This window comes from Embleya hyalina (assembly GCF_003967355.1).
GTDB classification, from domain to species: Bacteria; Actinomycetota; Actinomycetes; order Streptomycetales; family Streptomycetaceae; genus Embleya; species Embleya hyalina.
On record NZ_BIFH01000014.1, the window covers coordinates 286,032 to 341,794 of the forward strand.

The window sequence follows — 55,763 nt, forward strand, 5'->3', positions numbered from 1 at the left end:
CGGTGCGGCTTGCGCTGGGTGGGCTGTCGGCGGACGCCGCCGCCCGCGTGGTGGCCTCGGTGTCGCAGACCGCCGTCGACGCCGCCACCCTCACCGCGCTGGCCGAGCGCACCGGCGGCAACCCCTTCTATCTCCGGGAGAGCGCACGCCTGTTGGACAGCGAGGGCGCCCTCGTCGCGCTGTCGGACGTCCCCGAGGGGGTTCGCGACGTGCTGCGCCGCCGGTTGGCGCGGCTGCCCGATCCCGCCGTCGCCGTCCTGCGCCTGGCCTCGGTCGTCGGCCGCGAGGCGGACGTGGACGTCCTGGTCGACGCGGCCGAGGTGGACGAGGGCGGTGTGCTGGACGCGCTCGACGCCGGCCTGATCGCCGGCCTGCTCACCGAACCCGCGCCCGGCCGCGTCCGGTTCGTGCACGCGCTGGTCCGCGACACGATGGCCGCCGACCTCAGCGGCCTGCGCCGGACCCGGATGCACACCCGGATCGCCGCCGCCCTGGAACGCCTCGGCAGCCACGACGTGTCGGCCCTCGCCCACCACCACGGCCACGGCGTCGGCGCCGCCACCGCCGCCCGGGCAGTGGAAGTACACATCGCCGCCGCCGAGTTGGCCGAACGTCGCTTCGCCCACGACACCGCCGTCGACCTGCTCGCCCGCGCCCTGGACTGCCTGGACCGCGTCCCGACGACCGCGCCCGGCGACCGCGACGCCGAACGGGCCGACCTGTACGGCCGGTTGTTGCGCGCCCGGGTCCGCGCCGGCGACGTCTCGGCGGCCCGGCGGACGCGGCAACTCGCCTTCGAGGCGGCCGAGGCGGCGGGTCGCGACGATCTCGTCGTCGCGGCGTTCACCGCCTGGACCGTGCCCACCCCGTGGCAGCGCCGGCCGTACGGGGTCCTGGACGAGCCCGTCGTGGCGGCGCTGCGCCGGTTGTCGGCCCGTACCGATGCGACCCCGGAGATCCGCTGCCGGCTGCTGGAGGCCTACGCGTCCGAGGTGTCCGAGGAACACATCGTCCCCGACCCGCGAGCGCTCGCCGAGGAGGCCGTGGCGCTCGCCCGCGAGCTCGGCGACCCCGACCTGCACGCCCTGACCCTGGCCACGCTGGCGGCCAACCTGGGCCGGCTGCCGGAGCAGGCCGCCCGGGACGCGGCGGCGACCGAACTCAGGGGCCTGGCCGACGAATACGACCTGCCGGTCTACCGCTGGTACGCCCGCTTCAACCAGGCCACGACGGCGGCCGACCGCAACGACCCCGCGACCGCGCGGCGCCTGGTCGAGGAGAGCGCGGCGATCGCCGAGGCGTACCGGATGCCCGAGGCGATCGGGGTCGGCGCCCTCGCGCACGCCACACTCGCGCACATCGCGGGCCGCCACGAGGAGGCCGAGGAGCGCTACCACCGGGCCATCGAGCCGATGATCGCCCAGGGTTCGCCGCACGCGTTCGGGTTTCGCTGGGTGGCCCTGGCCACGATCCGACTCGGCCAGGGCCGGATCGGCGAACTCGCCGAAGAGGCACCGGAGATGCTGGCGACGTTCGGCCCGTTCGCGGCGGACCTGTGCGCGCTCGCGATGGCCGCCGCCGGCCGGATCGACGAGGCCCGCGCGATGCGGGCGATGAACGAGCCGATCCGCGCCGACTTCTTCCACACCCTGATGTCCGTGCTCCGCGGGATGGCGGCGATCGCCCTCGGCGAACGAGAGGAGGCCGCCGCGCTCTACCCGACCCTGCTCCCCCTGGCCGAAGCACCCCCGGCCTGCGCGGGCCTGTCCATCGCGATCCACCCCCCGGCCCTGACCCTGGGCGAACTGGCCCGCTTCCTCGACCGAGAACAGGAAGCGCTCGAACACTTCACCCGCGCCGCCGCCATCGCCGACATCTGGGAAGCGAACGACTGGGCGACCCGGGCACGTTCGGCCCTGGCCCGGCCCGAACGAGCGTCGCCCACCGGCTGAACCGCCCCGGCTGCCGGCAGAATCCGAAGTCCTGTCGACGGGGGAGGCCGAGGATGTCGGATTCGGAAGAGTTGCCCACGGAGGACGAGCGACCGGCGCTCGGTGATGCGGGGACGCGACTGCTTCTCGAGCGGCGGCGCCGTCGGCAACTTCGCTACGACGCCTCGGGGTTGCTCGGCGTGCTGGTACTCGTGGCGTTGGCCGCGGTCTTTCGCGACTCGCTCGGCGTGGTCTTCGTCCTGGCCGGGATTCCGGTGCTTCTCGGCTTTCTGCTGTCCCGACGCCCCACCGCGGTCCGTGCCGTGGAGCGGATACTGCACGAATACCCGTGGCATCGCTACGGTTACCGGCTGGAGCGGCAGGGCGAGGGCATGCGCGCCACGCTTCGGCTCGTGCTGCTCGATCCGGTGACCCGGCGCGCGATCGGCTCGTACGTCGGGGTCGCGCGCTACCTGGTCGACCCGGCCGGAAACCCCCTGGGCGAACTGGTGCTGTTCGCGGGCAATCCCGTCTACGGCGGCGTGCTGCACCTGCCCGACAGCGCGGAGTTCAGTGTGTTCAGGCGGGTCAAGATCCCCCGCCACACCGACACCGAGGAGGAGTTGGCCAGGGCCCGTCGCGCCCGCATCGTGCGCGGGTGACTCCGGCGCGGCCGTACACGGTGCCGCGTCAGGCGGACGTGCCCGACAGCGCGCTCGCGATGCGGGCGCGGCCCGGGCCGGTGACGGCTGCCAGACCCGCCGGGCGGCCCGTGGTCAGCAGGAGCAGTTCGGCGACCGGGCCGCGGACCACGTCGGGACCGGTACCCGCCGACCAGTCCGCGTCGGTGGCCACCAGGCGGGTGCCCCGGCACCGCTTCCGGGCGCCGTAGAACGGGCTGGCCAACACGTGGCCGATGGCCGCCACCGCCTGTTCCGTGGGCATCTCGCGGCTTCGGCCCAGCGGCCGCGCCGCGTCCTGTCCGTGCACCAGCGCGTCGACGAGGGGGTCGAGCGGTGACGTCAGGGGCGCACGCCGCGGCGAGCCCGCCGTCTCGCGGAGTCGGGCGATCAGTTCCGCCGGGGTGAACCTGACGGCCAGTGCCCGGGCCTCCTCCGACGTCATCCGGTCGAAGTCGCCCCGGGCCCGGATCGCGCCCCGGATCATGCCCATCAGCGTCGTACGCGTCGACGTGGTCAGATGCGCCGCCAGTTCGTGCATCGTCCAATCGGAGCAGAGTGAGGTCACACCCCAGTCGTCCGGCCCCAGTTCGTCGAGGAAGTCGGCGAGGCTCAGTCGCTCGTCCCGCACCCACGCAAGAATCCTGTCGCGATCCATGTCCGGCTCTCCTCGGGTCGTGTCGTTCGGGTCGTGTCGTGTCGTGTCGTCCGGGGCGTACATCAACACGACGAACGAACGGCACCCGAATCGACAGCCCTCGGAAAAATCTTTTTCGCCGCCCGCGCCCGCCGCCCCCGCGCGGCCCGACCCGCCGTCAGCCCTTCGTCGGGCGTGGGCCCGAGCGGATCTCCACGATCGGCAGCCGCAGGGCCGCCGGGGCGTCCGCCGGGACCGTCGGGGACACCGGTGCGGTGTACGGGACTTGGCGATAGGGCTCGCCCAACTCCGGGCGCTTGTCGGGCTCGCCGCGGTTCGGCCACATGGCCGTCGCGCGTTCGGCCTGGGCGGTGATGGTCAGCGACGGGTTCACACCCAGGTTGGCGCTGACCGCGGAGCCGTCGAGGACGTGCAGGCCCGGGTGGCCGTATATGCGTTGGTACGGGTCCACCACCCCCGTGGCCGGCGAATCGCCGATGACGCAACCACCCAGGATGTGCGCGGTCATCGGGACGTTGGCCAGGTCGCCCCACGAGCCGCCGGCCACGCCGCCGAGGCGGGTCGCGATGCGGCGGACCGCCTCGTGGCCGGCCGGGATCCAGGTCGGGTTGGGCTCGCCGTGGCCCTGGCGCGTGGTGATCCGGATTCGACCGAACAGGCCCCGCTTCCGGTACACCGTCAGCGAGTTGTCGCGGGACTGCATGACCAGGGCGATCACCACGCGTTCGGACCAGTCGCGCACGCTCAGGAACCTCAGCTTGGCCGGGTCGCGCACCACCGTGCCGAGCAACTGCCGTACCCGGGGCCGGTCTCCGTCGGTCAGGAACGTCTGCAGCAGGCCCATCGCGTTCGAGCCCTTGCCATAGCGGACCGGTTCGATGTGGGTGTCCGCGTCCGGATGCCACGAGGACGTGATGGCCACCCCGCGCGTCGCGTCGATCACCCCGGTCTTCGGGGCGACCGCACCCACCAGGGCCTCGGAGTTGGTTCGGGTCAACCGGCCGAGCGTACGGGACAGGCGCGGGAGCGTACCGTCCGCCGCCATCCGGTGCAGCAACCGCTGGGTGCCGAGCGTGCCGGCGGCGAACACGACCTGTTCGGCGGTCCACGTGCGCGGCGCCCGGGCGGTCGTCGGCGGTCCGCTGCGAATCGTCTCCACCGCGTAGCCGCCGGACGCCCCGCCCGGACCGGCCGCCAGCGGGCGCACCCGGCGCACGGTGCGCTCCGCGTGTACCTCCGCGCCCGCTCGCTCGGCCAGGTGGAGGTAGTTCTTGAGCAGCGTGTTCTTCGCCCCCACCCGGCATCCCGTCATGCACGAGCCGCACTCGGTGCACGTGGTCCGGGTCGGGCCCGCGCCGCCGAAGTAGGGGTCCGGCACCTCCTCGCCGGGCCGCTGCCCCTCCTCGGGGAACAGCACGCCGACGGGCGCGAGACGGAACGAGTCGCCCACGCCCATGTCCTCGGCGACGGCCTTCATGTGCTCGTCGACGGGCGTCGTGTGCGGGTTGCGCACCACGCCGAGCATACGTTCGGCCTGGGCGTAGAACGGCGCGAGTTCGGCGCGCCAGTCGGTGATGTGGCCCCACTGCGGATCGTCGAAGAACGGTCGCGGCGGTTGGTACAGGGTGTTCGCGTAGTTCAGCGAGCCGCCGCCCACACCCGCCCCGGCCAACACCACCACGTCCTTGAGCACATGGATGCGCTGGATGCCGGTCAGCCCGATCGCCGGCGCCCACAGGAAGTCGCGAGCCTGCCACGACGTCTTGGGGAAGTCCGCGTCGGCGAACCGTCGGCCGGCTTCGAGTACGCCGACCCGGTAGCCCTTCTCGGTCAGCCGCAGCGCCGCGACCGAGCCGCCGAATCCGGAGCCGATGACCAGGACGTCGTAGTCGAACACGAGGGAACCCTTCGCCGGGCGGGCAGTAGGCGTGCCGTGAAATCTCGCGATCCCGGCGATCCTACTCCCCGGTAACCCGGCGAAGGCAGCCCCTCGACGAGTCGACCGATGTGTCGACCCGTGTGTCGAGCCCGTGCCCGACACGGTTCGGGGGTGGGGCGATTCAGCCGCTCTTGCGCCGGAACGAGCGCTGTTGTGCCGCGGGCCCGTGCGCACCGTGGATCTTCGAACCGTCGCCACCGGGGTTTTCACCGGCGCCGTCGGTCTTGGTGCCGCGCTTGCGGGCCAGTGCCTCGCGGAACTTGCGCTTGGTCTCGTCTTCGGCGCTCTCGGGCTCGGCGGCCTCGGTGGCCTCGGGGGCCGTCTCCTCGGGTGTCTCGTTCGCGGGTGTCTCGTCAGCCATGGTGCGTTCCTGCTCTCGAACTGGATGCGATCCGTGAGCACACCCTTCCATGCCGAGGCCCGCGATGGCACGCCCGGTTGCGGTAACGGCCACAACCGCGGTCGAATCGGACCGCGACGGACCGGTTCAGCTCACCTGGGTCACCTGCGCCGTTCGGATGACCAGGGTGTCGATGAACGCGTCCAGCTCCGGCCACTCGAAGACCGGCGCGGTCATCCGCAGCAGCACCGCGCCGTGCATCGCGGCCCAGACCGCCAGCGCGTCCTGGAACGGGTCGGTGCCGGCCGCCCGGCCGGCCGCCTGGGTCCGCGCGATCGCGTCGATGAGGGTCTGGAAGACGTCCATGCGGCTGGGCAGCTTGGCCGGCGACGGGGATGCGGCCGGCGCCCGGGGCGTGTCCGGCCCGTTCGACGTGTCCGGCTCGTCCGGTGCCTCCGGTGCCTCCGGTGCCTCCGGTGCGTTCGACGCCTCGGACGCCTCCGACGCCGGGCGCATCCGGTGGAACAGCGCCCGATAGCGGCCCGGGCGCTCCATCGCGAACCGGGCGTAGGCGCGGCAGCCCGCGAGCAGCGAGCGGTCCTCCGTGTCCTCGGCCTCCGAGGCGGCCAGAATGGCGGCGCGCAGATCGTCGAAGTAGCCGTTGAGGACCGTGTCGAGGATGTCGTCCAGATCGGTGAAGTGCGCGTAGATCGACGGTGCGGTGATCGCGGCCTCCCGGGCGATCCGACGCAGCGTCACATCGCCGGAGTGGCCGTCGCGCTCGATCAGGTCGGTCGCCGCGGCGAGGATGTCGTCGCGGAGCAGCGCCCCTTGGCCGCGGCGATTGCGGCGGCGATTCGGCCCGTGGTCGTCGTCCATGGCGCTCAGCGTACGAGGCGTGGGAACGGCGTTGTTCGGCATGGGGCCTTCTCGGGGGTGTGGACGGTGCACGGCACGACGCCCGCCACCCGGCGGCCGGCGGGAGCCGGTGGCCGGGTGGCGGGTCGGGGCTTCAGCGCACGGTTCGTACCGCCTGGGTGTCGACCGGCTCGGCGGGCTTGCCGGTGGGGACGGTGGCGGGTGCGGCCCGGCGGGGGAGGCCGAAGCCGACCAGCAGGACGCCGAGCGCGGCGACCGCGGCGGCGACGAGCGCGCCGTTGTTCATCGCGGTGGTGAAGGCGTGGTCGGCGGCCGAGGTGAGCCGGCCGGCCGCGTCCGGGGACAGGTGCTCGGCCACGACGTGGGCGCTGGGCAGGTCGTGCCCGGCGACGGCGGTGGGGCCGGTGAGGTGTTGGTCGCCCATCTCGCTCCGGTAGTGGGAGGAGACCAGCGTGCCGACCACCGCGATGCCCAGCACGCCGCCGAGTTCGCGGACCACGCTGTTCAGCGCGCCGGCCATGGCGGAGAAGCGCACCGGTACCGACGCGGTGATCTCCATGCTCGCGGGTGCCATCATCATCCCCATCCCGGCGCCCACCAGCATCATCTCGCCGGCGAGGGCGACGAACGGGGTGTCGGTGGTGGTGGTCAGGCCCATCACGCCCAGGCCGAGCGCGATCGCGCCGAGTCCGGTGGTGAGGGTGCCCCGAATGCCCAGTCGGGCGGTGACGATCGGCGAGAGCCCGGACATCGCCGCCATCGCCGCCGCGAACGGCATCGCGCCGAGCCCGGCCTTCAGCGTGCTGTAGCCGTGGACGAGTTGGAAGTACTGGGAGAGCACGAACAGCGTGCCGAACAGGGCGAAGAAGGTGATCGCCAGCGTGCCGGCGGCGAGGACGAAGCCGCGGTTGGCGAACAGGCGCACCTGCACCATGGGTTCGTCCCGACGCAGTTCCCGGACCACGAACGCCGCGGCGACCACGACGAAGACGACCGGTTCGACGAGGGTGACGGTGTCGGTCCAGCCGCGCTCGGGCGCCTCGATGATCGCGTCGACCAGGATGCCGAGGCCGATCACGGACAACACGGCGGCGGGCAGGTCGAGTCGAGCGGTGCCCTGGCGCGGGATGGTCGGGACGATCCGCAGGATGCCGACGAGCGCGGCGAGCACGAGCGGGACGTTGATCCAGAACGCGCTCGACCAGGAGAAGTGCGTCAGCAGCGCGCCGCCGGTGACCGGGCCGATCAACACCCCCACCCCGGCCGAGGCCGACCAGACGGCGAACGCCTTGGCGCGCTCGGCGGCCGGGAACATCCGGATGATGATCGCGAGCGTCGCGGGCATCACGAAGGCCGCGCCCAGACCCATCACCGCGCGCCAGGCGATCAGTTCGCCGGCGGTCGTGGACACCGCGGCGACGGCCGAGCCGCCGCCGAACAGGACCAGGCCGCCGAGAAGGGCGCGGCGGGCGCCGAACCGGGCGCCGAGGCTGCCGGCGAGGAGCAGCAGGGCGGCGAAGACGAGGGTGTAGGCGTCGGTGATCCACTGGAGGTCGGCGGTCGACGCGTCGAGGCCCTTGGCCAGGGACGGCAGCGCGGTGTTGAGCACCGAGTTGTCCAGCGTCACCGCGACGAGGGTCGAGCACAACACGAGCAGCGCGGCCCACCGCCGGGGGTACCCGGCGGGATCGGGAACGTCGGTCGGTGTCGGTGATGCGGTGGTTCGGGTCGATGCGGTGCCGGTCACGAGCTGCCCCCATGGATTAACGCCTGTTTCCTTACATCTGTAAATCTAAGTCTTCGACATACAGCTGTAAAGCCAAGGAGTGGCAAAGTCGGCGGCACTCGTCACCGGGGCGCGCCGGGGCATCGGTCGCGCCGTCGCGGAGCGGTCGCCCGCCGATGGGGCGCTGGTCGCGGTGCGCTACGGCCGGGCCTTCGTGGTGCGGGCCGAACTCGGCGTACGACGGCGGCCGGATCGTGACCGCCACCTCGGGGGCGACCCGCGCGTCGCCGGATCGGGTCGGCGGCCGGCCCGGCCTGCCGGCAACCGCCGCCCCGCGCCGCCGACTTCGGGGCCGCGATCGCCCTCGCCGCTACAGGTCCCGCGTCACGCCCAGCGGTGCGCAGTGCAGGCTGCCGTGCGCGGCGGGGGCGGCGATCCAGGTGTCGGCGCTGACGAAGTCCCGCCCGCGCTGGTGTGCTTCGCGGGCCGGGGTCGGGTCGGCCCAGGTCACCGCGAGCGGGTTGTGCTCGACGTCCCACTTGGCGCCGCCGAGCGCGCGGTCGTCGGAGGAGGTCGCCTCGACGTGGGTGAGCAGGCCGGTCTCCGTGGCCAACACACCCGCGTGCCACAGCGTCACGCCCGCGTCGGTGTGCACGATCGCGGGCGGCGTGCGGAGGGTGAGCCCGGTGCCGTCGTGGCGTTCCGAGTCGAAGCGCAGCACCAGCCGGCGCGGGATGGTCGGCAACACCACGTCCAACACGAGGTCGCCGTCCGGGACATGGCCGAACAGGCACGAGGTGAACCGGATCGGCCCGGCGGACAGGGTCGTGGCCAGCGCCGAGTGGGCGAACCGATCGCCGGACCGGGTCACCGACACCCCGTACTGTCCGAACACCTGCGGCGCGGGCGGCCGCGGGCCGCTCGGGCGGGCCGTGGTCTCCATGCCGATGGTCGTGTACAGGCCGGCCGGCGTGCGCAGGATCCCGCCGTGGAAGACCCGGACCTCGTCGTGCGCGAGCAGGATCTCGGGCGGCCTGACCAGCTCGATGTCCACCGGGGCAGTGCTGTCGCTCATGTGGGCGACCCTATCGCCGGGGCACCGGAAGACCCGGCGCCCCGCAGGCCGCCCCCGATACCCCGCGTCCCGCCTCGGCGATGCGTTCGGGCTTCCCCCACTCGGCCCAATCGGGGGCTATCGGGCGTTGTGCGCAAACCGCGCCCCCCGGGCGCCGGCGGGCGGGTACCGCGTGACCTGCGGGAGCGGTGTCGATGCGGTATTTCGGTCCCGTTCGGCGGGCGCATAGGGGATTCGAGCCGCCATATCGTGGGGACACTTTCCGGTTACGGCTTCGCCTATACCGCCCCGGAACGCCCCACGCGTCACCCGACAGGCGCATACTGAGGGAGATGACGACCTCAGCCGTGACCCGGCGCATTCTGCCCACCAGTCCCTTCAATGTCCCGGTCGCTCCCATCATCGAGGATTTCGAACTCGGTGCTCGAGTGACGCACGATCAGTACGGACTCGGTCGGATCGTCGGTGTCGAAGAGGACATCGCGGTCACTGTCGACTTCGGATCGCGCCAGGAACGCATCTGCCGTCCCTACGCGAAGCTGAGCAATCTCTGAACCAACACGACACGGTTCCGCACGTCCCGACACCACGCGGTCGGTACGAGGAGGCGCCCCCGGGACAACCGGGTCGGCGCCTCCTTCGCGTTGTGGGGCACGGCTTGTTTCGGACCCTGACACACACCGAGACATCAGGTTGTCAGACAAGTTGTGCTACCGTCCCGGACATGAAGCCGCGCGTTGTCCTTCTTCTCGGCCGCCGCGGCGGGGTCTGATCCGACCGGCACCCCGCCGCGGGGTTCGGTGTCGCCGGTCGACCCCTCCGAGGAGCGAGGACGATCCCGCACCATGACCGAACACACCATCACCGACCGTGACCGTGCGGCCGGGCACACCTTCCCCACCCTGCGCACGCCCGCCGGCCCGATCCCCGAGGGCCGCCCGCACTGGAACCGGCAACGCCCCGGCACGATGCCGCACCACCGCTACCGCCCGGCGCACGAGCGGGTCCGCGTCGATGCCGACCCGGCCCGGCGGAGTTGGCCGGACAATCGCATCGAGCAGGCGCCGCTGTGGGTCCCGGTGGACCTGCGCGACGGCAACCAGGCGCTGGCCGAACCGATGGACCCCGTACGCAAGCGGCGGATGTTCGACCTGCTGGTGGCGATGGGCTACAAGGAGATCGAGGTCGGTTATCCCTCGGCGAGCCGGGCCGACTTCGACTTCGTCCGGCATCTGGCGGAGAACGACGCGGTACCGGACGACGTCACCGTCGTGGTCTTCACCGCCGCGCGGACCGACCTGATCGAACGTACGCACCAATCGATCGAGGGCCTGCCGCACGCCGTCGTACACATGTACACCGCGACCGCGCCGACGTGGCGCGAGGTCGTGCTCGGCCACGACCGGGCCGCGCTGCACGCGCTGATCCTGGCCGGCGCGAAGGACGTGGCACGCGGCGCCGACGCGCGACCCGGGGCGGACATCCGGTTCCAGTTCTCGCCGGAGGTGTTCAACCTGACCGAGCCCGACTACGTCCTGGAGGTGTGCGACAGCCTCACCGAACTGTGGGACGCGAGCCCGGACCGGCCGGTGATCCACAACCTGCCGGCCACGGTCGAGATCGCCACGCCGAACGTGTACGCGGACCAGATCGAGTACATGCACCGCCATCTGGCCCGCCGGGACGCGGTCGTGCTGTCCGTGCATCCGCACAACGACCGGGGGACGGGCGTCGCGTGCGCCGAGTCGGCACTGCTCGCGGGGGCGCAGCGGATCGAGGGCTGCCTGTTCGGCAACGGTGAGCGGACCGGCAACGTGGACCTGGTCACGCTCGCGCTGAACCTGTACACGCAGGGGGTGGATCCGATGATCGACTTCTCCGACATCGACGAGATCCGACGCACGGTGGAGTACGCGAACCGGATCGATGTGCACGCCCGGCATCCGTACGGCGGGGATCTGGTCCACACCGCGTTCTCCGGCACGCACCAGGACGCGATCAGGAAGGGCTTCGCGCACCACGCGCGCGAGGCCGAGCGGCTGGGGGTGGGGCAGGACCGGGCGCCGTGGAACGTGCCGTATCTGCCGATCGACCCCGCCGACCTCGGGCGCGACTACGAGGCGGTGATCCGGGTCAACAGTCAGTCCGGCAAGGGCGGCATCGCCTACCTGATGCAGAGCGCACACGGCCTGGACCTGCCGCGTCGGCTCCAGATCGAGTTTTCCCGCGTGGTCCAGGAGGCCACGGACGACAGCGGCGAGGAGATCGGCGCGGCCGAGTTGGGGGCGCTGTTCGGGCGGGAGTACCTGGAGCGGCGTACGCCGGTGGAGGTCACGCGGTGGCGAGCGGAGGAGCCTGCGGCGGGGCGGCATCGGTTCGTCGGGACGCTCGTCGGGCCGCTCTTCGGGTCGCGTGCGGTGGTCGGGGAGGGCAACGGGCCGCTGTCGGCCCTGACCGCCGCGCTGGGTACGGCCGGGATCCGGGTCGAGATCCTGGACTACGTCGAGCACTCGATCGGCGCGGGCGGGGATCGGCAGGCGGCGGCGTATGTGGAGTGCCGGGTGGACGGGGTGACCCGGTGGGGAGTGGGGATCGACACGTCGATCCTGGCGGCCTCGGTGCATGCGACGTTGTCGGCGGTGAACCGGGCACGGGGTTGACGCGGGTTAGAATTCATCAGACAACCTGAGATGCACCAGACGTGACGTAAGGCGACACACGATGACGTTCGGCCCCCTGCGCCGCAACCCGCTGGTCGGCCAGGCGGCCGAACGGCTTCGGGACCAGATCGCCGCCGGGCGCTGGCCGATCGGGACGAAGCTGCCCGGGGAGGTGGCACTCGGCCGGGAACTCGGCATCGGGCGGTCGACGGTGCGGGAGGCGATCCGCGCGCTGGCCGGTGCCGGACTGGTCGAGTCGCGGCAGGGGTCCGGCGTCTTCGTGATCGCGACCGAGCCGACGGAGGACCTGACCGCGCGGTTGCGGCGGGCGTCGGCGGTCGAGGTGTACGAGGTGCGCAACCTGATCGAGGTGCGGGCCGCGATGTTGGCGGCGGAGCGGCGTACGGACGAGGACCTGGCGGTACTGGAGGCCAGGCTGCTCGCGCGGGCCGCGGCGCTCGGCGACGACGAGGCGTACATCGACGCCGACATCGCGTTCCACGCGGCGATCGTGGCGGCGGCGCACAACGAGGTGCTGACGGACCTGTTCGCGGTGTTCCAGGTCACGATGCGCCCCGGCCTGCTGGACCTGTTGGCGGCAATGGACGCAAAGGACCTACGAGCCACTGCGGCCGACCCGGGAGCCGACGCCCACGCGGCCATGGTCGCCGCAATCCGAGCGGGCGACGCGGCGGCGGCCGGCCGGGTGACGGAGAAGGAACTCGAGGTCAGCCTGCGAATCCTCCGCGACTAGGGCCCGTCCGGCGGATCCTGCGCGAGCGGATGCACCTCTCGCGTCCGGGTGGACGTCCGCGGACCGACCCTCGGGGTGCCCCGCGCGCCGGCGCCGGCGCCGGCGACGGTGACCCGTGCCCGGGGTGCGGGCGTGGCTTGCCGGGGTCGGCCTGGCTTGGGGGGCTTTGCTCCGGGTCGGTCGGTCTCGTTGGTGCTTCGGTTCCGTGCCGCCTCGGGCCTGCTTCCGTGTCGGTCCCGGGCCTGCTTCGTCGCAGGGATTGTGGCTACTCGCTTATTTCGGGCTGTCGGCGTTGTGCAGTGTGCGCAGGGCCCTGTCGAGTCGGAGCCGCCTGGCCTCCGGGGTGAGGGCTTGGAGCAGCGGCAGGATCAGCAGGTAGCGCCCGGTCCGGTCGAGTGCCTCGAATGCCTTCCTCGCCCCGGGGTTCGCGTCGAGTACCGCCGCGAGGTCGGGCGGCACCGTCGCGGTTTTCTGGGACTCGTAGGCCGCCGCCCATCGCCCGTCCTCCTGCGCCCTGCGCACCTCGGCCAGTCCGGGTTCGCGCATCCGTCCCGCGGCCGTCAGCGTCGCCACCTTGTCGACGTTCACCTGCGACCACAGGCTCCTGGGCCGACGCGGCACGTACTTCTGCAGGTAGTGCCGCTCGTCGAACGACCGCCGCTGCCCGGAGACCCAGCCGTAGCACAGTCCGATGTCGACCAATTCGTCGTCGGTCACCGTCGGAATGCCGGACTTCTTCCTGGCCACCTTGATCCACACACCCTCGTGGCGGGTGTGGTGCTCGGCCAGCCAGCTTTCGAACGCCGCGCCGTCCGCGAAAGCGATGACCTCCACCCCGGCGATCTCATCCATGCGGCACAAACTATCCCCCGCGCCACCCGCCCGCCCGGCCGGCCGGATCCGGCTCCGTCACCCCCACCGCCACCCACGACGCCCGGCGCCGCTCGGCGGCTCCCGCCGTCCCCGTCGGGCCCGGCGGGTGGGGCCGGCTCGGGGGTGCGGGTGTCGTTGGGAATAGTGGGCGTGGGATTCTGCTTGGACGGGGTGATTGAGAGTTCAACTACTGAGAGAGTGGTCATCGTGCAGTTCGGGATCTTCACCGTCGGTGACGTCACCGTCGACCCCACGACCGGTCGGGAGCCGACCGAGCACGAGCGGATCAAGGCGATGGTGGCCATCGCGCTGAAGGCCGAGGAGATCGGCATGGACGTGTTCGCCACCGGTGAGCACCACAATCCGCCGTTCGTGCCGTCCTCGCCGACAACGATGCTCGGCTACATCGCCGCGCGGACCGAGCGGATCATCCTCTCCACCTCGACCACGCTGATCACGACCAACGACCCGGTGAAGATCGCCGAGGACTACGCGATGCTCCAGCACCTGGCCGACGGCCGGGTGGACCTGATGATGGGCCGCGGCAACACCGGGCCGGTGTACCCGTGGTTCGGCCAGGACATCCGCCAGGGCATACCGCTGGCGATCGAGAACTACGCGCTGCTCCACGAGCTCTGGCGCAAGGAAGTGGTGGACTGGGAGGGCCGCTTCCGTACCCCGTTGCAGAGCTTCACGTCGACGCCGCGCCCGCTGGACGGCGTACCGCCGTTCGTCTGGCACGGGTCGATCCGCAGCCCGGAGATCGCCGAGCAGGCGGCCTACTACGGCGACGGGTTCTTCGCCAACAACATCTTCTGGCCGCGCGACCACTTCGTGCGCCTGATCAACCTCTACCGGGACCGCTTCGAGCACTACGGGCACGGTACGCGCGAGCAGGCCATCGTCGGCGTCGGCGGACAGATCTTCATGCGGCGCAACTCGCAGGAGGCGGTGCGCGAGTTCCGTCCCTACTTCGACAACGCGCCGGTCTACGGGCACGGTCCGTCGTTGGAGGAGTTCACCGACCAGACGCCGCTGACCGTGGGCAGCCCGCAGGAGGTCATCGACAAGACGCTGACCTTCCGCGACTCGTTCGGCGACTACCAGCGCCAGCTGTTCCTGATGGACCACGCGGGCCTGCCGCTGAAGACCGTGCTCGAACAGCTCGATCTGTTCGGCGAGGAGGTACTGCCGGTGCTGCGCGCGGAGTTCGCCGCCCGGCGGCCGGCCGAGGTGCCGGACGGGCCCACCCACGCGGCGCTGGTCGCCCGGCGCGACGCGGCGGCGGTGCCGGCCGACGCCGTACCGCAGACGTCCTGACGCCCACCGAACTCGGCGGCACGGAAAGGGAGAAGGTAACAGTCATGGCAGCACCGCTGAAGCTCGTGGTCGTCTCGGCCGGACTCGGCAAGCCGTCGTCCACCCGGCTGCTCGGCGACCGGCTCGCCGAGGCGACCCGCCGGAGCCTGGACGAGCGGGAGGTCGCGGTCGAGGCGCACACGATCGAACTGCGCGACCTCGCCGTGGACATCGCGCACAACCTGGTCACCGGCTTCCCGCCGCCCGGGTTGCGGGCCGCGATCGACACGGTCGTCTCGGCCGACGCGCTGATCGTGGTCTCGCCGATCTTCAGCGCGTCCTACAGCGGGTTGTTCAAGTCGTTCTTCGACGTCCTGGACAACACCGCGCTGATCGGGAAGCCGGTGCTGATCGCGGCGACCGGCGGCACGGCGCGGCACTCGCTCGCCCTGGAGCACGCGCTGCGGCCGCTGTTCGCCTACCTGCGGGCCACGGTCGTACCGACCTCGGTGTACGTGGCCACCGACGAATGGGGCGCGGCGGCCGGGGAAGGCGTCGAGGGAGTGGGCACGCGGATCGCCCGCGCAGGCGGCGAACTGGCCGACTTGGTGGCCGGGTCGCCGCCACACCCGGTGACCCGGCCGTCGTCCGCGACCGACACGGTCGACGAGGTCGTGCCATTCGCCGAGCAGTTGGCGGCACTCGGACGGGGCTGAGCGGGCCCCGACAGCCGGCCGTCGACGGGGTGGGCCCGTCGACGCTCGGCTGTCGAATCCGCCGCGCCGGCGATCGGCCCTCGCCGCGCGGCGACGCGCTGCCCGGCCGCCGACGAGGCGTCCGGTATTCGGAATCCCGTTCTCGATATGTGGGCTTCTCGTTACCCTCCTGTCCCGATCGTCACGGACGGAGAGGTGGAGGCACATGATCGAGGCGACGGCACTGCCGACTCCCTGGCAGGTCAGGTTCCGGACCGACGACAACGAGGGCCTGGCCGACACCCTCAAGGCCGGCGTCGGCGGCTCGGCCGGCATGCGGCCGCACGAACTGCTGGAGGCGGCACTGGCCACGTGCATGGCCATCTCCGCGCGCATGGCCCTGGCGGACCTGGGCATCGGCGACGCCGACGTGGACGTGCGCGTGCACCTGGAACGCGGCGAGGCACAAACCCGCTTCCGATACGAACTCGTGCTGGACCCGGCCCTGGAGACCCATCGGGAAGCGGTCATGGAGCGGGTCGAACGCTCACCCGTACGCTCCACGCTGAGCAAACGACTGATCTTCGACCCCGCCTGAGCAACGATCCGACGAGCGTCGCACCGGCCGGCGCCGCCGCGCTACACGCCGAACATGTCCCGGCAGGCGTCCAGGCCCGTGACCTCGACCGGGATGGTGCGATGCGCCGCCCACGCCTCACGGGTCAGCCGCAGGCGGAGGAAGGAGCGGGGCTCACCCTCGTGCGCCAGGACGTCGACGCCGTCGTCGACGTAGCCCAGGCGGCGCGAGACCCCCAGCGACGGGGCGTTGTCGAACAGCGCGGCCGAGACCGCCCAACGTGCGTCCAGGCCGGTGAAGGCCAGTTCCAACAACCCCGCGCGCATCTCGGTGCCGAAGCCCTGCCCCTGGTGGGCCAGGCCAAGCCACGAGCCCGAGCCGATCTCGCGCCGGTGGGCGAAGTCCTTGGCGACGCCCTCCTGCGTCCCGATCACCCGGCCCTCGTGCACGACGGCGAGCAGCAGGCGCCAGTCGTCCGGTTGCCAGTGGGCCCAGGTACCCCAGTAGAACCGCAGCGCGTTCCGGGCCTTCGCCGGTTGCGGCTCGCGCGTCCACGGCAGGCTGAACGGCATGTAGTCGGGAGCGTGCACACCCTGTTCGGCCAATTCCACCAGCGCCACCAGGTCGTCCTGGGTCGCCGGGCGCAGTTCCAGCCTGGGCGTGTTCACGCGGATGCCGAATACCGGCCAATGATCGGTGAGCATGGTCGATTGTGGGCGAGATCCCGACGCCGATGCCACGGGATTTTCAGCGCGCCGCCGTCGGCGCCAGCCCGTGCAGCAGCAGGTCGGCGAACGCGTCGCCGACCTCGCGGGGCGACATCGGCCCGTCGAACTGGTACCAGCTGTTCAGGTGATGCACGCCGCCGAAGAAGTTGTGCGTGGCGATGTCGGCCGATACGTCCCGGCGCAGCAGGCCCTCGCGCTGGCCCTGTTCGATCAGCGCGCGGAACCGCTCGTGGTAGCGCCGACGTTCGGCCCGGATCTCGGCGCTCCTGTCGGGCGCGAGCAGGTGCATCGAGCGGAAGTAGACCACCGCGTCGTCGATGTTGCCGAGGGTGGTGACCACCACGTCGGCGGCGGCCTCGCGCAGCCGGTCGAGCACCGGCTCGGGCCCGTCGGCGATGGTGTTCAGGCGTTTGGTCTGCATCGCCAGCATCCGGTGGTAGATCTCGACGAGGAGATCGTCCTTGGACGCGTAGTAGTGGTACATCGCACCCTTGGTGACCCCCGCCGCGGCCACGATCTCCTGGACCGAGGTGCTTTCGAAGCCACGCTCGGCGAACATCCGGGAGGCGATCCGCACCAACCGCTGCGGCAGCGACGCCCCGTCGGCGTCGGACTCGACCGGCGCCGCGTTTCCGCGACCTCTTGCCGCCATGATGTTCAACCTTTCGCGGGAGCTTACGGGCGTCAGTCTAGCCAAGATACCGACCGGTCGGTACCGTTAATCGGACACGTCGCGTTCCGTGCGCGGCGCGCGCACATCCCGGGACCGCGTCGTGCACGTCCCGCGAACCCTACGGACTCGGCGCCGTCGACGCCGTCGACTCGGGAACGACCCAGGAAGAGGTACGCGCCGGTGGACTTCGGCTACGACGCCCGGACCGAGGAACTGCGTGAGCGGCTGCTCGCGTTCATGACCGAACACGTCCACCCCGCCGAGGCCGTGTTCGACGAACAGGTGGCCGCTCCGGGCGCCGACCCGTGGGGCCGCCCGCCGGTGCTGGAGGAGCTGAAGGCCGAGGCGCGCCGACGCGGCCTGTGGAACCTGTTCCTGCCGGGCGCCGAGGGCGCGGGGCTGACCAACCTGCAATACGCGCCGCTGGCCGAGATCGCCGGGCGCAGTCCGCACCTGGCCCCGGAGGCGCTGAACTGCGCCGCGCCGGACACCGGCAACATGGAGCTGCTGCACGACTTCGGCACCCCGGAGCAGCGGGAGCGCTGGCTGAGGCCGCTGCTCGACGGCACCATCCGCTCGGCGTTCTGCATGACCGAGCCCGACGTCGCCTCCTCCGACGCCACCAACATCACCACGAGCATCGTGCGCGACGGCGACGACTACGTGATCAACGGCCGCAAGTGGTGGTCCTCCGGGGCGATGGCGCCCACCTGCGAGATCCTGGTGGTGATGGGCCGTACCGACCCCGACGCGCCGCGCCACCGCCGGCAGAGCATGATCCTGGTGCCGCGCGACACCCCGGGGGTGGACATCCGGCGCGGGATGCACGTCTTCGGCTACACCGACGGCCCGCACGGCGGACACGCCGAGGTGGTCTTCGAGGACGTACGGGTGCCCGCGACCAACCTCGTCGGCAACGCCGGCGACGGCTTCGCGATCGCCCAGGCCCGGCTCGGCCCCGGGCGGATCCACCACTGCATGCGGCTGATCGGGATGGCCGAGCGCGGCCTGGAGCTGATGTGCCGCCGGGTGCTGGCGCGCGAGGCGTTCGGCGGACCGCTGGCCGAGCAGGGCGTGATCCAGGAATGGATCGCCGAATCCCGGGTGCGCATCGAGCAGTTGCGGCTACTGGTCCTGAAGACCGCGTGGCTGATGGACACCGTGGGCAACCGCGGCGCGCACCGCGAGATCCAGTCGATCAAGATCGCCACGCCGAGCACCGTGGAGTGGATCCTGGACAAGGCCATCCAGGCGCACGGCGCCGGCGGCCTGTCCCAGGACTTCGTCCTCGCCTCGCTGTGGACGCACGCCCGCACGCTGCGCCTGGCCGACGGGCCGGACGAGGTACACCGTCGTTCGCTCGCCCACCGCGAACTCAAGCCCTACCGAGACGCGGACCAGTGAACCGCGCAGCCCGTTGACGCGGACCATGAGCCGCGCAGCCCGTTCCGACCGAGAGGCAGCCGCCCCGTGACCGACACCTCCCGCCCCGTGGCCATCGTCACCGGCGCCAGCCGCGGCATCGGCCTGGGCATCGCCCAGGCGCTGGTCGCGCGCGGCGACCGGGTCTGCGTGACCGCGCGCGGCGCGGACACCCTGGCCGAGGTGGTCGCCTCGCTCGGCGGCTCGGAGCATGCCATCGGCGTCGCGGGCAAGGCGCACGACCCGGCCCACCAGGACGCCGCCGTGGCCGCGACCCTGGAGGCGTTCGGCCGGATCGACATGCTGGTCAACAACGCCGGGATCAACCCCGTCTACGGCCCGCTGGTCGAACTCGACCTCGACGCCGGGCGCAAGATCCTGGAGGTCAACCTGCTCGCCGCGCTGGCCTGGACCCAGCGGGTGTACAAGGCGTGGCTGGGCGAACACGGCGGCGCGATCGTCAACGTGTCCTCGATGGCCGGCGAGCGGCCCGCGCAGGGCATCGGCTTCTACGGCGTGAGCAAGGCCGCGCTGACCCACCTGACCGCGCAGCTCGCGAGCGAACTCGGGCCGCGCGTACGGGTGAACGCGGTCGCGCCGGCCGTGGTCAAGACCGTCTTCGCGACCGCGCTGTACGAGGGCCGGGAGGAGGAGGTCGCGGCGGCGTACCCGATGGGCCGCCTCGGCGTGCCCGAGGACGTGGCCGGCGCGGTGGCGTTCCTGCTGTCCGAGCAGGCGGGGTGGATCACCGGCCAGACGCTGCTGGTCGACGGCGGCGTGAGCCTGTCCGGCGGTGTGGGGTGACGGTGCTCGCGGGGGCGGGCGTGGTGGTCACCGGGGGCGGCGCGGGGATCGGCGCGGCCCTGGCCCGCCGCTTCGCCGCCGCCGGTGCGCGGGTGGTGGTCAACGACCTCGACCCGGACGCCTCCCACGCGGTGGCCGCCGACATCGACGCCGTCGCGCTGCCGGGCGACGCGGCCACGGAGGCGGGCGTCGCGGCGCTGATCTCCGGGGCCCGGGCGGCGCTCGGCGAGGTCGACGTCTACTGCGCCAACGCCGGTATCGGCGAGGGCGTCGGCCTGGACGCGTCCGAGGAGGCGTGGGAGCACTCCTGGGACGTCAACGTGATGGCGCACGTGCGCGCCGCGCGACTGCTCACCCCGGCCTGGCTGGCGCGCGGTCGCGGCCACCTGGTCACCACGGTCTCCGCCGCCGGGCTGCTCACGATGTTGGACGCGTCGGCGTACGCGGTCACCAAACACGCGGCGTACGCGTTCGCCGAGTGGATGGCGATCACGTACGGCGCCAAGGGCATCACGGTCCAGGCGGTCTGCCCTCGGGGTGTGCGTACGGCCCTCCTGGACGCCTCCGGCCCGGCCGCCCGCCTGCTCCTGGACGACGACGCCCTGGCGCCTGAGCAGGTCGCCGACACGGTCGTCGACGCGGTCGCGGCGGGCGCCCCGTTCCTGATCCTGCCCCACCCCGAGGTGGCCCGCATGTACGCGGGCCGCGCCGCCGACCCGGACCGCTGGCTGACCGGCATGCGCAAACTCCAGGGCAGACTGGACCAGGCCCGGGAGGGCTGAGGCACCGTCGCCGCGTCGGAGGAACGGCCGCGGACTCAACCGGAGTTCGGACGCCACGCCTGCGGCGCGAGGCTCTTCGGGCCGAGGCCGGGTACCGCTGTGCGCTCGGTGCCCGACCTGGGTTTCCTCGGGTCGGCTGATGCGGGAACGTGCGACACGATCACCCACCGATCGCGGGAACGCTTCCAGACCACCTTCTCGTCGACGTGCACCCACGAGGACGTGGCGGCGGCGAATGCCTTGATCTTGACGTCGTACAGGTCGACGGAGATCGGTTGTTCCCACGCGTAGGTGACGTCGCGCCACTGCTGCCGGCCGTGCGCGCTCATCCGCAGTTCGGCATCCTGCTCGCCTCGGTCACCGCCGATGTCGAGATGCCGGGCCAACTTCGGCACATCGCCCGCGTTGAGCAGTGCGACGTAGCCGTCCAGGTACTTCCGCAGTCGTCCTTCATCCGGTACGGAATCCTGCTCCGCAGAGCTTGATGCGGCATTGCCGCCATCGCCCCCGCAACCCGCCGAAACAATCGCGAGCAGCATCCCCAGCGCGACTGCCGCAACCTTGCGCCACACGGGCGCTGTACCACGAACGGCCATCGGTCCCCCCTCCGTTCACCGGGGGTGCCTTTCCAACAAACGCCATCGACAACCATTTCGCGGGTCCGGCGGTCGTGTTCAGGCCACGAGCAGGCGCAGGCCCAGTTCCGCCGCGTCGAGGTCGGCCAAGTCGCCGTTGCGCTCGGACCACCGGCCGCAGGCGAGGTCGTCGCGGAGCCGGTGCACCGCCCGCTGCTCGGCCTCCGGGCCGACGCGGGTCCACAGCGAGATCGCGCGGCGCACGGGTTCGTCCAGGTACGCCTCGGGGCGGCGCCAGTACGCCTCGAAGAAGCCGTCGGCGCAATCCCACGGGATGAGCACCGGCTCCAGGCGGGCGCCGATCGTGCCGGCCAACCGCTGCACCGAGGGGCGGCCGGCGACGAGTCCGGTGACCTCGGGCAGATAGTCGCGGATGAGCCAGAACCGGTCCCGCCACGCGGCGTCGTGGGCGTCGTGCGTGAACACCACCACGCGCCGGGCCACTCGCCGCATCTCGCGCAGCCCGGCGATCGGGTCGCGCCAGTGATGGATGGTGCTGAAGGCCATGGCCGCGTCGAAGGACTGGTCCGGGAACGGAAGGCTCTCCGCCTCGGCCGCCACGCACGGGGCCGCGCCCGCGGGACGCTGCGCCCGCATGACCGCCGACGGCTCCACCGCGGTCACGTCGCGGTCCGGGGGTTCGTACGAGCCGGTGCCGGCGCCGACGTTCAGGACGGTTCGGGCGTCGCCGAGTGCTGCCCAGACCCGCGCGGCGATGCGCGGCTCGGTGCGGCGCGTCACCGGGTACGCGGATCCGATCGTGTCGTACAACTGGGCCCCGAGTACCTTCAGTTGGTCCTCCGAGGTGGTTCTGATCCCCATTGCCCGTGCCTCCAGTTCCGAGTCGATGGCCGTCACCATGGCGGCGGCCCGGTCGCGCTGCTCCAGCAGCAGAGCGCGCAATCGGCGCAGGCGCGCGACCGCGTCGGTGTCGGGGTCGTCGACCAGATCCGCGATCTCGCGCAGCCCGAAGCCGAGTCGCCGATAGGCGAGCACCTCCCGCAACCGCTCCACGTCCCCGGCCGCATAGGCCCGGTAGCCGGCCCTCGTTCGTGTGGACGGCCGCACAAGCCCGATCTCGTCGTAGTGATGCAGCGTCCGGACGCTCACACAGGCCAACTCGGCCACACGCCCCACAGTCAGGTGCTCCTCCACACCCCCGACAATGCGCCATGACGCCACGTGAGGGTCAAGCATCGGCGGTTCGTGCGTCAGCTGCGGATTGCGCTGGTCAGGGCTGTCCACGCGGCTGTGGTTATCGTCAGGTGTCCGATGCTCGGGTCTTTCGAGTCGCGTATCGGGACGATGCCCGGGAGATCATCGCGGACCTCGACACAGTTGCCTTGATCCCCGTTGCTGTACGTGCTCTTTCGCCATGTCGTGACGTCTGCGCCTCGGGTCTTTCCCATGCTTCCAACTCCTGGATGACTGCTCGGATCATCGCTGCCGACTCTCTCGGGGACAGAGCGTAGGCTCGTAGACGATCGTAGGCCGCCTGATGGTCGGCGACGGTGGTTGGATCCTCGCGCAACTGTCCGGTGTGGCTGCCTTCGAGGTATGCGACGGGCTCGCTGTCCGGGAGCGTCAGAAGGGTCAGCGATCCACCCAACACCGAGTGCGCCCCGGCGTCGAACGGCAGGACCTGGATCGTGCCGTACTGCGTATCCATCCGGGGCAACAGTGTTTCGAGTTGTGCGCGCATGACGGCCGGCCCACCGATCGGCCGAGCGATGGCTGCCTGATCGAGGATCGCGTCGTACCGTGGTGGGTCCTTCCGCGTGAAGATGCGTTGGCGATTGATGCGCGCGATGACGCGACGTTCGATCTCGGCCGTCGGCGCACCGGGCTCGAACCCGATGAATTGGGCGCGGGCGTAGTCGGGGGTTTGCAGCAGACCGGGAATCGTCTGTCCCGCGTACTCCAGGATCTGGATCGCCGTCGCCGCCAGCGTCATGAACGCGCGGTAGCGGTCCGGGAATTGGTCGTGCTCCACCATCTCGTACAGTCGCCCGAACAGACCGTCCGTCTCGAACGTGATGTCCAGCCGTGCCGGCATGTCCGGTGGGATCGCGCTTTCGCCTGTCTCGTACCGGGACAGGGCTGCCTTGCTATAGCCCAGGATCGACGCGCACGTCGTCAGTGACATGCCCACGTTGTTGCGCTTGACCCGAATCTCACGTCCGTACATTCGGCGAGGCGAGCCTTGGGGGTCGACGTCTTTTTCTCGATATCGCACGGGTGTTCCCTCTTTCGTTCCACCGCAAATCGGTAACGGCGCCGAGATGCGCAGGTCGGTTCGCCCACTTCATGATGGGACGCAGGGCGACAGACCGTGTGCGAAACGGAGCGGAAGTCCCCTTGTTCGAGAACGTCGCCGGACGCAGGAGCCGAAAGGTCCTGACGGCGGCGGGCGTTGGGGGCGGGGATCTACCTGGCAGCGGACCCCACCCCCGGCGTGCCTCAAGAGAAAGGACACGTGCCCACGATGACATATCGAATCGGGTGGACTCAACGTGGTGCGACGCCCGCGCCGGAGGTGCATCGCGACCGGCAGGACGAGCGCCTGAGGCTGTTGGTTCGGGAGTGGGTTGCAAAATCGCAGACCGAGAGCGCTGCATCTGTCCCGGTCCCGACTCCCGCAGGGTGGTTGTGGTTGCGACGGTTGTGGCCGGCTCGGCGATTGTTGGTGCGGTTCCGCTCGGATGGACGGACCGGGCGATGACCATTCGGAAGTGGGTCTTGGGGAATACGCAGGAAGACATCGCCAAGGGGCGGGAGTTCTTCGAGCGTTACCGGCATGCGTGGTGCCGGGACTCGTATTCGGGGCGGGAAGGTGCGCTCATGGATGTGCAGGGGCGACAGGTGCATTTGCGGCTGCGTACCGGGACGGAATTCACCTCGAATGTGCGGGACTTGGTGATTCTGCGGCTGGCGCCGCCCGCATTGGGGAGTGAAGTGCGGTATGTGGGTGGGGGAGACGCGAGTCTTCGGCCCGAGGGGATGCTCGTGGAGCTGTGCGCTGTGGATGACGGCGTGCTTGCGACGGTGCAACCGGCCGACGGGGAGGCGTGGTTCGCGTTGTTGGCGGATTTGGAGCGGGCCGGGTGTCCCGTGGGGGCGGTGGCGGAGTGGGGGGAGCCGCCGTTTTTGGTGGGCGTGGAGCCGGAGGACGCGTTCGGTGAGATCTGGGAGCGGATCAAGGCCGCTCAGGACGCCTGGTGGGTGCGGGGGCGATAGGCGGCGCCCCCGTCACCCGCCGGGTCCTGCGGGCCCCCGTGCTACAGGGTGCGCGTGGGGGGCATTCCGGAGTGGCCCGTGGGTGGGGTCTTGACGGCCAGGATCTGGTTCACGCCGATTCGGTTCTGTTCGAAGGCCAGGGCCGAGGCGGCCATGTAGAGGCGCCAGACGCGGACTCTGCCCGGGGTCGTCAGCGTGGCCGCCCGCTCCCGGTCGGATTCCAGGTTGGTCACCCATGCGCGCAGCGTGGTCGCGTAGTGCTCGCGGAGCGCGTGTACGTCGCGGACCTCGAGCCCGGCCTCCTCCAATACCGACACCGTGGTGCCGATCGGGGCCAACTCGCCGTCGGGGAAGACGTAGCGGTCGATGAACTCGTCGACCTGGTAGGTCTCCTCGTTCGGCACGGGGCGGCGGGAGATCTGGTGGTTGAGCAACCGCCCGCCGGGGCGCAGGAGTTCGTACAGCGTGTCGGCGTAGGCGCGGAACTGCACGCGGCCCACGTGTTCGGCCATGCCGATCGAGGAGATCGCGTCGTAGGGGCCGTCGGCGTGCTCGCGGTAGTCCTGGATCCTGATCTCCACCCGCCCGGTCAGACCGGCCTCGGAGACCCGCTTGCGAGCCAGGTCGGCCTGTTCGTGCGAGATGGTGATGCCGACCACCTGCACGCCGTAGTGCTCGGCGGCGTGCAGCGCCATCGAACCCCACCCGCAGCCGACGTCGAGCAGCCGCATCCCGGGGCCGAGCGCGAGCTTGCGGCAGATCAGGTCCAGCTTCGCCCGCTGGGCGTCCTCCAACGTCGCGTCGGGGCGATCCCAATAGGCGCACGAGTAGACCATGGACGGGCCCAGGACCAGCCCGTAGAAGTCGTTGCCGACGTCGTAGTGGTGCCGGATCGCCTCCTGGTCGCGGCGCACGCTGTGCAGCACGCCCCGGCGGCGCCGGACCTCCTCGGCGGGCGCCGGCGGCGGCACCGGCAGGCCGGTCAGGGTGAGCATCGTGCCCAGCGGGCGGGCCGCGTCGCGCGCGGTACGCCCGGCGGCGCGCAGCCGGGCGGCGGGTCCGAACCGGGCGCCGGAGACGCCCGCCACCGGCCCCACCGGCACCGGCTCGTCGCGGTTGAGCGCCAGCCCGGACAGCCGGGTCAGCGCGTCGTAGAGGTCACCGTCGACATCGAGGTCGCCCGACACCCAGCCGCGGGCGAAGCCGAGTTCGCCCGGCGACCACACCAGTCGGCGCAGCGCGCGGCGATTGCGCACCACCAGCGCCGGACCGTCCGGCGGACCGGCCTCGCTGCCGTCCCAGGCCCGGATCCGGATCGGCGACGGGCGGCCGAGGACCTGCTGAGCCAGTGCGGCGAGGCGGTCGGCGGTGTGCGGCATGACGGATTCCTCCGCGGTGGTGGATCCCCGGACTCCCGAGCCGGGCGACACCGTTGCCCCTACCCCACGCGCGCCACGACTCGAACGGAATTGCTCCGTCCGGGCCGGCCGGCCGCCCCGGACGGAGCAGGACGGCCGCCGGCCACGCGCACCGAGCGCGACGCCGAGGTCACAGCACCTTGGACAGGAACGCCTTCGTGCGCTCGTGCTGTGGGTTGGCCAGTACCTCGCGCGGATGACCCGCCTCGACGACCAGTCCGTCGTCCATGAACACCAACGAGTCGCCCACTTCGCGGGCGAAGCCCATCTCGTGGGTGACCACGATCATCGTCATGCCGTCCTCGGCCAGCCCGCGCATGACCTCCAACACCTCGCCGACCAGTTCGGGGTCGAGCGCCGAGGTGGGCTCGTCGAAGAGCATCAGCTTGGGGTCCATCGCCAGTGCCCGGGCGATGGCCACCCGCTGCTGCTGGCCGCCGGAGAGCTGCGAGGGGTAGGCGTCGGCCTTGTCGGCCAGGCCCACCCGCGCCAGCAACTCGTGTGCGCGGGCCCGGGCCTCGGGCTTGCCGATGCCCTTGACCTGGGTGGGCGCCTCCATGATGTTGCCCGCGGCGGTCATGTGCGGGAACAGGTTGAAGCGCTGGAAGACCATGCCGATGTCGCGCCGCTTGAGGGCGACCTCGCTGTCCTTGAGCTCGTAGAGCTTGCCGTCCTTCTCCCGGTAGCCGACGAGGTGGCCGTCCACCCACAACCGTCCGGCGTTGACCTTCTCCAGGTGGTTGATGCAGCGCAGGAAGGTGGACTTGCCGGAGCCGGAGGGGCCGACGATGCACATGACCTCGCCGGTCGCGACCTCCAGGTCGATGCCCTTGAGCACTTCGAGCGGGCCGAAGGACTTGCAGACGTCCTGGGCCCGGACCATCACCCGACCGGGCTCGGTCGGGCGGGGGGCGGGCTTGTCGAGATTGGTCGTCATCGGGTCTTGACCCCCGGGCGCCGGGTGCTGAATACATTGGCCATGATCCGCTGGAGCGGAGTGGGCGGCAAGGCTCGACTGGATCCACGAGCGAAGTAGCGCTCGAGGTAGTACTGGCCGATGCTGAACACCGTGGTCAGCAGCAGGTACCAGAAGCAGGCGGCGAAGAGGAGTTCCATCACCGCGAGGTTGTGCGTGTACACGTCCTTCGCCTTCTGCAGCACTTCGGGATAGACCACGGCGCTGGCGAGCGAGGACGTCTTGAGCATGTTGATGAACTCGTTGCCGGTCGGCGGCACGATGACGCGCATCGCCTGCGGCAGCACGATCCGGCGCAGCGTGCGGCCCTTGGACATGCCGAGCGCGTGCGCCGCCTCGGTCTGGCCCTCGTCGACCGACTGGATGCCGGAGCGCACGATCTCCGCCATGTAGGCGCCCTCGTTGATGCCGAGGCCGAGCAGCGCCGCCATGAACGGGGTGATCACGTCGTTGGTGTTCTGGCCGAACATGGTCGGGAAGACCAGCGCGAGGTTGCCCCAGATGAGCAACTGCACCAGGACCGGGGTGCCGCGGAAGAACCAGATGTAGACCGAGGCGACGGTCGAGGTGACCGGGTTGCCGGACAGCCGCATGATCGCCGCCAGCACACCGAGGACGAGCCCGACCGCCATGGCCGCCAGGCTGATCAGCAGGGTGTTGCCGGCGCCCTTCATGATCTGGTCGTCGAACAGGTAGTCGCCGGTCACGTCCCAGTGGATCTTCGCACTGGCGAACGCGTTGATCAGCAGGCCGACCAGGGCGAGGACCACGACGGCGGCGACCCAGCGGCCGTAGTGCGGTACGGGGATCGCCTTGATGGGTTCCCGCTTGACCGGCTGTTTGTCGGCAGGGGGTGTTGCGGGCGTGGTCACGGTCGGGTGACCTCCTCTTGGAGCACGAGTACGGACGCGGATCGGGTCCGGCCCGGCCGTCGGGGGACGGCGCGGGCCGGACCCCGGGATCAGGAGGTGGCGCCGTTGATCGTGACGTCGGTGACGGCCCCGGCCTCGACCTTCCAGTTGGCCAGGATCTTGGCGTACTCGCCGTTCTTGATCAGTGCCTCCAGGGCCGACTTCAGCGCCTGCTGGAGCTGCGTGTTGTCCTTGCCGACGCCGATGCCGTACAGGCCGGCGTCGATCTGGTCGCCGGTGACCTCGAAGTCCTTGCCGTCGCCGGAGGTCTGCGCGTTGTACGCGGCGACGGGGAAGTCGTTGAGGTCGGCCGCGGCGGCGCCGCTCTTGAGCTTCAGCAGGGCCTCGCCGTCGTGCTCGTACTTCTGGATGTTGATCGCGCCCTTGCCCGAGTCCTGACACTTCTTGGACTGGGCGCTGGCGACGTCCTCGTTGGTGGTCGCCTGCTGGAGCGCGACGGTCTTCCCGCACAGGTCGTCGAGCGAGGTGATCTTCTGCGGGTTGCCCTTCTGCACCAGGATCGAGGTGCCCGCGCGGAAGTAGTCGACGAACGACAGGCCCTGGCCCTGGCGTTCCTTCTTGTCCGTCATCGCGGACATCACGATGTCGAAGCGCTTGGACGTGATGCCGGTGATCAGCGAGTCGAACTGCGAGTTCTTGTAGTCGTACTTGACGCCCAGCTGCTTGGCGAGCGCGGCGGCCAGCTCGGGGTCGACGCCGACCGCCTTGCCGTCCTTCATGAACTCGATGGGCGCGTAGGCGACCTCGGAGCCGATCGTGATCTTGCCGGACTTCTGGACGTCGGGCGGCAGCATCTTGAAGAACGGGGCGTTCTCGTCCTTCTTGCCGAGCGCGCTGTCGCCGCCGTCGTCGCCACAGGCGGTCAACAGCATGGATCCCGCGATCAGGGTCGCGGCGGACGCGATCAGACGGCGGTGGGTGAAGCGACCGCTCATGTGCGGGTTCCTCCAGTGTGAGGGGACAGAGGTGCCGGCACGGCACGAGCTGGCTCGGGGCGACCGATCTGCGGGCGGTTTGGACTGATCCTGGATCGAGCTATGGGCATGAATGATTTCCTGATGCTCTGAGCGGGACAATGGGACAGATTGTTAAATACGAAGATCCAATTTGACAGACCGTCAAGCAGCGATCGCTCTATTTCATCCCATCAGCCCTTTTTCAGGGCATACCGAAACAGCTCTGGCGGGGACGGGTCTACGCGCATTGGCGTGATGATCGTCCGACGTCACGCGAACCGGCCCGTGCGATCCCGGTACCCCGGCGGATCAGCAGCGCAACGTCGATCGCGGCGACCGCCACGGAGGTCGCGAAGGGGATCCGGGGCCGCCGGCCGCCGAGCAGGGCGCCGGCCGCGGCGAGCGTGCCCGCGCCGAGCAGGGCGAGTCGGCCCGCGCGATCCGGTCGGCCGTACGCGAGCAGCGCGGTGGCGGCGAGGAGCGGCAGCGGGGTGAGCGCCCGGATCCCGCTCGGGCCGAGCCGGTGCGGCAGGCCGCGCACGCCCGCCGCCCGATCGTCGGCCAGGTCCGGCAGCGCGTCCGCCAGATGCGCCCCGCAGCCGAGCAGCGCGGCGGCGGTGACGATCCACCAGGTGGGCCCGGGCCGGTCCGGCAGCCCGAACGCGACGAACGTCGGCAGGCTGCCGAATCCGATCGCGTAGGGCACCCACGACCCGGCGGTGCCCTTGACCCCGAGGTCGTACGCCCAGGCCGCACCCACGCCGACCAGATGCGCGGTGCCGGCCGCGGGCCCGGACGCGTAGGACAGCGGAACGCACACCACGAGCGCGCGGCGGGCGGCGCGCGCCACCCGATCGGCCCCGACCAGGCCGGCCGCCACCGGCTTGCCGCCGCGCCCCGCCGCCCGGTCCCGCGCGGCGTCCACCGCGTCGTTGCACCAGCCGACCGACAACTGCCCGGCGAGCACGGCCGCGCCGACCAGTACGCAGCCGCGCGCGTCCCGGCCGGCGGCGCGGGCGAGCCCGGTGGTGAGTGCCGTGACGGCGACGGTCGGGCCCGGGTGGCAGGCGAGCAGGAGGCCGACGACGGGGGCCCGTTCGGGGGATTCGTGGGTGCCGGCGGGGCGGCGGGCTCGGAGGCGGGTGAGGGGGCGGCCGAGGGGGTGCGGGGCGGGGCGGTTCGGCGCTGCGGTGTCACTCACGTGGGTGTCCTTCGGACGAGTGGGCGGACGAGTCGGCGGGCGGGTCGAGGCGAGTCGGCGGCGCGTCGAGTGCGGGCCGGTGGGCGGGCGGAGGCGGGCCGGCGTGCGGGTCGAGACGGGTCGGCGTGCGGGCCGGCGGGCCGGTCGGCGGTGGGACGGGGCGGGGCACGAGCGCATGCGGGCGGCAACTACGGGCAAACGACGTGGGTTCCGTGTTTCCGCTGGGCACTGTTCCAGCGTTCCCTACCTCTCCCGCTCTCCGATACCTGCCTTTTCACCCGCTATTCCAGCCTCGCCCCCTAATCCAGCAGGGGAATCGCCATGACCCGCATCGCCGCCGTCCGTGGCGCACTGCCGCCGCACCGATACCCGCAGGCCGAGATCACCGACACGTTCGCGGCGCTGTGCCTGCCGACCGGCGCCGATCGGCGCGTCCTCGACCGGGTGCACGCCAGTGCCCGGGTGGACACGCGCCATCTGGCGCTGCCGCTCGACCACTACGCCAAGTTGGCGGACTTCGGCGCGGCCAACGACGTCTGGCTGGAGGTCGCGGTCGACCTCGCCGCCGAGGCGACCGAGTCCGCGCTCGGCGCCGCCGGGTTCGGCGCGCGGGACGTGGACCTGATCCTGTTCACCACCGTGACCGGCCTGGCGGTGCCCTCCGTCGACGCGCGCCTGGTGGGCCGGCTCGGCCTGCGCGAGGACGTCAAACGGCTGCCGGTGTTCGGTCTGGGCTGCGTGGCGGGCGCGGCCGGGATCGCCCGGCTGCACGACTACCTGCGCGACCGGCCCGACCAGGTCGCGGTGTTGGTCTCGGTCGAGTTGTGCTCGCTCACCCTCCAGCGCGACGACGCGTCGATGGCCAACGTGGTGGCGAGCGCGCTGTTCGGCGACGGCGCGGCGGCCGTGGTGCTCTGTGGGGACGACCGGGGCGGGCCGGCGGGCGAGCCGGGACCCGAGCCGGGACACGGCCGCCGCCCCGAGCCCGGGCGCGGCCCCGGGGTGATCGCCGCCCGCAGCCGGATGTATCCCGACTCCGAGCGGGTGATGGGCTGGGACGTGGGCGGCTCGGGCTTTCGGATCGTGCTCGGCGCCGACGTACCGGAGATGGCGCGCACCCATCTCGGCGGCGACGTTCGGGACTTCCTCGCCGACCACGGCCTGACCACGGCCGACATCACCGCGTGGGTATGCCACCCCGGCGGCCCCAGGGTGCTGGAGGCGGTCGCCGAGACGCTGGACCTGCCCGCCGGTGCCCTCGACGCGACCTGGCGGTCCCTGGCCGCGACCGGGAACCTGTCCTCGACGTCGGTGCTGCACGTGTTGCGCGACACGATCGCCGCCGGGCCGGAACCCGGGACACCCGGCCTGATGATCGCGATGGGGCCGGGGTTCTGCTCCGAACTCGTCCTGGTGGAGTGGTAGGTCGCGATGTATTGGTATTTCGGCCTGGTCGGCCTGGTCGCCCTCGAACGGCTCGCGGAACTGGTGGTCGCCCGACGCAATCTGGCCTGGAGCCTGGCCCGGGGCGGCGTGGTCAGCGGCCGGGGACACTATCCGCCGATGGTCGTGCTGCACGTCGGCCTGCTGGCCGCGTGCGTACTCGAAGTCGGCCTGGCCGACCGGCCGTTCGTACCCGCGTTCGGGTGGACCATGGTCGCGCTCACGGTGGCCGCGCAGGCGTTGCGCTGGTGGTGCGTCACCGCGCTCGGGCCGCACTGGAACACCCGGGTCGTGGTCGTGCCCGGGTCGCCGCCGATCCGGCGCGGGCCGTATCGGCTCTCCTGGCTGCGCCACCCCAACTACGTCGCGGTCGCGGTGGAGGGCGCGGCGCTGCCCCTGGTGCACGGCGCCTGGATCACCGCGCTCGCCTTCACCACCCTCAACGCCGCGCTGATGGTGGTCCGGATCCGCTGCGAGTCGGCCGCGTTGTCGGCGGCGACCGCGTGATCGACCTGCTCGTCGCGGGTGGTGGGCCGGCGGGGCTGGCCACCGCGATCCACGGCGCGCTCGCGGGGCTGTGCGTGGTGGTGGTCGAACCGCGCCCGACACCGGTGGACAAGGCGTGCGGCGAGGGGCTGATGCCGGCGGGAGTGGCCGCGCTCGCCGCGCTCGGGGTGACGCCCGCCGGGCGGCCGTTGGCCGGCATCCGGTACGTGGACACCCGGCACGCGGTGGAGGCGCGGTTCCGGGCCGGGCCGGGGCTCGGGGTGCGCCGGACCACGCTGCACGCGGCGCTGTACGAACGGGCCCTCGCCGTCGGCGTGGAGCACCGGATCGGCCGGGTCGCCGAGGTCCGCCAGGACGCGGACACGGTGACCGCGGCCGGGCTGACCGCGCGTTGGCTCGCGGCGGCCGACGGGCTGCACTCGCCCGTGCGGGCCGCGCTCGGGCCCGCGCCGCGCGATCGGCGGGACCGGCGGTACGGGCTGCGCCGGCACTACCCGATCGCGCCGTGGACCGAGTTCGTCGAGGTGCACTGGTCGCCGCGCGGCGAGGCGTACGTGACCCCGGTCGGCCCGGATCTGGTGGGCGTGGCCATGCTCGGCCCGCGCGGTCGCACGTACGCCGACCACCTCGCCGCGTTCCCGGCCCTGCGCGAACGGCTGGCGGGCGCGGCGGGCGGCGAGGTGCGCGGGGCGGGACCGCTGCGACAGCGGGTGCGTGGCCGCGTCGCGGGCCGGGTGCTGCTCGTGGGCGACGCGGCCGGCTACACCGACGCGCTCACCGGCGAGGGCGTCGCCCTGGCCCTGGCCTCGGCCCGCGCCCTGGTCGCGGCCGTGCGGGCGGGCCGCCCCGAGCGCTACGAAAGCGACTGGCGCCGCCTCTCCCGCCGCCACCGCCTCCTCACCGAAGCCCTCCTCACCGCCCGCGCCCACCCCCGAACCGCCCGCCTGATCGTCCCCACCGCCCACCGCCTCCCCACCGCCTTCGCCACGCTCGTGAACGCGCTCGCCTGACCGGCGTGCAGGCCACAATCGCGAGGCGCCGCCGCCCGGGCGCAGAGCCCGAAGAGGCGCACGAAACGGAGTCCCGCCCCCGGGCGGCTCGCCCGGCAAGGCGAGGGGGCGTTCTGCGAGGAAGCCGCCTGCCGAACACCGTGGCGCAAGCGCCGAGGAGCCGCGTGAAGCGGTCCCCGTTCCGGGACCCGGTTGCGTGGCGCTGCCCGGGTGTCCGGCCTGGTGAGGCGAGGGCGGGCGTTCTGTGGGGAACCGCCTGTTGAACAGCGTGGCGCAAGCGCCGGGGAGCCGCGTGGAGTCGGCCCTGTTCCGGGACTCGGTTGCGTGGCGCTGCCTGGGTGTTTGGCCTGGTGAGGTGAGGGGGCGTTCTGCGGGGAAGCTGCCTGTCGAACAGCGTGGTGCAAGGGCCGGGGCCGTGTGGAGTGGGCCCCGTTCCGGGACTCGGTTGCGTGGCGCTGCGCGGGTGTTCGGCCTGGTGAGGTGAGGGGGCGTTCTGCGGGGAAGCTGCCTGTCGAACACCGTGGCGCAGGCGCCGGGGGGCCGGGTGGAGTGCGCTCCGTTCCGGGACCCGGTTGCGCGCTGCCGCCCGGGCGCTCGCGCTGGCAAGGTGACGGGGCGGTCTGCGGGGGGGGAGCCGTCTGTTGAACAGCGTGGTGCAAGGGCCGGGGCCGTGTGGAGTGGGCCCCGTTCCGGGACTCGGTTGTGCGGCGCTGCGCGGGTGTTCGGCCTGGTGAGGTGAGGGCGGGCGGTTTGGGGGAAGCTGCCTGTCGGACAGCGTGGCGCAGGCGCCGAGGGTCGTGTGGAGTGGGCCCCGTTCCCGGAACGGGGGCTCGGTGTTGCTCGAAATGGGGACCGGGTGGGTGGTTAGCCCGTTGTCGTCGCCAGGGCTCGGCACAGGGCCGTTACCGCTGCCGGGTACGCGTGGTCCGGGGGAGTGGCGTAGCCGACCACGAGGCCGTCGCGGACGGGGGAGTCGGTGTCGGGGTGGCGGAAGACGGACAGGGCGTCCAGGGCCAGGCCCTCGCGCTCGGCTGCGGCGATGGCGGCCGGCTCGGTGCCTGGCGGTAGTTGCAGCACCGCGTGCAGCCCGGCGGCGATCCCCGTCGCGCGCACGTGCGGCGCGTGTTCGGCCAGCGCCGCGACCAGGTGGTCCCGGCGGGCCCGATAACGCTGCCGCATCCGGCGGATGTGCCGGTCGTAGTGGCCGCCTTCGATGAAGTCCGCGAGGGTGAGCTGATCGGTGACCCCGGCCCACGCCTCGCGCTGCCCCTTCACCGCGAGCACGTCCTCGACCAGATGCCCGGGCAGCACCATCCACCCGAGCCGGATCGCGGGGGACAGGCTCTTGCTGACCGAACCGACGTAGATCACCCGGTCCGGGTCCATGCCCTGGACCGCGCCCACCGGCCGCCGGTCGTAGCGGAACTCCCCGTCGTAGTCGTCCTCCACCACGATCCCGCCACCCGCCCGCGCCCAGTCGAGCGCGGCGACCCGACGCTCGGGCGGCAGCGGCCCGCCGGTGGGGAACTGGTGGGCCGGGGTGAGCACCGCCACCCGCGCCCCCGCCAACGCGACCGACCCGGCGGCCGTGTCGGCGCCGTGTTCGTCGATCGCCAGCGGCAACGTGCGCACCGACGCCGCGGCCAGGATGGAGCGATGGAAGGCCAGCCCGTACGCCTCCACCGCGGCCGGCCCCCGCAACACACCGCCGAACAACAGCCGCAACGCGTGCGCGAACCCGGAGCAGACGACGATCCGGTCCGGATGGGTACGCACCCCCCGCACCCGCGCGAGGTAGTCCGCCAGCGCGGCCCGCAACTCCGGGCGTCCCTGCGGATCCCCGGGCCCGAACGCCTCGCTCGGCGCCGCGTTCAACGCCCGCCGCGCCGACGCCACCCACGCCGCGCGCGGGAAGGACGCCGCGTCGGGCTGCCCCTGGCGCAGGTTGTACGTCGGCCCCGCCGAATTCCCGGCGACCGGCCGCATCCTGGCCCGGCGCCGCGGCGCGGCCAACGGCTCGGCCCGCCGGGCGACCCGCGTCCCGGACCCCTGCCGCGCGGTCAACCAGCCCTCGGCGACCAACTCCGCGTACGCGTCGGCGACGGTGTTGCGCGCGATGCCCAGGTCCGCCGCGAGCGAACGATACGGCGGCAACGGCGTGTCCGGCCCCAGCCGTCCGGTGCGGATCGCCTCCCGGATCGCCCGGATCAACCCGGCCCGCCGGCCACCCGCCCCGGACACCTCCAGATGCAGGTCCCGCCCGATCCACCGGGCCGGATCGTCCGCACGGCCCGCCTCGTCGCGCGTCACCTACGCGAGGCCCGGCGCGCGCCGGGCCCGGTCGCCGCCGATCACGCGGTCGAGGAGCCCCGGGAAGAGCGCGTCGAGGTCGGCGTGGCGCAGTTCGCTCACCCGGGCGGTGCCGAGCCTGTGCCGGGTGATCACCCCGGCCTCGCGCAACACGCGGACGGACGTCTGCGGCACCGGCTCCGGGTGGATGGCCGCCGGCGCGGGCTGCTCGAGCGGACGGGGGTCCGCGACCGACGCGCTCCGCGTGCTCGACGCGCTGCGCGTACTCGGCGTGCTCATCGCCCCATCGTACGCATCGTGCGAACAACGCCGTGGTTCGACGAACGACGCGGTACGACATCCATATCCATGGTGCGAACCCGTTCGGACTCCCGGCCCGATCGACGAGCACGCCGACGCGACACCACCGCCCGCGGGCCCGCTACGGCTTGCGGGCGACCGCGCCGAGGACCAGGCGTTGGGACACCGTGAGGGCGGCCTCGTCGACGGGCTCCTCCGGGCGCCACAGGTCGACGTACACCAGCCCCGGATCGGCCGGCTCCAGGCCGTCGAGGTAGGCGGCGATCTCCGCGCGCTCGCGGAACCGGCCGCTCTTGTGCGAGCCCTGCATGACCCGCTCCATCTGCTCCGACTCCGGACCGCCGCGCAGGAAGTGGGTCAGGAACAGCCAACTTCCGGACGGCAGCGCGTCGAGGTAGGTGCGCAGCAGGCCGGCCGGGTCCTCGTCGTCGTTGATGTGGTGGATGACGCCCAGCAACATCAGCGCGACCGGCCGGTCGAAGTCGATCAGGCGCAACACCTCGGGGTTCTTCAGGATCGACCCGGGCTCGCGCAGGTCGGCCGTGATCACCGTGGTCCGCTCGTTCTCGGCCAGCAGCGCACGGCCGTGCGCGAGCACGATCGGGTCGTTGTCGACGTAGACCACGGTGCTGTCCGCCGCCACCGCCTGGGCGACCTGGTGGGTGTTCTGCGCGGTCGGCAGGCCGGACCCGATGTCGAGGAACTGCCGGACGCCCTGCTCGACCAGGAAGCGCACACCCCGGTGCAGGATGCGCCGATGCGCGCCGGCGTCGCGCGCGAGGTCGGGCGATACCGCGATCAGCTTCCGGGCCACCTCGCGGTCGGCGGCGTAGTTGTCCTTGCCGCCGATCAGGAAGTCGTAGACGCGGGCGACGCTGGGCACGGTGACGTCGATGCCGGCCGGCGCGGGCGCGCCCTCCGGGTCGGTCGACCACAGTCGGGATTCCGCGTTCTCGGTCATGATCTCAACACCTCGTGGTCGCCGGAGGGGCCGAACGGCTCACCGCCGATGGTAGGCGGCGACCGATGGGTTCCCGCGGTCGACTCCCTTGCCGCACGCGGGAGTTCGCGATGGGCGCAGGGGACGAATCGGCCGATGTCCGCACTTTGTGGGCTCGGCCGGGGCGTCGAGGTGGTGTTCCGGCGCGGGGATTGCGCCGGGTACGGACGGAGGGCGCCGCCGTGGCGGTCCGTCCGTACCCGGGGTCCTGCCTCTAGTCCAGGTAGTCGCGCAGCACCTGGGAGCGGGACGGGTGGCGCAGCTTGGACATCGTCTTCGACTCGATCTGCCGGATGCGCTCGCGCGTCACCCCGTAGACCTTGCCGATCTCGTCCAGCGTCTTGGGCTGACCGTCGGTGAGCCCGAAGCGCATCGAGATCACCCCGGCCTCGCGCTCGGCGAGGGTGTCCAGGACCGAGTGCAGCTGCTCCTGGAGCAGGGTGAAGCTGACCGCGTCGGCCGGCCGGATCGCCTCGGTGTCCTCGATCAGGTCGCCGAATTCGCTGTCGCCCTCCTCGCCGAGGGGGGTGTGCAGCGAGATCGGCTCGCGGCCGTACTTCTGGACCTCGACGACCTTCTCCGGCGTCATGTCGAGTTCCTTGGCCAGCTCCTCCGGGGTGGGCTCGCGGCCCAGGTCCTGGAGCATCTGGCGCTGCACGCGGGCGAGCTTGTTGATCACCTCGACCATGTGGACCGGGATGCGGATGGTCCGCGCCTGGTCGGCCATGGCCCGGGTGATCGCCTGCCGGATCCACCACGTGGCGTAGGTGGAGAACTTGAAGCCCTTCGTGTAGTCGAACTTCTCGACCGCACGAATGAGACCGACGTTGCCCTCCTGGATCAGGTCCAGGAAGAGCATGCCGCGGCCGGTGTAGCGCTTGGCCAGCGAGACGACCAGGCGGAGGTTGGCCTCGAGCAGGTGGTTCTTGGCCCGCTTGCCGTCCTCGGCGACGAGTTCGAGCTCGTGCCGGAACTGCGGGGTCAGGCCGGGCTCGGTGTCCAGCTTCTCCAGCGCGAACAGGCCGGCCTCGATGCGCTTGGCGATCGACACCTCCTGCTCGGCGTTGAGCAGCGAGACCTTGCCGATCAGCCGCAGGTAGTCCTTGACCGGGTCCGCGGTGGCACCCGGCGTGGTGACCTGCTGCTGCGGGGCGTCGTCCTCGTCGGTGGTGAGAACGAAACCGCTGGGCCCGACCTCGGGGGCCACGGCGTCGCCGGGCTCGTCGAACAGGTCCTCTTCGACCAACGCCTCGTCGCCGTCCTTGGGGACACTCGGCTCGACGGGGGTCGTCTCGGTGGTGGTGGTGGACGTCGTCTTCTTGGCCGCGGTCTTCTTCTTGGCTGCGGCCTTCTTCGGCTTCGGAGCAGATTCCACGACGGACTCTCCCGATTCCGTTGCCGCGGGCGTGACTTGCGCGGGCAAGGTCTCTGTGTTCTTGACACGGGTTGAGCGCGTGGATAGCGTCTTCTTGACAGATCGCCGAGTTGTGGCTACGTCTCTCCGTTGGGTCTCTTTGACCGGGTTGACGGTCAACGTCACACCCGCCTCGTCAAGAACCTCGTTGAGGCTACGGAGGATGCTCTTCCACTGCGTCGCAGGGATGGCATCCGTTTCGAAGGCTCGGCGTATGTCCTCGCCGGTAATCGATCCTTCGGCACGGCCGCGCTCGATGAGCGCCACCAGAGATTCCGATTCGGCGATTCTGTTGGGAAGCGTGCTGGACGAGCTCGGGGTCACAAATAACCTCTCGGTTCACGCGGGCATGCTGCGGCGCCGCAACTACACCGAATCGATGACGGATCCGCGGGACCGGACCCGTCGGCGCTGCCGGCGCCACTCAAGGCATCGCTCCGATCGGTACAAGTGTTACGCCTCCACGAGGGTGACCTGGGTCACGTCGGTCCGCAGCGGCTTCGAGCGGTTGGTCCCCCAGTGTGCGGGACGATCCGGTGATCTGCGCGATCGTGCCGATGGGCCCGGGTTTCCGGGCTCGGGCGCGGTCGCACACGAACGCCGGGTCGGGGATCGACGGCGACCGACCGGATGCCGGTGGGACGAGACGGATGTTCGGGACGGGTGGGGTTGGAGGGACAGGACAGGGATCGGTCGTCGGCGTCGGGGTCGCTCGGACGATCCCGAACCTGTCTTGAGAATGCCCGCCCTCGGGCGCGTTACGCCCGCGAAGTCGGGGGCCGCCGCCGGGCGTCGGACTTCGGGCGGGTGGGCCGGCGGGGGCGGGGCGAGGACCGGGGCGAGGGCCGGGGCGCGGCGGAAAGCGGTGGCCGGCCTTTTTCGCGCGGTCGTGCGGCGGTATTGCGTGGGGTGGTGCGGGCGGCCGGGAATTGTGCGTCGCCGGGGTCGGTATTCATCGGCTGTTCGGGTGGTTGTGGTTGTGTGCGATGTTCTCGACGGCGGGATGGATATCCGGTACGCCGCGTCGGCGAAAGAGTGAACTCGCATGGATTGTTTCGCCGGCCGATACCGAGCGTGCCGCTTTCGGCCGCGATGTGTGAGCGCGGTGATTCGGCGGGTGCGGTCAAGAATGCGGTCGGGTGATTGCGGGCCGGATTCTTTTGCCTTCTTCGGCGGCTCGGGCGGGACATCCGACGGGGCGTCGGGGAATTCGATCACGGGCGTGCCGCCGGGCCCGTCCGCGGTGCGTCGGACGGGCCCGGCGGGCGGGTGGGTCGTGGGGGGTCAGGGCGTCCAGGCGCCGGTGGGGGCGGCGGAGCGCACGAACTCGGTGAAGTCGCGGGCCGGGCGGCCGAGCGCGCGCGGGACGCCGTCGGAGATCGCGGCCTCCAGGCCGCGGTGGATGCTGCCCAGAGCCGAGGTCCACATGGCCACCTCGACCTCGGGTACACCCTGGGCGATCAGGGCGGCGGCGTACTCGTCGGGGTCGGCGGCCACGTAGTCGGCCCGCCGGCCGCCGGCGGCGGCGATCTCGGCCAGCGCGGCGTCGAAGGTCAGCGCCCGGGGGCCGGACAGTTCGTAGGTCTCGCCGTCGTGGCCGGGATCGAGCAGGGCGGCGGCGGCCACGGCGCCGATGTCCTCGGTGTCGACGAAGGACACCGCCGCGGTGCCGGTCGGCAGGACCAACTCGCCGGCGCGGACGCCGTCGCGGAACAGGCCCTCGCTGAAGTTCTGCGCGAACCACCCCGGGCGCAGGATCGTCCACGCCGGGCCGGCGTCGCGCACCGCCGCCTCCAGGTCGAGGCGGGCCCGGGTGGCCGGGTCGTCCGGGGCGAAGTAGCCGGGGGTGTCGACGCCCCGTGCGGAGAGCAGGACGACGCGCTCGACGCCGGCGGCGACCGCCCGACGGACGAAGGCGGGACCGGCCTCGGCGCCGTCCAGCGGGACCAGGTAGACGGCACGGACGCCGTCGAGGACCCGATCCCAGGTGCTCTCGTCGGACCAGTCGAAGGGGACCTCGGTGGATCGGGAGGCGACGCGGACGTCGGCGCCCCGGGCACGCAGGGCGGCGGCGGCGCGGCTGCCGGTCTTGCCGGTGCCGCCCAGGACGAGGATCGGGTGGCGCGACGCGGGTCGGGTCGTGGTTGTCATGCGTCCAGCCTGCTCGGGACGCCGCCCGGCAACCATGGGCGAGAAGCCGGGGGACATGTGCGTGCGTCCGGGACCTCGCCCGCACGGTTTCGCGGGGCAGCCCTAGGCGGCGCGGTGGGCCGAGGGGCTCAGGCCGCGGACTCGTTTGAAGGCGGTGCTGAACGCGAACGCGTCCGCGTAGCCGACGCGGCGGGCCACGGCGGCGACCGTGGCGTCGGGTTCGGTGAGCAGTTCGGCGGCCAGGGCCATTCGCCACTCGGTCAGGTACGTGAGCGGCGGTCGGCCGACCCGGGCGGTGAATCGTTCGGCGAGCGAGGTACGGGAGACGCCGGCCTCGGCGGCCAGGGCGGCGATCGTCCAGGGGCGGGCCGGGGCGTCGTGTACGGCGCGCAGGGCGGCGCCCACGATCGGATCGGCCAGGGCCAGGTACCACTCCGGGGCATGGGCCTCGGGGAGGTCGAACCAGGCCCGCAGCGTGCAGGCGAGCAACCAGTCGAGCAGGCGGTCCAGCACGACCTGTTGGCCCGGCCGGTCGGCGGCGACCTCGGTGGAGAGGAAGTCCAGGAGTCGATGGTCGCCGTCGGGGTCCGGCACCACGAGCAGGTCGGGCAGCGCGGTGGGCAGCCGGCGGCCGACGTCGGTGTGCGCGCGGTAGGCGCCGGAGATCAACTCGGTGGGTGCGTCGGTCGGCGCGTCGGTGGACGGGGCGGTGGGCGCGTCGGCGACGAAGGCGAACGGGGCCGGGCCGCGCACCACCGCCGTGTCGCCCGGGCGCAGCGGGCGCGACGGTCCACTCTCGGGCACGAGGCGGCCGCCGCCGCGCACGAGTGTGCAGATGGTCAGCGGCGTGCGGGAGTCGAGCCGGACGGACCCCGCCGGGGACAGGATCCGCCGGTCGAACAGGGCCCCGTCGGCCCTGATCCCGCGCAGCAGGTCGGCCAATCCATCCATGGGAGGAGCCTAGCCGGCCGGGCCGGTGGCGAGCGCGGGTGGGCGGTGGGCGAGGCGGCGATCCGTGCCGGAATTTGCCGTGAATCGGGATGAGTCGGGCCCGGGTGAGATGTGCGACGTTGCTCATTCGTGCGTGAAACTGCTATCAAATGAATAGTTTCAAGCATGTGAGTGCAGCAGTGCGCAGCACTGCGCATCGTCCGAGCACCCCGGGAGCGCCATGACGACCGTCAGTCACACCTCCGCCGAGATCGCCACCCAGCCCGCGTTGTGGGCCCGCGCCGCCGCGCTCGCGGGGGAGTGCGCGGGGCTGCCGAAGAGCGGCGAGCGGGTCGCGGTCGTCGGTTGCGGGACGTCGTGGTTCATCGCGCAGGCGTACGCGGTGTCGCGCGAGCGGGCCGGGCTCGGGGTCACCGACGCCTTCGCGGCCTCGGAGTTCCCCGGCGTACGGGACTACGACCGGGTGGTCGCGCTGAGCCGCTCCGGCACCACGACCGAGGTGCTGCGGCTGCTCGCGGAGGTGCGCGGGGAGGTCGCCACGACCGCGATCACCGGCACGCCCGAAACGCCGATCGTGACCGCGGCGGACGAGATCGTGATGCTCGACTTCGCCGACGAGCGCTCGGTCGTGCAGACCCGGTTCGCCACCACGGCGCTCGCGTTGTTCCGTGCGCATCTGGGCGAGGACCTGGCCGCGGCGGTGCGGGACGCGGAGACCGCCGTCGCCTGGGAGCCGGACGCGGCGTTCGTGGCCGCCGAGCAGTTCACCTTCCTCGGCTCGTCGTGGTCGGCGGGGCTGGCCGCCGAGGCCGCGTTGAAGATGCGCGAGGCGGCGGGGGCGTGGACCGAGAGCTACCCGGTGATGGAGTACCGGCACGGGCCGATCAGCATCGCCGCGCCCAACCGGGTCACCTGGGTCTTCGGGCCGGTGCCGGAGGGGCTGGCCGAGCAGGTCGCGGTCACCGGCGGCACCTTCGTGGCCGGCGCGCTCGACCCGATGGCCGAGCTGATCCGGGTGCAAAAGCTCGCGGTCGCGATCGCGGAGAGCCGCGGGCTGAACCCGGACGAGCCGAGGCACCTCACCCGGTCCGTGGTGCTGGACGCGTCGTGACGGACGTCGGGCGCGGGCCGGCGGGGCGGACGTCGTGATCGTCACGGTGACGCCGAATCCGGCCTGGGATGTCACCTACCACCTGGAACGACTGGACCGGCACGGGGCGAACCGACCGGCGTCGGTCGGTGGGCGGGCCGGTGGCAAGGGGATCAACGTCGCGCGGGTGTTGCGCTCGCTCGGGGTCGCGGTCGCGGCGGTGGCGCCGCTGGGCGGGCCGACGGGCGAGCGAATACGGGCCGATCTGGCCGCGGCGGACATCGCGTTGACCGCGGTGCCGGTGGCGGACGAGACGCGGTGCACCACCACGATCGTGGAGACCGCCTCGGGCGGCGCGACGTCGTTGAACGAACTCGGCCCCGCGCGGACCGCCGAGGAGTGGGCGAGAGTGGTCGCCGCCGCGGCCGGACTGCTGCCCGCCGCCTCGGTGTTGGTGCTCTCCGGGAGCCTGCCGCCGGGGGTGCCGGAGGGCGGATACGCGGAACTGGTCGGCCGGGCGCGGGCGGCGGGCGTGCCGGTGGTGTTGGACGCCTCGGGGCCGGCGCTGCTCGCGGGGGTGGCGGCGGGGCCGGACGTGGTCAAGCCGAACGCGGACGAGTTGCTCGCGGCGACCGGGGAGAGCGATCCGCTGCGCGCGGTGGCCCGGTTGGCCGCGCGCACGGGGGCCGGCGGCGCGGTCGTCGCGTCGTTCGGTCCGGGCGGGATGTTGGCCGCCTCCGACGCCGGGTGGTGGCGGGCGGTGCCGCCGGAGTCGGTGCACGGCAACGCCACGGGCGCCGGGGACGCGGCGGTCGCGGCGCTGGCCCGGGGACTGGCCGAGGGCGTGCCGTGGCCGGAGCGGTTGCGCGACGCGGTGGCCCTGTCGGCGGCGGCGGTGGCCGCGCCTTTGGCGGGGGACGTGGACGGCGACCTGTACCGGGCCTGGCGGCCTCGGGTGCGGGTGGAGGCGGTGGCGCCGCCGCCGTAGGGCGCGGGCGGCGCGGTGGTGATGGTTGTGGTGCCGGGCGGGATCGTTCCAGAGGAGTTGTGCGATGGGCTTGACCTCGACGGGGATATTGACCGACGCGGCGCGGGCGGACGGGGTGGGGGTGGCCGCGTTCAACGTGATCACCCTCGAACACGCCGAGGCGGTGGTGACGGCCGCCGAGCGGGCCGGGCTGCCGGTGGTGGTGGCGATCAGTGAGAACGCGGTGAAGTTCCGGGGCGGGCGGCTGGGACCGCTCGCGGCGGCGTGCCGGGTGCTGGCGGAGGAGGCCGAGGTGCCGGTGGCCCTGCACCTGGACCACGTCGAGTCGGTCGAACTGCTGGCGGCGGCCGAGGGTACGGGGATCGGCTCGGTGATGTTCGACGCCTCGCGGCTCGGCTACGCGGAGAACGTGGCGGCGACCGCCGACGCGGTGGCCTGGGCGCATGCTCGCGGCATCACCCTGGAGGCCGAACTCGGCGAGGTGGGCGGCAAGCCGGGCCATCCCGCGCTGGACGCACACGCGCCCGGGGCGCGCACGGATCCGGCCGAGGCGGCGGCATACGTGCGGGCGACCGGGGTGGACGCGTTGGCCGTCGCGGTCGGCAGCAGCCACGCGATGCTCGACCGCACCGCCACGCTCGACCACGACCTGATCGCCCGGCTGCGCGAGGCGGTCGGCGTCCCGCTGGTGCTGCACGGCTCGTCCGGCGTGCCGGACGAGGAACTGCGGGCGGCGGTGTCGGCCGGGATGACCAAGATCAACGTCGGTACGGCGCTGAACATCGCCTACACCGGCACGCTGCGCGAGCACCTGGCGGCCACCCCCGGCAAGGCCGACCCGCGACCGGCGCTGTCCGCTTCGCGGGCGGCGATGGTCGACGCGGTCGGGGCCCTGCTGCGGGTGATCACCGCGAAGCGCTGAATCCGGCGGGTCGGGCCCGGGAGGTGATCGAGCGCCGGGGGTGGCCCGGCGCTCGCCGGATCAGCCGAAGAGCCACGTGCTCAGCCGCGTCCACCATGTGGTGGGCGGCGGCGGGAGCGGCGGCTCCGCCCGGCGGGTCGCGCGGCCGGTGCGGGCGGGATGGACCCACTCGGCGGGCTCCACCAGGGGGACCGGGGTGAATTCGACCGGCAGCGAGGTCAGGTAGCGGGCCCAGGTGGCGGCGTGCCAGGCCGGCGGCCGGTCCGGGTGGGCCAGTCGGATGTCGGGCAGTCGGCCGTTGAGGGTGTCGATCGCGGTGTCGGTGATGGCCCGACCGATGTCCTGTCCCGGACACAGGTGCGCGCCGCCGCTGAACGCCAGGTGGGCCCGGTTGTGGTGGACGGGCACGGTGAGGTCGGTACGGATCCGCGGGTCGACGTTGCCGGCCATCACGCCGAGCACCAGCAGGTCGCCGGCCCGGATCCGGCGCCCGCCCAACTCGGTGTCGACCAGCGCCCAGCGACCGGGGATGACCCACAACGGCGGTTCGTCCCACAGGACCTGCTCGACCGCGTCGGGCAGGCTCAGCCGGGCGCCGGCCAGCGAGGCGGCGAACCGGTCGTCGGTGAGCACCACCCGCAGGGTGTTGGCGATCAGCGCGATGGTCAGTTCGTTGGCGGCGACCATCACGAGCCTGAGGTGGTGCAGCACCTCGTCCTCGGACAGCTTGTTCGGGTGCTCGATCAGCCAGGACGGGAAGTCGGCGCCCGGTTCGCGACGTTTGCGGTCGGCCAGGTCGCGCAGCGTTTGCAGGATGAACTCGTTGGATTCCAGGGCGCGTTCGCTCTGCATCATCAACTCGGCGCTGGCCTGCACCAGTTGCGGACCCATTTCGTCGGGCAGACCGTAGAGCTGCGCGATGACCAGCATCGGCAACTGCTGGGCGAACTGGGCGACCAGGTCGGCGCGGCCGTCGGCGGCGATCCGGTCGATCAGGTCGTGCGACAGGCGTTGCACGTGTTTGCGGATGCCGCGCCGGTCGAACCGGTCCAGACTCTCCGTGACCACCGAGCGCAACCGCTGGTGTTCGGCGCCGTCGCTGGAGACGCAGTCGGGGCGATACTCCATGATCGGCAGGATCGTCGCGTCCGGCGGGATCCGGCCCTCGCGCCAGTCGCGCCAGTTGCGCGCGTCCCGGGAGAACCGGCTCGGCGTGCGCATGACCTCGAGGTTCTCCCGGTAGCCGAGCACCAGCCAGCCGGGGAAATCGCCGTCGACCAGGATCGGGGCGACCGCCCCGTGTTCGGCGCGCAGTCGTTCGTACGCGGCACCCGGATCCGCGATGGTCTCCGGACCGTACAACCGCGTGATGCCCTCGGTGGCCGTCGCGCCCGCGTGCGCGGGGCAACCGGGCGGCGGAACGGGGGGAGGAGCGGTCATGGCGTCTCCCGGTTCGTGGTGAGCGTGTGGAGGTATTGCATGAGCGCCATCAGCACATCCCGGCTGGAACCTCGGTCGCGGGCGTCGCAGTCGACCATCGGTACGGTGTCGTCGAGGTCGAGCGCACCGCGCAGTTCGTCCATGGAGTGGACGGGCGACTCGGGGAACGTGTTGACCGCGACCACGAACGGCACGCCGCGATCCTCCAGGCGGCCCATCACGTCGAAGCACACCTCCAGGCGTCGGGTGTCGACCAGCACCACGGCGCCCAGCGCGCCGTCGAACAGGCCGTTCCACAGGAACCAGAAGCGTTCCTGTCCCGGGGTGCCGAACAGGTAGAGCACCAGGCGCTCGTTGAGGCTGATCCGGCCGAAGTCCATCGCCACCGTCGTGGTGGTCTTGGCCTCGACGCCCGCGAGGTCGTCGATGCCGACGCCCGCCTGGGTCATCGTCTCCTCCGTGGTGAGGGGACGGATCTCGCTGACCGCGCCGACGAGGGTGGTCTTGCCGACCCCGAATCCGCCGACGATCACGACTTTGACCGCGGCGGCGGCCGTCGCGGGCAGCATGTCCTCGGGCCGCGGCCCGACGAGGGTCTCAGAGCCGTTGTAGTCCATGCATCACCGCCTTGAGGAGATCGATGTCGGGCAACGACGCGGCCGGGATCGGGGCCCGGGCCTCCAACTCGCCCGCGGTCACCATGTCCGCGAGCACCAGGGTCAGGACGCTGGTGGGCAACCGCATGTGGGCGGAGATCTCCGCCATCGACAACGGTTGTTCGCACATCCGCAGGATCGCGACGGGCTCGGGGCCCATCCCGCGGGTGGGTTCGTGCGTGGCGACGAACAGCGTCACGAGGTCCAACCGGCCGGGAACATCCGGGTTCTCCCCGACCAGGTAGAGCCGTTCGGGGTAGGGAACGCGTCGTGTGCGCCGCGGCACGGTCACGGGAAGGCCCCGTCGTGGCGCGGCGGACTGGTCAGGTGTTCGCCGATCCGGATCACCAGGTCGCGCATGCGGTGGCCGAGCAGGCCGGTGTCCACCTGGCCGTCGGCGAGCACCGCGAGGTAGGCGCCGGCGCCGGCGGCCATCATGTAGAAGTAGCCGCCGTTGACCTCGATCACCACCAGTCGCATCCGCCCGTCCCCCTTGGGGAATTCGGCGGCCACGGCGGCGGCCAGGCTCTGCAGGCCGGCGCACGCGGCGGCGAGCCGGTCGGCGGTGTCGGGGGCGGTGTCGTGCTGGGCCATCCGCAGGCCGTCGGCGGACAGCAGCACGATGTAGCGCGTGAACGGCACGCTCTTCGCGAGATCGGAGAGCATCCAGTCCATGTTGGGTCGGTACGCGGTCATCGGTATCCCCCGTCGTCCCACGAGTTTTCGCCGGTCTCGGATCGTCGTTCCTTGGGCGGCGGTTCGCCGTTGATGCCGCTGAGGAAGGCGTCCAGGCCCAGTCCCGGCGGGGTCTCGTCGACGCTCGGGGCGGCGGCGGGGGTCGGCCTGGCCGCTTGGTGTCCGCGCGTGCCACCGGCGCGGGGCACCGTGCCCAGGCCGCGTCGGCGGCGTTGCGGCAGACCGTTGGCGCCGAACTCGGTGTGCGCCGGCGTCTCGGTCATCAGGTCGTGCAGGGACGGGAGTTCTTCCAGGTGCGACAGGTGCTCGGGCATCGGGTACATCGGCGGCACGTTCGCGGTGATCTGGATCTGCGGGATGACCACGACGGCGCGCACGCCGCCGTAGGCCGACGGACGCAACATCACCTTGAAGTTGTAGGTGTGCGCGAGGCGGGCCACCACCGTCAGGCCGAGCCGCGGGGTCTCGCCCAGGTCGCCGAGGTTGAGCGCGTCGCCGTCCAGGGACAGGATGCGCTCGGCGCGACGGCGGGCCTCCTCGCTCAGACCGACGCCGGCGTCCTCGATCTCGACCGCGATGCCGCTCTGCACCTCGGTCGTGCTCAGGTGCACGGTGGTCGAGGGCGGCGAGTATCGGGTGGCGTTGTCGAGGAGTTCGGCGATCGCGTGGATCAGCGGTTCGACGTGCTGGGAGATCACCGCGACCTCGACGACCGACGACAGTTTGACCCGGCGGTAGTCGAGGATGCGCGACATCGCGCCGCGCAGCACGCTGTACATGCCGATGTCGGTCTCCCACTGGCGGCCCGGACGGGCGCCGCCGAGCACCGCGATGCTGTCGGCCATGCGGCCGATCAGCGCGTTGCCGTGGTCGAGGTGGAGCAGGTCGCGGAAGACCACCGGGTCGTCGCCGTGCCGGTCCTCCATGTCCCGCATGTCCTGGGCCTGTTGGTGGATGGTGGCCTGGACGCGGCGGGCGATGTTGACGAACGCGCGCTGGGCGGACTCGCGCAGGTCCTCCTCGGTGCTGACGGTGTCGATCACCGAGCGGATCACGTTGCGGTGCGCGACGGCGAACTCGGTCGGTTCCTCGGGGTGCGGCGCGACCTTGCGCATTACCTCGGGCACCGGTTCGCCCATCTTCAGTCGGCCGATCGCCTCGGGCAACATCTCCTCGGAGAGCCGGATCATCTCCGACTCCTGCTCGGCGAGTCGGCGGCGCAGGCCGATCTGTTGCTGCTGGAGCCTGGTGTGCAGTTGTGCGATCGTGCGCCCGCGCCTGCCCGCCTCCGCGGCGCACACGGCGACGGCGACGGTCGCGAGTCCACCGCACAGGGCCACCGCGGGGCGGGCCTGGGCGGAGACCGCGGCCACGGCCGCGGCCGCGCACACGGCTGTCACGAGGAAGGGGAGGATCCAGACGAGGGCCGGCCGTCGGCCTCCGGGGGACGATCCAGCGAGAACCATCGGCATCCTCGAAAAAGTCGGAATCGAATCGTGCGGGTGTCCTGCGGACCGCTCGGCGGATGGGTTCGCCGATGGCGTGTTCGGGTGCTCGCGCGGGCGGTATCGGTGCCCCGAAGGGCTGTTTGAGCACCGTCGCGGGCGCCAGGCTACGCGGATGCTCGGGGCGGATCGGTCGTGCGGCGCACATGCCCCTCGAACGGGTGAATCCGGCCTGAACAGGCCATCGATCAACGCGAACGCGATAAGGAAAACGCGGCCGATTCCCGTCGTCCGTCGGCCGGTTCGCGACCGCGGGCAACAGCCGGTTCGCGACCGCGCGAGGGGCCGACATGCCGCAGCCGACCCCGCCCGGGGACACGGGCGGGGTCGGCTGCGGTCGGGAACGGCGCGGCGTGCCGCGTTACTTCAGCGGAGCCGTCAGGGGTGTGCCGTCGGTGCGCTTGAGCAGGCAGGTCAGGTCCCGGTCGTGCTCGTTGAGCCAGCTGCCGGACGTGGGTCGGAACGACAGCTTGGAGAGCTCGATGGTGCTGTTGCGGCCGGCCGCGCCCGAGGTCAGCTCCGTGCACTTCGCGGTGATCTCCTCCTTGAACTTCATGCTCGTCGGAGGCAGCGAGTCGGGGATGGTGTATTCGCCCACCACCTCGGCGTCGTGCGGCGTGGTGCAGGCGACGGTGAGGACGTCCTCGCCCTTCTGATTGATGCAGTCGCCCTTGCGCAGCTTGACCATCTTGACCCGGCCGGGGCTGCTGATCGGGTTCGCGGTGCCGGCGGGCGGTCGGCTCGCGGACGGGTCGGACTTCGCGGGCGGGGTCGGGTCCGGGGGCATCGTCATCGCCGCGGGCTTCGACGCGGTCGCGGCCGGGGCGCCCTTGTGGTCCTTGTCGTCGTCGCTCTTGCCCAGGCAGCCGGACAGCAGCGTGGTGGCGACCAGGACGGCGGCCGCGGCGCCCGCGGAGCGCGTGTGGAGCAGGGACGGAACGCGCATGGAAGATCTGAGCCTCTCGCTGGGGATTCGCCCAGAGTCTTTCGGAGGCCGGCATTCCGGTCTTCAGGGGAGTCCCTTGTCTGCGTCTTCGCCGTCTTCGCCGTCTCCGGTGTTCCGTTGCCCCGCCGTCCCCGTCGTCCCCGTCGGCTCCGTCCGTGCGGGACGGGGCTAGCCGTCCGTCGACGGCCTGCTCCCGGGCGGGTTCTTGGTGCGCCGGTAGTGCCGGGCCACTCGGGCGCGGTTGCCGCATCCCGCCGAGCACCATTCGCGGCGCGGGTTGTTCCGGACGAAGTGCAGGACGCAGCCCGGGCCGTGACAGGCCCGCAACTCGGTCCGGTCCGCGCCGGTGAGCAGGTCGACGGTGGCGCCGGCCAGTTCGGCCAGGACCGCGGTGATCGGGTCGGCCTCGGTGCGGGTGACGGCGGTCGGCCAGGTCAGCTCGCGCCACCGCGGGGCGGCCCGGGTGTAGGTGTTCAGCCGCTCGACGGTGTCGGCGGCCGGCGTCGTGTCGGTCAGCGCGGCGGTGAGCAGGGCGCCGACGCAGTCGCGCAGGTCGAGGGCGCGGGCCAGGTCCCGCGCGTCCACCGCGAGCAGCGCGGCCTCGGACGGCGGGTTGCCCAGGCGCGGCGCGATGTCGCGGAGCCAGGCGGCCAGGTGCGCGGGCTCGGCCAGCCCCTCGTGCGGCGTGCCCCGTACCGCGTAGCGCGTATTGGCCAGCTCCACCGGCAGCGGTTCGCCGAGCAGGGGTGCGCCGCCGGGGTCGAGGTCCGCAATTCGTGTGCTCACGAAACTAATGCTACCGGGTCACGGTATCCATGTGGATGGCCGTGGGGGTCGGGTGGGGGGACGGCTGCGGGTCCGGGGGTGTGACGAGGGAGACATTTGCGGGGAACGAGTTGCGGGCGGGGTTGGTTCCCCGGTCCGGGGGTGGATTCGAACGAGGCTTTTTGTTCCGTTACGGGAGGTTTTGTCGGGCGTATTTCGGGCTCGCGGACGACGGCTTCGACCCCTGGCGGGCCTCCCTGTGGGGGGTGGGGACAACCCCACCCACAGAGGGAAGTGAGCACCATGGGGAATGTGTTGCCGAATCCCTAGGTTGGACCTGTCGGACCGAGGGGGTCCGCAGGGGGCCGAGGAGAGTCACGTGAACAACCGCAGCCGGGTCGCAGGGCAACAGGACACCACTCGGTCGACGACCCCCGGCACGGTCGCCTCCTTCGTTCGATTCGTGGTCTTCGGCGGGGGTACGGGACTGGCCTCCAGCGCCGCGCTCGTCGCGCTGAACGGGACCCTGCCGCTCGTCGTCACCAACGCCGTGGTCACCGCGGCCGGCACCCTCCTCGCCACCGAACTGCACAGCCGGTTCTCCTTCCGGGCGGGTCGCGCCAACCTCAAGGCGCACGCCCAGGCGGGCGGTTCGGCGCTGGTGGCCTACCTGTTCACCACTGCCGCGATGCTCGGGCTGCACGCGGTCCAGGCCGCGCCGAGCATCATGGTCGAGCAGGCCACCTACCTCACCGCCTCCGGTGTGGCGGGTCTGGCCCGGTTCGCGTTCCTGCGGCTCGCGGTGTTCGCCCGCCCGAAGGCCGCGTCGACCGTCACCGCCACCACCCGCACCCGTGTGCTGGGTCGCGACGCGCTCGTCGCCGCCGCCTGACCCGGCCGGTACATCCGGGGCCCGCCCCGACTCCCGCTGTGCCGGGGGTCGGGGCGGGCCCTTCGTCGTGCGCCTACTCGGCGGGCAGTCCGGACTCGCGCAGTCGGCGTCGATGCGGCGGGAGCAGCAGTACCTCCAGGGCGTCGGCGCACGCCCGGGCCCGGTCGCGGAACCACGGGATGCGCTCGTCGGTCATCACGGCGGGGGTGGAACGCACGGCCAGCGCGGCGTGTGCGTGTCCGGCGCGGTTCAGGATCGGTACGGCCAGGGTGCGCACCCCCGGTACCGACTCGCCGTCGTTGAGCGCGTAGCCGATCGCCCGCGCCGCGTCCAACTGGGCCCGGAGCGCGACCGGGTCCACGATCGTGCGGTCGGTCTGCGGGGCGAGCGGGAGCAGGGGGGCCAGGCCGCCGTCGGCCGGGTCGGCCCAGGCGAGCAGGACCTTGCCCAGCGCCGTCGAGTGCAGCGGTCGGCGCAGGCCCAGGCCGGTACCGGGCTGGACCGAACTGCCGACCAGGACCAGGGCGTGCCGGCCGCTGCGGATGGCCAGGTCGGACGTCGCCGACGTGCGTCGGGACAGCTGTTCCAATTCCGGCGCGGCGTGGTGCAGGCCGCGCTGGTGGTAGGCGAGCAGACCCAACTCGGCGACCACGGGACCCAGGCGGTAGCGGCTGGTGCGGTCGTCCTGGTCCAGGAAGCCCGCGCCGACCAGGGTCCGGGCGAGCCGGTGCGCGGTGGACACCGACAGGCCCAGGCGGCGGGCGATGTCCGACGCGCTCAGGTCGGTGCCGCCGGCCCGGAAGCAGTGCAGGATGCCGAGGGCGCGCTGCACGGCCCGGGCGCCGGAGGGGGCGGCCGGCGGGCGGGCCGGGTCGGGGGTGTGCGGGGTGCCGGTGTCCGTGGCGGCGGCCGGATCGTGCGCGGCGCTCGGTTCGCGTGTGGCGGTCGGCTCGTGTGTGGTGGTGGGCTCGTGTGCCGGGATCTTCGGAGTCTTCACTGGCTTCCCCAACTCGCCGTTCGACAGGCGGTTTTCACCATACGGCAAGGGTGCGGACCACTCCGCGCCACGGGGCGCGTCGGAGAGCGACCGAGTATCCCACATCGTGGGAAGGTTTGATCGAGTGGCGCGGATCGTGCCAGGATCTACCCGATGCGCCGTTCGGCGCGCCCGTGCCGGACGAATGCCGTGAGGAGGCCCGCGTGTCCGCAGTCGCGTCGTACACCGCGCCGCTCGCCGGCGTCCGCGCGCTGCTCACGAGCCGCCGGCACATCGACCTCGCGCGCGTCTCCAGCGCCGGCTGTCGCTGACCCGACCCGCGCGGTTCGCGTGGTTCTCCCGGGCTTTCGCCCGTCCCGGTGACGGGTCCCCGCCCGGTCGGGTGATGCCTTCGACGCGCCCCGGTTTCGGCCCGCGCGTCGGGTAGGTCCCGCCACGCCCTCCTCTGTTCCACCCCTCTCTTCTCTCTTCCTCTCTTTTCCTCGCCCGGACCGGTTCGGTCCCGGGTCGATCCGCGCCGCGTCGAACCGGTCGCGGGTCCCGTCGACGCTTCGAACGCGAACGGAAGTATTCCCATGACCGCCGTGACCGGCGCACGCCCCGACGAGCTGTGGTTCACCCGTTGTCCCGTTCCCACCGCCACCGGCATCGCGGCCGATCTGGGCCTGCTCGACGCCGAGTTCGCGGCCGAGGGGATCACCGTGCGTTCGCTTCAGGACGTCTCGGCCGACGTCGCCGCCGACCACCACTACACGCACGCGCTGCCCGGACTGTTCCGCGAGGGCGGCAACGTGCCCGCGCTGTGGGCGCGTTCGCGCGGTGAGGAGACCCGGCTGGTCGGGCTCACCTGGATCGAGGAGCGCCAGGCGATCCTGGTCCGGGCGGAGAGTGGGATCGCCTCGCCCGAACAGCTGCGCGGACTGCGGCTGGCCGTGCCCCGGCACGACATCGCGATCGACTTCTGGCGAGCGATGGCCCTGCACGGCTTCGCCGGCGCGTTGTCCCTGGCCGACGCCACCCTGGCCGACGCGCGTTGGGTCGAGGTGCCGGCGGCGCGCGGGGGCGGGCAGTGGGAGGCCGAGTTGGCCGCGCTGAGCCGGGGTGTGGTGGACGCCGTCTACGTCAAGGGCGCGTTGGCCGTGGAGGCGGCCGTCCGGTACGGCGCGGTGGTCGCGGTGGACCTGGACGCGGTGCCGGACCGGGCGGTGCGGATCAACAACGGGACGCCGCGACCGATCACCGTGCACCGCGAACTCCTGGACCGGCACCCGGAGTTGGTCTCCCGCTTCCTGGCGGTGCTGGTCGAGGCGGCCGACTGGGCGCCGGAGCATCCCGCCGAGGTGGCCCGGATCCTGGGCGCCGAGACCGGCGCGGGCGCGTTCGGAGTGGCCGGCGCGTACCGCGAACTCGGCCCGGACACGCTCCGGATCGACCTGTCCGCCGAACGCCTGGACCTGCTCGCCCGGCAGGAGCGGTTCCTGTTCGAACAGGGCTTTTTGGCCGGGCCGGTGGACGTACCGGCCTGGGCGGATCCCGAACCACTGCGGCTGGCCCGCGAACTCGCCGATGTCCGCGCTCGGGCCCGCGCCCGTGCCACGCACCCGCACGACCCCGCACCGTCTCGCATATCACCGCTGGAGGTTCCCCATGAGTAGCCGGCCCCCTCGCCGCACCCGACTGCTGTCCGCCGTCGCGCTCGCGACCGCGACGCTGATCGCGCTGACCGGCTGCGGCTCCTCCTCGAAGGACACCAAGGCGTCGGCGGCGAGCGGCGGCGGCAAGAGCGGGATCACGCTGCGGATTCCCGACCCGGGCAACAACGGGGTGCTGGCCCGGGGCAAGAAGGACGGCTCGCTGGACGCGGCCCTGGCCAAGGTCGGCGCCAAGGTCTCCTGGACCGGCAGCGCGGGCCCGTTCGCGCCGGCCGCGCAGGCGATCAACGCGGGGCAACTCGACGTGGCGCTCGGCTCGATCACCTCCGCCGTGGCCGCGCTCGGGCAGAAGCCGAGCTTCAAACTGTTCGGCGCCACCGCCCCCGACCTGGCCGGCGAGGGCATCCTGGTGAAGAGCGACTCGAAGATCCACTCGATCCAGGACCTGGTCGGAAAGAAGGTGGCCTGCTCGCAGGGCGGCACCAGCGAATACCTGCTGCTCGCCGCGCTCGAACAGGCGAAGATCCCGGCCGACAGGGTCGAGCGGGTCTATCTGCGGGCCGACCAGACCGCACCGGTGTTCGCGGCCGGCCAGGTGGACGCCTGGGCGACCTGGGCCACCTACTCGGTACCGGCCCTGGCCTCCGGCAACGCCCGCTTCCTGGCCGACGGGCGGGCGCTCGGCTCGGACAACTACTCGGTCTGGGCGGTGCGCAACGCGTTCGCGGACCAGCACCCCGACGTGGTCAAGGCGTTCTACGCCTACCTGCACGACGCCGGCACCAAGGAGATCGCCGACCCCGCCGCGTACATCAACGTCTTCACCGACTCCGGCCCCACCGCCTTCGGCGCCGAACCCAAGCGCATCCAGACCGACTTCACCCGGCAGGGCGCGACGGTGGAGCCGATCCGGGCCGCGGACGTGGAGCGCTTCGGCAAGGTGGCCCGGTTCTTCCAGGACCAGAAGGTCACCCAGACCCTCGTCGACGTGAAGCCGCACCTGCTCGACGTCGATACCCTCGCGGGCGCGGCCGGATGAGCGCGCCCACGGTGATCGAGGCACAACCCCGGGCGGTCGAGGCCGAGTCCCCCGGGCGCGGGTATCCCGGCCTGGTCACCCCGCGTCCGCGCGTCCCGCGGCCCCGGCCGCGCTTTCTCGGCCCCGCGCTGCGCGCGATCGGCCCGCTCGCGCTGATCGGCGGCTGGGCCTGGGCCTCGCACAGCGGGGCGCTCAGCCCCGACCTGCTCGGTTCGCCCGCCGACGTCGTGCGCGCCGCACGCGAGATGTGGGACAACGGCCAACTCCCGGACGCGCTGCGGGTGTCGCTGGGCCGCGCCGGTCTGGGCCTGGTGTTCGGGCTGACCATCGGCCTGGCCCTGGGCGTGCTCACCGGCTTCTCCCGGCTCGGCGAGGAACTGCTCGACTCCTCCGTGCAGTTGCTTCGCACCGTGCCGTTCCTTGCGCTGGTCCCGCTGTTCATGGTCTGGTTCGGGATCGGCGAGTCGGCCCGGGTGATCCTGATCGCGGTGGCCACCGCGTTTCCGATGTACGTCTCCGCGTCCGGCGGGGTGCGCAACGTGGACCGCAAACTGGTCGAGGCGATGCGCAGCTTCGGTGTCGGTCGGCTCGCGCTGGTCCGCGAGGTGGTACTGCCGGGCGCGTTGCCCGCGCTGCTGTCGGGGCTGCGCCTGTCCATGACGCTGAGCGTGATCGCGCTGATCGCGGCCGAGGAGATCAACTCCACGGCGGGCATCGGATACCTGATGAGCCAGGCGCAGAGCTTCTCGCGCACGGACATCCTCACCGTCTGCATCCTCGTCTACGCGATCCTGGGCCTGCTCGCCGACGTGATCGTGCGGATCCTGGAGCGGGTGCTGATGCCGTGGCGCGGCCAGGGTCAGGGGGCGGGCCGATGAGCGCCGAGACCGCCGTGCATCTCGCGGGCCTGCGGAGGGTGTTCGGCACCCGGGCCGTGCTGGACGGGGTCGATCTGGACATCGCGCGGGGCGAGTTCGTCGCCTTGCTCGGTGCCAGCGGCACCGGCAAGACCACGCTGCTGCGCATCCTGGGCGCACTCGATCGGCACGACGGCGGCACCGTGCTGGTGCCCGAGGCCCGCACGATCGTCTTCCAGGAGCCGCGCCTGGTGCCCTCCAAGCGGGTGTTGGCCAATGTGGTGGTCGGGCTGCCGAGGGGGCGGGCCACCCGGGAGATCGGGCTGCGCGCGCTGACCGAGGTGGGCCTGGAAGGGCACGCCTCGGCCTGGCCCGCGACACT

The 55,763-nt window shown here is 72.1% G+C and carries 55 protein-coding genes and 2 pseudogenes (2 of these 57 cut by a window edge); 25 read left to right on the forward strand and 32 right to left on the reverse strand.

All coding sequences use genetic code 11. The features are described 5' to 3' along the window. Window positions 1–1,952 carry the 3' portion of an ATP-binding protein gene (locus EMA17_RS05620; protein ID WP_126635787.1) on the forward strand. 1,543 nt of this gene lie to the left of the window's left edge, so only the last 1,952 of its 3,495 coding nucleotides appear in the window; the start codon falls outside the window, past its left edge; its stop codon occupies window positions 1,950–1,952. Between the two features lie 53 nt (window positions 1,953–2,005). Next, window positions 2,006–2,593, forward strand: a complete 588-nt coding sequence (locus EMA17_RS05625) for a hypothetical protein (RefSeq protein ID WP_126635788.1) — start codon at window positions 2,006–2,008, stop codon at window positions 2,591–2,593. A 28-nt stretch (window positions 2,594–2,621) separates the two neighbouring features. Here the strand turns inward: EMA17_RS05625 and EMA17_RS05630 are convergent, their stop codons facing one another. The 5 genes from EMA17_RS05630 to EMA17_RS05650 form a co-directional block, all read right to left on the reverse strand. Then, a complete protein-coding gene (locus EMA17_RS05630) occupies window positions 2,622–3,269 on the reverse strand; it encodes a maleylpyruvate isomerase family mycothiol-dependent enzyme (RefSeq protein ID WP_126635789.1) in 648 nt (215 codons plus the stop codon). A gap of 157 nt (window positions 3,270–3,426) precedes the next feature. Continuing rightward, complete coding sequence (locus tag EMA17_RS05635) at window positions 3,427–5,166, reverse strand: GMC oxidoreductase (RefSeq protein ID WP_126635790.1); 1,740 nt, start codon at window positions 5,164–5,166, stop codon at window positions 3,427–3,429. 163 nt (window positions 5,167–5,329) lie between these two features. After that, entirely contained in the window at window positions 5,330–5,569 is a 240-nt protein-coding gene (locus EMA17_RS05640) for a DUF5302 domain-containing protein (protein WP_126635791.1), read from the reverse strand. Window positions 5,570–5,695: 126 nt separating this feature from the next. Then, window positions 5,696–6,427, reverse strand: a complete 732-nt coding sequence (locus tag EMA17_RS05645; protein ID WP_160161324.1) for a TetR/AcrR family transcriptional regulator — start codon at window positions 6,425–6,427, stop codon at window positions 5,696–5,698. Window positions 6,428–6,560: 133 nt separating this feature from the next. Further along, entirely contained in the window at window positions 6,561–8,174 is a 1,614-nt protein-coding gene (locus EMA17_RS05650) for an MFS transporter (RefSeq protein WP_126635793.1), read from the reverse strand. Window positions 8,175–8,253: 79 nt separating this feature from the next. Here EMA17_RS05650 and EMA17_RS55225 point away from each other — a divergent pair. Continuing rightward, a pseudogene (locus EMA17_RS55225) lies at window positions 8,254–8,391 on the forward strand (short-chain dehydrogenase); the annotation flags it as partial. 132 nt (window positions 8,392–8,523) lie between these two features. Here the strand turns inward: EMA17_RS55225 and EMA17_RS05660 are convergent. Continuing rightward, complete coding sequence (locus EMA17_RS05660) at window positions 8,524–9,228, reverse strand: hypothetical protein (protein ID WP_126635794.1); 705 nt, start codon at window positions 9,226–9,228, stop codon at window positions 8,524–8,526. 332 nt (window positions 9,229–9,560) lie between these two features. Here EMA17_RS05660 and EMA17_RS05665 point away from each other — a divergent pair, with 332 nt between their 5' ends. From EMA17_RS05665 to EMA17_RS05675, 3 genes are all read left to right on the forward strand, one after another. Continuing rightward, window positions 9,561–9,782, forward strand: a complete 222-nt coding sequence (locus EMA17_RS05665) for a hypothetical protein (protein WP_026218929.1) — start codon at window positions 9,561–9,563, stop codon at window positions 9,780–9,782. Window positions 9,783–10,073: 291 nt separating this feature from the next. After that, window positions 10,074–11,888, forward strand: a complete 1,815-nt coding sequence (gene leuA, locus EMA17_RS05670; RefSeq protein WP_126635795.1) for a 2-isopropylmalate synthase — start codon at window positions 10,074–10,076, stop codon at window positions 11,886–11,888. A gap of 61 nt (window positions 11,889–11,949) precedes the next feature. Next, the gene (locus tag EMA17_RS05675; protein ID WP_126635796.1) at window positions 11,950–12,642 is read left to right on the forward strand and encodes a FadR/GntR family transcriptional regulator; all 693 of its coding nucleotides are present in this window, start codon (window positions 11,950–11,952) and stop codon (window positions 12,640–12,642) included. 273 nt (window positions 12,643–12,915) lie between these two features. Here the strand turns inward: EMA17_RS05675 and EMA17_RS05680 are convergent, their stop codons facing one another. Further along, window positions 12,916–13,494: a YdeI/OmpD-associated family protein gene (locus tag EMA17_RS05680; RefSeq protein ID WP_126635797.1), complete on the reverse strand. Its 579-nt coding sequence runs from the start codon at window positions 13,492–13,494 to the stop codon at window positions 12,916–12,918. Window positions 13,495–13,722: 228 nt separating this feature from the next. On the opposite strand from EMA17_RS05680, the gene EMA17_RS05685 reads away from it, so the two are divergent. The 3 genes from EMA17_RS05685 (at window position 13,723) to EMA17_RS05695 (ending at window position 16,107) form a co-directional block, all read left to right on the forward strand. Further along, window positions 13,723–14,835: an LLM class flavin-dependent oxidoreductase gene (locus EMA17_RS05685; protein ID WP_126635798.1), complete on the forward strand. Its 1,113-nt coding sequence runs from the start codon at window positions 13,723–13,725 to the stop codon at window positions 14,833–14,835. Window positions 14,836–14,879: 44 nt separating this feature from the next. Further along, the gene (locus EMA17_RS05690; RefSeq protein ID WP_126635799.1) at window positions 14,880–15,530 is read left to right on the forward strand and encodes an FMN reductase; all 651 of its coding nucleotides are present in this window, start codon (window positions 14,880–14,882) and stop codon (window positions 15,528–15,530) included. A 205-nt stretch (window positions 15,531–15,735) separates the two neighbouring features. After that, the gene (locus EMA17_RS05695) at window positions 15,736–16,107 is read left to right on the forward strand and encodes an OsmC family protein (RefSeq protein ID WP_126635800.1); all 372 of its coding nucleotides are present in this window, start codon (window positions 15,736–15,738) and stop codon (window positions 16,105–16,107) included. Window positions 16,108–16,148: 41 nt separating this feature from the next. Here EMA17_RS05695 and EMA17_RS05700 read toward each other — a convergent pair whose 3' ends face one another. Together EMA17_RS05700 and EMA17_RS05705 are read right to left on the reverse strand one after the other, a co-directional pair. Then, window positions 16,149–16,790 (reverse strand): GNAT family N-acetyltransferase, encoded by a 642-nt coding sequence (locus EMA17_RS05700; protein WP_126635801.1) that lies wholly within the window; start codon window positions 16,788–16,790, stop codon window positions 16,149–16,151. Between the two features lie 43 nt (window positions 16,791–16,833). After that, the gene (locus EMA17_RS05705; protein WP_126635802.1) at window positions 16,834–17,466 is read right to left on the reverse strand and encodes a TetR/AcrR family transcriptional regulator; all 633 of its coding nucleotides are present in this window, start codon (window positions 17,464–17,466) and stop codon (window positions 16,834–16,836) included. A 201-nt stretch (window positions 17,467–17,667) separates the two neighbouring features. Between EMA17_RS05705 and EMA17_RS05710 the strand changes: the two genes are divergently transcribed. The 3 genes from EMA17_RS05710 to EMA17_RS05720 all read left to right on the forward strand — a co-directional run bounded on the left by EMA17_RS05710 (window position 17,668) and on the right by EMA17_RS05720 (window position 20,495). Beyond that, window positions 17,668–18,891: an acyl-CoA dehydrogenase family protein gene (locus EMA17_RS05710; protein ID WP_126635803.1), complete on the forward strand. Its 1,224-nt coding sequence runs from the start codon at window positions 17,668–17,670 to the stop codon at window positions 18,889–18,891. A gap of 66 nt (window positions 18,892–18,957) precedes the next feature. Continuing rightward, complete coding sequence (locus EMA17_RS05715) at window positions 18,958–19,713, forward strand: SDR family oxidoreductase (protein ID WP_126635804.1); 756 nt, start codon at window positions 18,958–18,960, stop codon at window positions 19,711–19,713. Continuing rightward, complete coding sequence (locus EMA17_RS05720) at window positions 19,710–20,495, forward strand: SDR family oxidoreductase (RefSeq protein WP_126635805.1); 786 nt, start codon at window positions 19,710–19,712, stop codon at window positions 20,493–20,495. The genes EMA17_RS05715 and EMA17_RS05720 overlap by 4 nt, the downstream gene beginning before the upstream one ends. A gap of 35 nt (window positions 20,496–20,530) precedes the next feature. Here EMA17_RS05720 and EMA17_RS05725 read toward each other — a convergent pair whose 3' ends face one another. From EMA17_RS05725 to EMA17_RS53820, 4 genes and pseudogenes are all read right to left on the reverse strand, one after another. After that, window positions 20,531–21,091, reverse strand: coding sequence for a hypothetical protein (locus tag EMA17_RS05725; protein ID WP_126635806.1), 561 nt, complete (start codon window positions 21,089–21,091; stop codon window positions 20,531–20,533). A gap of 78 nt (window positions 21,092–21,169) precedes the next feature. Continuing rightward, window positions 21,170–22,258 (reverse strand): MerR family transcriptional regulator, encoded by a 1,089-nt coding sequence (locus tag EMA17_RS05730; protein WP_246126516.1) that lies wholly within the window; start codon window positions 22,256–22,258, stop codon window positions 21,170–21,172. A gap of 83 nt (window positions 22,259–22,341) precedes the next feature. Next, on the reverse strand, window positions 22,342–22,539 hold the full coding sequence (locus EMA17_RS05735; RefSeq protein ID WP_126635808.1) for a DUF397 domain-containing protein: 198 nt from the start codon (window positions 22,537–22,539) through the stop codon (window positions 22,342–22,344). A gap of 35 nt (window positions 22,540–22,574) precedes the next feature. Then, window positions 22,575–23,318, reverse strand: a pseudogene (locus EMA17_RS53820) (helix-turn-helix domain-containing protein); the annotation flags it as partial. A 530-nt stretch (window positions 23,319–23,848) separates the two neighbouring features. On the opposite strand from EMA17_RS53820, the gene EMA17_RS05745 reads away from it, so the two are divergent. Beyond that, window positions 23,849–24,367, forward strand: coding sequence for a hypothetical protein (locus EMA17_RS05745; protein WP_174861312.1), 519 nt, complete (start codon window positions 23,849–23,851; stop codon window positions 24,365–24,367). A gap of 41 nt (window positions 24,368–24,408) precedes the next feature. Here EMA17_RS05745 and EMA17_RS05750 read toward each other — a convergent pair whose 3' ends face one another. From EMA17_RS05750 to EMA17_RS05770, 5 genes are all read right to left on the reverse strand, one after another. Continuing rightward, a complete protein-coding gene (locus EMA17_RS05750; RefSeq protein ID WP_126635809.1) occupies window positions 24,409–25,746 on the reverse strand; it encodes an SAM-dependent methyltransferase in 1,338 nt (445 codons plus the stop codon). Window positions 25,747–25,915: 169 nt separating this feature from the next. Further along, window positions 25,916–26,722, reverse strand: coding sequence for an amino acid ABC transporter ATP-binding protein (locus EMA17_RS05755; RefSeq protein ID WP_126635810.1), 807 nt, complete (start codon window positions 26,720–26,722; stop codon window positions 25,916–25,918). Then, window positions 26,719–27,633: an amino acid ABC transporter permease gene (locus tag EMA17_RS05760; RefSeq protein WP_126635811.1), complete on the reverse strand. Its 915-nt coding sequence runs from the start codon at window positions 27,631–27,633 to the stop codon at window positions 26,719–26,721. The genes EMA17_RS05755 and EMA17_RS05760 overlap by 4 nt, the downstream gene beginning before the upstream one ends. 89 nt (window positions 27,634–27,722) lie before the next feature. Further along, window positions 27,723–28,628 (reverse strand): ABC transporter substrate-binding protein, encoded by a 906-nt coding sequence (locus EMA17_RS05765; RefSeq protein ID WP_246126469.1) that lies wholly within the window; start codon window positions 28,626–28,628, stop codon window positions 27,723–27,725. A 259-nt stretch (window positions 28,629–28,887) separates the two neighbouring features. Further along, a complete protein-coding gene (locus EMA17_RS05770; protein WP_126635812.1) occupies window positions 28,888–29,850 on the reverse strand; it encodes a UbiA family prenyltransferase in 963 nt (320 codons plus the stop codon). Window positions 29,851–30,171: 321 nt separating this feature from the next. Here EMA17_RS05770 and EMA17_RS05775 point away from each other — a divergent pair, with 321 nt between their 5' ends. From EMA17_RS05775 to EMA17_RS05785, 3 genes are read left to right on the forward strand one after another with little or no spacing between them, the layout of a single operon-like run. Beyond that, window positions 30,172–31,275: a type III polyketide synthase gene (locus tag EMA17_RS05775; RefSeq protein WP_126635813.1), complete on the forward strand. Its 1,104-nt coding sequence runs from the start codon at window positions 30,172–30,174 to the stop codon at window positions 31,273–31,275. Window positions 31,276–31,281: 6 nt separating this feature from the next. Beyond that, window positions 31,282–31,800: an isoprenylcysteine carboxyl methyltransferase family protein gene (locus EMA17_RS05780; RefSeq protein WP_126635814.1), complete on the forward strand. Its 519-nt coding sequence runs from the start codon at window positions 31,282–31,284 to the stop codon at window positions 31,798–31,800. Continuing rightward, window positions 31,797–32,810 carry an NAD(P)/FAD-dependent oxidoreductase gene (locus EMA17_RS05785; RefSeq protein ID WP_126635815.1) on the forward strand — a complete coding sequence of 338 codons (1,014 nt, stop codon included), beginning with the start codon at window positions 31,797–31,799 and terminating at the stop codon, window positions 32,808–32,810. Before EMA17_RS05780 ends, EMA17_RS05785 begins: the two co-directional genes overlap by 4 nt. Window positions 32,811–33,674: 864 nt before the next feature. Here the strand turns inward: EMA17_RS05785 and pdxR are convergent. The 6 genes from pdxR to EMA17_RS05815 form a co-directional block, all read right to left on the reverse strand. Next, window positions 33,675–35,120 carry a MocR-like pyridoxine biosynthesis transcription factor PdxR gene (gene pdxR / locus EMA17_RS05790; RefSeq protein ID WP_126635816.1) on the reverse strand — a complete coding sequence of 482 codons (1,446 nt, stop codon included), beginning with the start codon at window positions 35,118–35,120 and terminating at the stop codon, window positions 33,675–33,677. After that, entirely contained in the window at window positions 35,121–35,399 is a 279-nt protein-coding gene (locus EMA17_RS55915; protein ID WP_126635817.1) for a hypothetical protein, read from the reverse strand. Window positions 35,400–35,541: 142 nt separating this feature from the next. Then, the gene (locus tag EMA17_RS05800; protein WP_126635818.1) at window positions 35,542–36,381 is read right to left on the reverse strand and encodes an SAM-dependent methyltransferase; all 840 of its coding nucleotides are present in this window, start codon (window positions 36,379–36,381) and stop codon (window positions 35,542–35,544) included. 253 nt (window positions 36,382–36,634) lie between these two features. Then, on the reverse strand, window positions 36,635–38,158 hold the full coding sequence (locus tag EMA17_RS05805; RefSeq protein ID WP_126635819.1) for an RNA polymerase sigma factor: 1,524 nt from the start codon (window positions 38,156–38,158) through the stop codon (window positions 36,635–36,637). Window positions 38,159–39,118: 960 nt separating this feature from the next. Further along, window positions 39,119–39,985, reverse strand: coding sequence for an NmrA family NAD(P)-binding protein (locus tag EMA17_RS05810; RefSeq protein WP_126635820.1), 867 nt, complete (start codon window positions 39,983–39,985; stop codon window positions 39,119–39,121). A gap of 102 nt (window positions 39,986–40,087) precedes the next feature. Then, a complete protein-coding gene (locus tag EMA17_RS05815; RefSeq protein ID WP_126635821.1) occupies window positions 40,088–40,936 on the reverse strand; it encodes an AraC family transcriptional regulator in 849 nt (282 codons plus the stop codon). Window positions 40,937–41,156: 220 nt separating this feature from the next. Between EMA17_RS05815 and EMA17_RS05820 the strand changes: the two genes are divergently transcribed. The 3 genes from EMA17_RS05820 (at window position 41,157) to EMA17_RS05830 (ending at window position 43,936) form a co-directional block, all read left to right on the forward strand. Continuing rightward, a complete protein-coding gene (locus EMA17_RS05820; RefSeq protein ID WP_126635822.1) occupies window positions 41,157–42,047 on the forward strand; it encodes an SIS domain-containing protein in 891 nt (296 codons plus the stop codon). Window positions 42,048–42,081: 34 nt separating this feature from the next. Beyond that, window positions 42,082–43,014: a 1-phosphofructokinase family hexose kinase gene (locus EMA17_RS05825; RefSeq protein ID WP_126635823.1), complete on the forward strand. Its 933-nt coding sequence runs from the start codon at window positions 42,082–42,084 to the stop codon at window positions 43,012–43,014. A gap of 64 nt (window positions 43,015–43,078) precedes the next feature. Then, complete coding sequence (locus tag EMA17_RS05830) at window positions 43,079–43,936, forward strand: class II fructose-bisphosphate aldolase (RefSeq protein WP_126635824.1); 858 nt, start codon at window positions 43,079–43,081, stop codon at window positions 43,934–43,936. Window positions 43,937–43,996: 60 nt separating this feature from the next. Here the strand turns inward: EMA17_RS05830 and EMA17_RS05835 are convergent, their stop codons facing one another. The 7 genes from EMA17_RS05835 to EMA17_RS05865 all read right to left on the reverse strand — a co-directional run bounded on the left by EMA17_RS05835 (window position 43,997) and on the right by EMA17_RS05865 (window position 49,965). Then, window positions 43,997–45,376 (reverse strand): cytochrome P450, encoded by a 1,380-nt coding sequence (locus tag EMA17_RS05835; protein WP_126635825.1) that lies wholly within the window; start codon window positions 45,374–45,376, stop codon window positions 43,997–43,999. Continuing rightward, the gene (locus tag EMA17_RS05840) at window positions 45,373–45,993 is read right to left on the reverse strand and encodes a GTP-binding protein (protein ID WP_126635826.1); all 621 of its coding nucleotides are present in this window, start codon (window positions 45,991–45,993) and stop codon (window positions 45,373–45,375) included. The genes EMA17_RS05835 and EMA17_RS05840 overlap by 4 nt, the downstream gene beginning before the upstream one ends. Beyond that, window positions 45,974–46,324, reverse strand: coding sequence for a DUF742 domain-containing protein (locus EMA17_RS05845; RefSeq protein ID WP_126635827.1), 351 nt, complete (start codon window positions 46,322–46,324; stop codon window positions 45,974–45,976). Before EMA17_RS05845 ends, EMA17_RS05840 begins: the two co-directional genes overlap by 20 nt. Continuing rightward, window positions 46,321–46,728: a roadblock/LC7 domain-containing protein gene (locus EMA17_RS05850; protein WP_126635828.1), complete on the reverse strand. Its 408-nt coding sequence runs from the start codon at window positions 46,726–46,728 to the stop codon at window positions 46,321–46,323. Before EMA17_RS05850 ends, EMA17_RS05845 begins: the two co-directional genes overlap by 4 nt. Beyond that, a complete protein-coding gene (locus EMA17_RS05855; RefSeq protein ID WP_126635829.1) occupies window positions 46,725–48,128 on the reverse strand; it encodes a sensor histidine kinase in 1,404 nt (467 codons plus the stop codon). The genes EMA17_RS05850 and EMA17_RS05855 overlap by 4 nt, the downstream gene beginning before the upstream one ends. A gap of 466 nt (window positions 48,129–48,594) precedes the next feature. Beyond that, window positions 48,595–49,179 (reverse strand): septum formation family protein, encoded by a 585-nt coding sequence (locus tag EMA17_RS05860; RefSeq protein WP_126635830.1) that lies wholly within the window; start codon window positions 49,177–49,179, stop codon window positions 48,595–48,597. Window positions 49,180–49,347: 168 nt separating this feature from the next. Beyond that, window positions 49,348–49,965 (reverse strand): CGNR zinc finger domain-containing protein, encoded by a 618-nt coding sequence (locus tag EMA17_RS05865; protein WP_126635831.1) that lies wholly within the window; start codon window positions 49,963–49,965, stop codon window positions 49,348–49,350. 358 nt (window positions 49,966–50,323) lie between these two features. Between EMA17_RS05865 and EMA17_RS05870 the strand changes: the two genes are divergently transcribed. Beyond that, window positions 50,324–50,836 carry a GtrA domain-containing protein gene (locus EMA17_RS05870; protein ID WP_126635832.1) on the forward strand — a complete coding sequence of 171 codons (513 nt, stop codon included), beginning with the start codon at window positions 50,324–50,326 and terminating at the stop codon, window positions 50,834–50,836. Between the two features lie 73 nt (window positions 50,837–50,909). On the opposite strand, the gene EMA17_RS05875 is transcribed toward EMA17_RS05870, so the two are convergent. Continuing rightward, entirely contained in the window at window positions 50,910–51,668 is a 759-nt protein-coding gene (locus EMA17_RS05875; protein ID WP_126636109.1) for an IclR family transcriptional regulator, read from the reverse strand. Window positions 51,669–52,036: 368 nt separating this feature from the next. On the opposite strand from EMA17_RS05875, the gene EMA17_RS55920 reads away from it, so the two are divergent. The 5 genes from EMA17_RS55920 to EMA17_RS05895 all read left to right on the forward strand — a co-directional run. Next, a complete protein-coding gene (locus tag EMA17_RS55920; RefSeq protein WP_321170712.1) occupies window positions 52,037–52,144 on the forward strand; it encodes a putative leader peptide in 108 nt (35 codons plus the stop codon). Between the two features lie 264 nt (window positions 52,145–52,408). Next, on the forward strand, window positions 52,409–53,488 hold the full coding sequence (locus tag EMA17_RS05880) for an ABC transporter substrate-binding protein (protein WP_126635833.1): 1,080 nt from the start codon (window positions 52,409–52,411) through the stop codon (window positions 53,486–53,488). Beyond that, window positions 53,481–54,524: an NrtA/SsuA/CpmA family ABC transporter substrate-binding protein gene (locus tag EMA17_RS05885; RefSeq protein WP_126635834.1), complete on the forward strand. Its 1,044-nt coding sequence runs from the start codon at window positions 53,481–53,483 to the stop codon at window positions 54,522–54,524. The genes EMA17_RS05880 and EMA17_RS05885 overlap by 8 nt, the downstream gene beginning before the upstream one ends. Further along, complete coding sequence (locus EMA17_RS05890) at window positions 54,521–55,402, forward strand: ABC transporter permease (protein ID WP_126635835.1); 882 nt, start codon at window positions 54,521–54,523, stop codon at window positions 55,400–55,402. The genes EMA17_RS05885 and EMA17_RS05890 overlap by 4 nt, the downstream gene beginning before the upstream one ends. Next, a protein-coding gene (locus EMA17_RS05895) for an ABC transporter ATP-binding protein (RefSeq protein ID WP_246126470.1) crosses the window boundary here: on the forward strand, window positions 55,399–55,763 show its 5' end (the start). It continues 466 nt past the right edge of the window; the window shows 365 of its 831 coding nt (coding positions 1–365); the start codon lies at window positions 55,399–55,401; its stop codon lies beyond the right edge, outside the window. The genes EMA17_RS05890 and EMA17_RS05895 overlap by 4 nt, the downstream gene beginning before the upstream one ends.

Excerpts from the sequence above, each read along its gene's own strand:
- EMA17_RS05640 (WP_126635791.1), bottom strand. The coding sequence starts at position 5,569 with ATGGCTGACGAGACACCCGCGAACGAGACACCCGAGGAGACGGCCCCC.
- EMA17_RS05750 (WP_126635809.1), bottom strand. The coding sequence starts at position 25,746 with ATGCCGCACACCGCCGACCGCCTCGCCGCACTGGCTCAGCAGGTCCTC.
- EMA17_RS05725 (WP_126635806.1), bottom strand. The coding sequence starts at position 21,091 with ATGGCCGTTCGTGGTACAGCGCCCGTGTGGCGCAAGGTTGCGGCAGTC.
- EMA17_RS05705 (WP_126635802.1), bottom strand. The coding sequence starts at position 17,466 with ATGGCGGCAAGAGGTCGCGGAAACGCGGCGCCGGTCGAGTCCGACGCC.
- EMA17_RS05820 (WP_126635822.1), top strand. The coding sequence starts at position 41,157 with ATGACGACCGTCAGTCACACCTCCGCCGAGATCGCCACCCAGCCCGCG.
- EMA17_RS05755 (WP_126635810.1), bottom strand. The coding sequence starts at position 26,722 with ATGACGACCAATCTCGACAAGCCCGCCCCCCGCCCGACCGAGCCCGGT.
- EMA17_RS05645 (WP_160161324.1), bottom strand. The coding sequence starts at position 6,427 with ATGGACGACGACCACGGGCCGAATCGCCGCCGCAATCGCCGCGGCCAA.
- EMA17_RS05775 (WP_126635813.1), top strand. The coding sequence starts at position 30,172 with ATGACCCGCATCGCCGCCGTCCGTGGCGCACTGCCGCCGCACCGATAC.
- EMA17_RS05675 (WP_126635796.1), top strand. The coding sequence starts at position 11,950 with ATGACGTTCGGCCCCCTGCGCCGCAACCCGCTGGTCGGCCAGGCGGCC.
- EMA17_RS05765 (WP_246126469.1), bottom strand. The coding sequence starts at position 28,628 with ATGAGCGGTCGCTTCACCCACCGCCGTCTGATCGCGTCCGCCGCGACC.
- EMA17_RS05745 (WP_174861312.1), top strand. The coding sequence starts at position 23,849 with ATGACCATTCGGAAGTGGGTCTTGGGGAATACGCAGGAAGACATCGCC.
- EMA17_RS05850 (WP_126635828.1), bottom strand. The coding sequence starts at position 46,728 with ATGACCGCGTACCGACCCAACATGGACTGGATGCTCTCCGATCTCGCG.
- EMA17_RS05695 (WP_126635800.1), top strand. The coding sequence starts at position 15,736 with ATGATCGAGGCGACGGCACTGCCGACTCCCTGGCAGGTCAGGTTCCGG.
- EMA17_RS05810 (WP_126635820.1), bottom strand. The coding sequence starts at position 39,985 with ATGACAACCACGACCCGACCCGCGTCGCGCCACCCGATCCTCGTCCTG.
- EMA17_RS05860 (WP_126635830.1), bottom strand. The coding sequence starts at position 49,179 with ATGCGCGTTCCGTCCCTGCTCCACACGCGCTCCGCGGGCGCCGCGGCC.
- EMA17_RS05815 (WP_126635821.1), bottom strand. The coding sequence starts at position 40,936 with ATGGATGGATTGGCCGACCTGCTGCGCGGGATCAGGGCCGACGGGGCC.
- EMA17_RS05690 (WP_126635799.1), top strand. The coding sequence starts at position 14,880 with ATGGCAGCACCGCTGAAGCTCGTGGTCGTCTCGGCCGGACTCGGCAAG.
- EMA17_RS05800 (WP_126635818.1), bottom strand. The coding sequence starts at position 36,381 with ATGACCGAGAACGCGGAATCCCGACTGTGGTCGACCGACCCGGAGGGC.
- EMA17_RS55915 (WP_126635817.1), bottom strand. The coding sequence starts at position 35,399 with ATGAGCACGCCGAGTACGCGCAGCGCGTCGAGCACGCGGAGCGCGTCG.
- EMA17_RS05630 (WP_126635789.1), bottom strand. The coding sequence starts at position 3,269 with ATGGATCGCGACAGGATTCTTGCGTGGGTGCGGGACGAGCGACTGAGC.
- EMA17_RS05780 (WP_126635814.1), top strand. The coding sequence starts at position 31,282 with ATGTATTGGTATTTCGGCCTGGTCGGCCTGGTCGCCCTCGAACGGCTC.
- leuA (WP_126635795.1), top strand. The coding sequence starts at position 10,074 with ATGACCGAACACACCATCACCGACCGTGACCGTGCGGCCGGGCACACC.
- EMA17_RS05890 (WP_126635835.1), top strand. The coding sequence starts at position 54,521 with ATGAGCGCGCCCACGGTGATCGAGGCACAACCCCGGGCGGTCGAGGCC.
- EMA17_RS05700 (WP_126635801.1), bottom strand. The coding sequence starts at position 16,790 with ATGCTCACCGATCATTGGCCGGTATTCGGCATCCGCGTGAACACGCCC.
- EMA17_RS05665 (WP_026218929.1), top strand. The coding sequence starts at position 9,561 with ATGACGACCTCAGCCGTGACCCGGCGCATTCTGCCCACCAGTCCCTTC.
- EMA17_RS05835 (WP_126635825.1), bottom strand. The coding sequence starts at position 45,376 with ATGACCGCTCCTCCCCCCGTTCCGCCGCCCGGTTGCCCCGCGCACGCG.
- EMA17_RS05735 (WP_126635808.1), bottom strand. The coding sequence starts at position 22,539 with ATGGGAAAGACCCGAGGCGCAGACGTCACGACATGGCGAAAGAGCACG.
- EMA17_RS05840 (WP_126635826.1), bottom strand. The coding sequence starts at position 45,993 with ATGGACTACAACGGCTCTGAGACCCTCGTCGGGCCGCGGCCCGAGGAC.
- EMA17_RS05830 (WP_126635824.1), top strand. The coding sequence starts at position 43,079 with ATGGGCTTGACCTCGACGGGGATATTGACCGACGCGGCGCGGGCGGAC.
- EMA17_RS05680 (WP_126635797.1), bottom strand. The coding sequence starts at position 13,494 with ATGGATGAGATCGCCGGGGTGGAGGTCATCGCTTTCGCGGACGGCGCG.
- EMA17_RS05880 (WP_126635833.1), top strand. The coding sequence starts at position 52,409 with ATGACCGCCGTGACCGGCGCACGCCCCGACGAGCTGTGGTTCACCCGT.
- EMA17_RS05625 (WP_126635788.1), top strand. The coding sequence starts at position 2,006 with ATGTCGGATTCGGAAGAGTTGCCCACGGAGGACGAGCGACCGGCGCTC.
- EMA17_RS05885 (WP_126635834.1), top strand. The coding sequence starts at position 53,481 with ATGAGTAGCCGGCCCCCTCGCCGCACCCGACTGCTGTCCGCCGTCGCG.
- EMA17_RS05660 (WP_126635794.1), bottom strand. The coding sequence starts at position 9,228 with ATGAGCGACAGCACTGCCCCGGTGGACATCGAGCTGGTCAGGCCGCCC.